Raw genomic sequence first — 50,022 nt, 5'->3', positions numbered from 1 at the left:
GCGGTCCTGGCCTGGGCCGCATGCTGTGTCCTGCCGCTGGCGCTCTCCCTGGCCGGCCTCGGCCTTGGCGCGACAGCTTGGATCGCGGGCCAACGGACCTGGCTGACCCTCGCGGCGGCAGCGGCCGTCGGCCTCGGCTGGTGGCTGACCTGGCGGCGCGCACGCGCCTGCTGGAAGGACGGGACCTGCCCGCCGCCATCGCAATTCACCATGGGCCTGTTGAACGCGGCCACGGCGCTGGTTCTGGCGGCGCTCGTCTGGCGGCCCGCGATCGAACCCTGGCTCCTCACCCTGTTGCGGGCGGCGCGAGGATGAGCGCCCTGCCGATCTTGAGCAGGTCGATTCTCACCTGCCCGCAGTGCGGCCATCGGGCGATCGAGTCCATGCCGACCGACGCCTGCCAGTATTTCTACGATTGTCGTGGGTGCGGGGCGGTCCTGAAGCCGAAGGCCGGCGACTGCTGCGTGTTCTGCTCCTACGGCGATGTCGTCTGCCCGCCTGTCCAGGAGGCGGGAAAGACCTGCTGTAGCTGAAACGCCGCGACGTCACGAGGCGTCGGTCATCGCCTCTCCATGGGCCGTTCTCTGGAGCTTCGGCCCTGAGCAGCTCGCGGGCGACCGCAGCCGCTCGAGGGCGACCGACGCGTGGCCGCGTCCAGCCGCGGGCCCTGGTCGAGGCGTCGTTGGACGCTGATGACCATGACCAGACCGTTGAGCACCGCCACGCCGGAGAGCGCGATATAGCCGACGGCGGCGCGCTCGACCCGGTGAACCGGTGAAGAGGTCTCACACTTGAAAGCGCCGCGCCTGCGGCGCGGCGGACCTTGGCGTCGCTAGGCTTCCTCAGAAGGAGAGGGAAGGGGCTCCGCCCCTCGCGCCGGCCAGGGTGAAGCGGCGCCTGCGCCGCCGCGCGGGCGGTGTCCCCGACCTTCCGCGCGGCCACAGCCCGCGCGCCATCCCGATTGCGAGCTTGTGCAGGCCGGGCGATCCCCCTCCGCCCGCTCGCCCTGGCCTCTGCTACCCCCGGTCTCGCCGACGGGCAGGGCCGCAGGCGCGCCTTGCGCCTGCAACCCTGACCCCAAAGGAGGTCGTCATGACCGTCGAAACCGATATCGAAATCGTCTCGGGCGCCGAGATCGAAATCCCGCTCAATAAACTCAAGAAGTCGCCGAGGAACGCGCGCAAGGTCCCCCATGCCCAAGCCGCCATTGAGGCCTTGGCCGCCAGCATCGGCGCCAAGAAGATGCTGCAGAAGCCCGTGGTGGAGCCCGAGCGCGACGCCGAGGGCGGGCTCACCGGCTCCTGGCTGGTCACCATCGGGGAGGGACGGCGGTTGGCGCTTCGCCTCCTGGCGCAGCGCAAGCAGATCAAGAAAACCCATCCGGTGCTCTGCACGGTCGACACCGAGTTCGATCCCCAGGAGATCAGCCTGGACGAAAACGTCACCCGCTCCGCCATGCACCCCGCCGACCAGTTCGAGGCCTTCCGCGATCAGGCCGAGCGCCGAGGCCTCGGCGCCGAAGAGATCGGCGCCCGGTTCGGGGTCTCGGCCCAGATCGTCCGCCAACGCCTGCGGTTGGGCGCGGTCAGTCCCAAGCTGATGGCCGTCTATCGCGAGGACGGCCTGACCCTGGACCAATTGATGGCCTTCGCGGTCAGCGAGGACCACGAGCGCCAGGAGCAGGTCTTCGAGAGCCTGTCCTACAACCGCTCGGCCAACTTCATCCGCCGGGCCATGACCGAGGCCAAGGTCGAAGCCCATGACCGGCGCGCGGTCTTCGTCGGCATCGAAGCCTATGCCGAGGCGGGTGGAGCGATCCTGCGCGACCTCTTCACGGAGGACGGCGGCGGCTGGCTGGAAGATGTCGTGCTGCTGGAACGGCTCGCCCACGAAAAACTCTCGGCGATGGCCCTCGACGTCCGCGACCGCGAAGGCTGGAAGTGGGCGGAAGCCCACCTGGACTATCCCTCAGGCCACGGCCTGGCGCGCGTCTACCCGCACAAGGTCGAACGCACCCCCGAGCAGCAGGGGCTGATCGACGCCATCTGCGCCGAGTATGACGCCCTGACCGAACAATACGCCGACGTCGAAGACCTGCCGCCGGACATCGAGGCGCGGCTGAAGGAGATCGACACGGCCCTGGAGGCCTTGGGCGACGGCTACGCCTATGACCCCGACGAGCTGGCGCGTGGCGGCGTGTTCGTGATCCTGAACCACGACGGGACGCCGCGCGTCGAACGCGGCCTGGTCCGCGCCGAGGACCTGGCCCCCGAGCCCGACCCCGACGCCGTCGAGCCGAGCCAAGACGCGCCCGACCCATCGCCGGGAGACGCCGCCGAGCCCGAACCGCCGGTCGAGGAAGACGCGCCGGAGGACGAACTGGCGCCGCTCTCCGACCGGCTGGTCGCCGAGCTGAGCGCCTACCGGACGGCGAGCCTGCGCGACGCCCTGGCCGAGAACCCAGAGATCGCCCTGCTCGGCGTCGTCCACGCCTTGGCCTTGCGGGTCTTCTATCCAGGCGCCGTGGCCACCTGCCTGGATATCCGCGCCGGCTCGCGGTATCTCGTCCAGGACGCGCCCGGCATCGAGGACGCTCCGGCTTGTCGCCGCATCGACGCGCGGCACGAGGCCTGGGCGCGTCAGCTTCCGGTCGCACCCGAGGCGGTCTGGGCCTTCGTGCTCGGGCTCGACACCGACAGCCGCATGGCGCTGTTCGCCCACTGCGTGGGCTTCACCGCCGACGCCGTCCAGGCCTTCCCGCGCCGCCCGCAAGCCCAGGCCCAGGCCGACGATCTGGCGACGCGGCTGTCGCTGGACATGGCCCGAGACTGGACCGCGACCGCGCGCAGCTACCTCGGCCGCGTCACCAAGGGCCGGGTGCTGGAGGCTGTGTCGGAGGCCGCTGGGGAAGACGCCGCCGCGCGCCTCAAGACCCTGCGCAAGACCGAGATGGTCGAGGCCGCCGAGCCCCTGATCGCCGGGACCGATTGGCTGCCGCCGCTGCTGCGCAGGGCGTCCGCCGTGCCGCCGGACGCCGAAAACTCCGCGCCGGTCGAGGTCGCCGCGTGACGTTGTGAGCGGAAGGACGCGCGCTCTTTCGGGCGCGCGTCCCTCACCTGCGGATCAGCCGCGTGTTCCCGCACGCGGTTGATCCGTGTTCGTCTCCACTGCGAGCTCGGCGTCGCGTTCGGCTTCGCCAAACGGCGCCTGGGCTTGCGGATGCCAGCGGACCTTCGGCGCGCGTTCGACCTGGGCGGCGTCGGGCAGGCGCGCCTCGTGTTCGGCCAGATGGACGAGCAAGGCGTTGAGGCCCTGACCGAGGGCCCAGGCCCAGCGGGGGTGGTCGGGCGCAGCGGCGCGGTTGATCGCCTCGCAGAGTTCGAAGTGCAGGATCGTATAGCCGCCGTCCGCGTCGTGGCGGGCGAGGGCGGCGAGGCCGGGCGCGCGGATGAAGCGGCCGTCGTGGTGCGACACGGCGAAAAACGGCACGCCGTCGATGATGATGGGGTCCTGCATGAGCGCCTCCGTCTTGGAACATAAGCAGAACTTTGGCGTCCTGGGGAGTCCCGAAATCCGTGGCGGCCGACACATGGGCGACCTTGTCCACAGCTTCCGAAGAGGTCGCGAAAGCGGCTTGAAAGGCACGAGGGCCTGCGCCGCCGCGGAGCCATCGTCTTGCTGAAGGCGTCGAGGCGGCCAGGGCGCGCGGCCGTCGTCGCGCGGATCGGCCCAGGCGGTCTCTCGTGGCGTGATCTGGCCGATGGGTGCGGGCTGAGGCCCCGATCGCCCTCCGCAACGGCGGCGGGCGGCTTCTTTCCCCTGCCGCGCTTCGCGCGCCATTCCTCGCGAGGCAAACAAGCCGCCCGCCGCCGTCCTTCACTGACGCTGCGGGCCGTGCCGGCTGCGGGGTCGCTCGCCCCTCGGCCTGGGGATCGCCATCGAGGCCGCGATGGTCGCGGACCGATGACAACAGGAGACTTCCCCATGGCCACCATCGGCACCTTCAGCAAGCAAGCCGACGGCTCCTACAGCGGCGCCATCAAGACCCTCACCCTCAACGTCAAGCAGGCCCAACTCCGCGCCTCGGAGAAGGAAAACGACAAGGCCCCGGACTACCGCATCTTCGCCGGCGCGACCGAGTTCGGGGCCGCCTGGAAGAAGACGTCCCGCGAAAACCGCGACTACCTCTCCGTCAAGCTGGACGACCCCAGCTTCCCCGCGCCGATCTACGCCTCCCTGGTCGACGCCGACGAAGGCTACGCCCTGATCTGGTCGCGCAGCCGCGCCGCCGACTGACGCCCCGCCGCCGCCCCGCCGCGCGGGGCGGCGGTCCTTCCTCACAATTCGAACGCTCAAGGAGGCCGCCATGTCGCGCCCCGACCCCAAAACACGTCCCGACCTCTACGCCCGTGTCACCAACGCCATCATCGCCGATCTCGAACGTGGCGTGCGCACCTGGACCAAGCCCTGGTCCGCCGAACACCTCGCCGGCCGCGTCAGCCGGCCGCTCCGTCACAACGGCCAGCCCTACAGCGGCGTCAACGTCATCCTGCTCTGGTCGGAGGCCGTAGCCCGCGGCTTGTCCGCCCCGATCTGGATGACCTTCCGCCAGGCGCTGGAGCTCGGCGCCCATGTCCGCAAGGGCGAGACGGGCTCCACGGTGGTCTACGCCAACCGGCTGAAGCGCACCGAGACCGACGGCGAGGGCCACGACGTCGAGCGCGAGATCCCGTTCCTGAAGGCCTACACGGTGTTCAACGTCGAGCAGATCGACGGCCTGCCTGAGCCTTTCCACGCCCTCGCCGCGCCCAAGCTCGATCCCCTCCAGCCGATCGCCCACGCCGAGGCCTTCTTCGCCGCCACCGGCGCCGACATCCGCCACGGCGGCGACGGCGCCTATTACGCTCTGCACGCCGACCACGTGCAGTCGCCGCCCTTCGAGAGCTTCATCGATCCGGAGAGCTACTACGCGACGCTGGCGCACGAATGCACCCATTGGACGGGCCATCCCACGCGCCTCGACCGCGACTTCGGCCGCAAGCGTTGGGGCGACGAGGGCTATGCCCGCGAGGAGCTGGTGGCGGAGCTGGGCGCGGCCTTCCTTTGCGCCGATCTCGGCTTGGAGCTGACCCCCCGCGAGGACCACGCGGCCTATCTCGACCACTGGCTGGGCGTCCTGAAGGGCGACAAGCGCTTCATCTTCACCGCCGCGGCGCACGCCCAGCGCGCGGCCGACTTCCTGCAGGGCTTGCAGCCGACGGGAAGCCAGCCCTAGCCTGGCCGGTCCGCGCCGTACGGCGGCGCGGACCGGCTCTGCTCGGTCGGGTGGCGAAACAGCCAGCGTCGGTCTTCGCCATCCACCGGCTGATTCGCGCTCCGACAGGCTGTCCGGGTTCGCGCCGCAGATCGCCGCGGCGACCAGCAGAAACCCAGGAGCCCGCAGATGACCGACATCTCTCCCGCCATGCCGCCGCGCATGCTTCGCACCCCAGAAGCCGCCCGTTTCCTCGGCCTCTCGGGCCGGACCCTCGAAAAGCATCGCACCTACGGAACCGGCCCCAGCTACAAGAAGATCGGCGGCCGCGTGGTCTATGCCGTGGGCGACCTGCAGACCTGGGCCGACCGGGGCGCGCGCACCTCGACCAGCGAACCGGGGGTGGGCGTCGTCCATCCGGCGCGCCGGCCGCGCGAGGCCGGCACCTGGAACCGCGGCTGAGCGCCATGTCGCCGACAGCCGGGGAACGCCCGTCGCACCTGACTTATGTCGATCTGGTCTGGGTCGAGGCGCGGATCCAGCACTGGATCCGTTTCGGTCAGATCGCCGCCGACCAGGTCCTCGACCGGCGGCGGCGGCGGGTCGGCTTCGCGCCGGGGTCCGTCTTCGCCTTCGTCCGCTGGATCGTCAATGAGATCGGGACCGGCGCCTCCCGGCTCGACGTCCTGCGCGCCGTCGGGCCGGGCTGGCCCTGTTCGACCGTGCCTGGCGTGGTTTCCGGCGGTGACTCACTGCTGCGGGTCGCCGGCTGGCCGCGCGTGCGCCAGGCGCTGGCGGCCATAGACGCGGTGGAGGCGCTGGGCCTCGATCCCGCCCTCGCCGCGCCGGACCACTGGCGCCATGTCCACAATCGTCTCAGCGGTCGCAGCCATGCGTGGGCCTATACCCTGGCGCGCCATCGCGCCTGGCGGCTGCGGCGGGCGCTCGACGCATGACCCGCCGCCCCATCATCGCAGCGTTCGGCCTCCTGGGCCTGGTCGCGCTCGGCGCGCCCCGCCTCATGGGCGGTCCGCCCAGCCTGATCTGGAACACCACGGCCAGTGCGCCCGAAGGTCTCTATCGGCTGCGCCCATCGCAGGCGCTCCACGCCGGCGACCTCGTCGCGGTCCGGCCGCCCGAGCCTCTCGCCGCCTGGCTCGCCCAGCGCAACGCCCTGCCGCCAGGCGTGTTGCTCATCAAGCGTGTCGCGGCGCTCGCGCCCAGCATGGTCTGCCGGCGCGAGGCGCAGGTCACCATCGACGGCGCGCTTGCGGCCCGCGCCAGCCTCGCCGACCGGCAGGGCCGCCCGCTGCCGAGCTGGCGCGGATGCCGACGGCTTGGCCAAGGTGATGTCTTCCTCCTCAACACCGCCGCCGGATCGCTCGACGGACGCTATTTCGGCCCGCTGAAGCGCGACGCGGTCGTGGGCCGCGTGACGCCGCTCTGGCTCTCGAAGGTCTCGGCTGATGGCGCCTGACCTTCACTTCGACCCTGCGCCTTTGTTCGACCGAACTAGGGATGGCCGCGCCTTCGTTCCGACCAAGCTCCGCAGGGCCGGCGCGCGGAGCGGCGGTCCAGGGCGGTCGGCAGGCCAGCGCGTCAGCGCCTTGCTCTGGAGGGCCGTGAGCCCGCCGGCAGGCTGGCGTTGGCTCGGGATGGTTATCCTGACCAGCGCCCTCACCGCGGCCGGCGACCTCGCACGCGCGCAAACAGCTCCAGCCGACCGCGGTGAACTGGTGGCGGAAGCCGCCGCCAGGTTCGCCTTGCCCCCGCGGTGGATCACGGCGGTCATGCGCGCCGAGAGCGGGTTGGATGCGGCGGCCGTGTCGTCCGCCGGGGCCATGGGTCTCATGCAGGTCATGCCGAAGACCTATGCGGAGCTGCGGCTTCGCTACGGGTTGGGCGCCGACCCGTTCCATCCCCGCGACAACATCCTGGCCGGCGCGGCCTACCTGCGGGAGATGTACGACCGCTTCGGCGCGCCGGGGTTCCTCGCCGCCTACAACGCCGGCCCCAAACGCTATGCCCAGCATCTCGACCACGGCCGGCCGCTGCCCCTGGAGACCCGCCGATATGTGGCCGCCCTGGCGCCGGCCATCACTGAGGTCGTCGGGCCCATCGCCGCCGCGCCGCCGTCGGCGCGCCCAACCCCGCCCTCGGTGTTCGTGCGCTTGGACCCCGCGCGGGACCCGGGGGTCGGGGCGCCATCGCTCTTCGTCACGCTCACCGCTCGGGAGATGAGGCCATGAGCCTTTGCGAATCCGGAGGCTCGCCGTCGCACGCCATCGCGCGATCGGCGGCGAGCGGGCAGGTCTCTCTCCAAGCGAGGGTGCGATGGCAAGATAAAAGCCGCGATGTGCGGCGATGGTCGGGGGTGAAGAAGTCAAGAAATAACAATCATCTGTCGCGATGTGCGAAAGCAGCGTCCAGGCTGCGGACGCGCTGGAACGCCCGTGCGCCTTGGGATCGCCGCACCTCGCGCCAGGCGCGCCGGTCATGACCCAGGACGAGTTCGAGCTTCGGCCCGGGCGGATCCGCAGCCGGGGCGCGGGCGGGCCGAAGTCCTTCGTCGGCGAGGCCCTGGCCGCCGCCCAGCGCGCGGGCGGATTGCACGGGAGCGCGCCGAGCCGCAAGAGCGTGTTCGGCCGAGGCCGCGCCTCGGGCCTGGCCGCCAGCCGCGGGCTCGGCGCCCGCGCCCGGCAGGTGGTGATCAAGGCCCGGGTGGTGCGGCAGACGAAGGGCCGCGCGCCGCTGTCGCTGCACCTGAAATATCTGCAGCGGGAGGGCGTGACCCTGGACGGCGAGCGCGGCCAGATGTTCGCCGCCGAGCGGGACATGGCCGACGCCGCGGCGTTCGCCGAGACGACCGCCGATGACCGCCATCATTTCCGGTTTATCGTCTCGCCCGAGGACGCCGAACAGCTTTCCGATCTGCGGGCCTTCACCCGCGACCTGATGCGTCAGGCCGAGCGCGACCTGGGGACACGCCTGGACTGGGTGGCGGTCGACCACTGGAACACCGGCCAGCCGCATGTGCACGTCATCGTCCGGGGGCGCGACGAGGCCGGGGCCGACCTGGTGATCTCTCGCGACTACATCGCCGAGGGCCTGCGGGCCCGGGCCCGCGAGCTGGCGACCCTTGAGCTTGGTCCGCGCAGCGACCTGGAGATTCGCCGCCGGCTCGACCAGCAGGTGAAGGCTGATCGCTGGACCGATCTCGACCGTCGCTCGGCGCGGTTGGCCCGCGACCCTGACGGTCTGATCGACATGCGTCCCCCGGCGAGAGACCGGCCCACCGCAGACCATGTCCCGCGGCAAGCCCGCCTGCGCCGACTGGAGCGGATGGGGCTGGCCCAAGAGGTCCGGCCCGGTCGCTGGCGGCTGGCGCCCGACGCCGAGCCGGTCCTGCGCGCGCTCGGCCAGCGCGGCGACGTCATCGCGCGCATGCACCGCGCGCTCACCGGCCAGGGGATCGCCGCCGACGCCACGCGCTTCGTGGTCGACGGCGAACAGCCCGTGGTCGGCCGCTTGGTGGGGCGGGGCCTCGACGACGAACTCAAGGCCAGCGCCTACGCCGTGGTCGATGGCGCCGACGGGCGAACCCATCACGTCCGTCTGCAAGACCTGGCCGACGCCTCGGATGCGCCGCTGGGCGCCGTCGTCGAGGTCCGCGCGGTGGGCGATCGCGGCCGACGGATCCTGGCGGTGCGTTCGGACCTCGCCCTCGAGGAGCAGACAAGCGCGCCGGGCGCCACTTGGCTTGATCGCCAGCTGGTCGGCCGCGCGCCCGTGGAGACCGGTCAGGGCGGGTTCGGGGCCGAGGTCGAGCAGGCCATGGCCAAGCGCACCGAGCACCTGATCGGCGAGGGGCTGGCCCGGCGCGTGGGCCAGCGGGTGAGCTTCGCCAGCGGCCTGCTCGAGACCTTGCGGGCGCGGGAGCTCGCGGAGGCCATATCGCGGGTCGTGGCCGAAACGGGCCTCGATCCTGTACGCCCGGGGGAGGGCGACACCGTCTCCGGCCTCTACCGGCGGCGGCTGGACCTGGCCTCGGGACGGTTCGCGGTGATCGAGGGGAGCCTCGGATTTGCGCTCGTCCCCTGGCGCGCCGACCTCGAGCGACAGCGCGGGCGTCAGGTGGAGGGGCTCATGACGCCCAACGGCGGTGTGGATTGGACCCCGGGTCGCCAGCGCGGCCCCGAGCGATGAGGAGACCGTCATGTCCGGCACCAAGGTGATGTGGGGGCAGCTCGGGGTGGTCTTCGCCCTGGTGCTGGCGGCGGTCTGGGCCGCCACCCAGTGGACCGCGTTCCGGCTCGGGTTCCAGCCGCAACTCGGCGCGCCCTGGCTGGTGATCGAGGGATGGCCGATCTATCCGCCGCCGGCCTTCTTCTGGTGGTGGTTCGCCTTCGACGCCTATGCGCCGGAAATCTTCCTGGAGGGCGCGGCCGTCGCCGTCTCCGGGGCGATGATCGCGATCCTCGTGGCCTTGGCGATGTCGATCTGGCGGGCCCGGGAGGCGCGCAACGTCACCACCTACGGATCGGCCCGTTGGGCGAGGCCCCGGGAGGTGCGCCGGGCGGGCCTGATGGGCGACCGCGGCGTGATGCTCGGCGAATTCCGCGGCGACTATCTGCGCCACGACGGCCCGGAGCACGTCCTGTGCTTCGCGCCGACCCGAAGCGGCAAGGGCGTCGGCCTGGTGGTCCCGAGCCTGCTCACCTGGCCGGGCTCGGTGATCGTCCACGACATCAAGGGCGAGAACTGGACCCTGACCTCGGCCTGCCGCGCCCGCGTCGGCCGGGTGCTGTTGTTCGATCCCACCAACCCGGAAAGCGCGGCCTACAATCCGCTGCTGGAGGTCCGCCGCGGCGAGCGGGAGGTGCGCGACGTCCAGAACATCGCCGACATCCTGGTGGATCCGGAGGGCGCGCTCGAGCGGCGCTCGCACTGGGAGAAGACCAGCCATTCCCTGCTGGTGGGGGCGATCCTCCACGTCCTCTATGCCGGTCAGGACAAGACCTTGGCCGGTGTGGCGGCCTTCCTCTCCGATCCCGGGCGGCCGATAGAGCGGAGCCTGCGCGCGATGCTGACCACCCCGCACCTGGGCGATCGGCCCCACCCGGTCGTGGCTTCGGCCGCCCGGGAGCTGCTGAACAAGAGCGAGAACGAGCGCTCCGGCGTGCTCTCCACGGCCATGTCCTTCCTCGGTCTCTACCGCGATCCTGTGGTGGCCCAGGTGACCCGGCGCTGCGATTGGCGGATCAGCGACCTGGTGGAGGGCGCGGCGCCCGCCAGCCTCTACCTGGTGGTGCCGCCGTCCGACATCAGCCGGACCAAGCCGCTCGTGCGGCTGCTGCTCAATCAGATCGGCCGGCGGCTGACCGAGGACCTGGGCGCACGGGCCAAGCGTCACCGGCTGTTGCTGATGCTCGACGAGTTCCCGGCGCTGGGCCGCCTCGATTTCTTCGAGAGCGCGCTGGCCTTCATGGCCGGCTACGGGCTGAAGGCGGTGTTGATCGCCCAGTCGCTCAACCAGATCGAGAAGGCCTACGGCCCCAACAACGCCATCCTCGACAACTGCCACGTCCGGGTCTGTTTCGCGACCAACGACGAGCGCACCGCCAAACGGGTCTCCGACGCGCTCGGCACCGCCACCGAACTGCGGGCGATGAAGAACTATGCGGGCCATCGCCTGTCGCCCTGGCTGGGCCATCTGATGGTCTCGCGCCAGGAGACGGCCCGACCGCTGCTGACGCCCGGCGAGGTGATGCAGCTTCCGGCCGGGGAGGAACTGGTGCTGCTCTCCGGAACTCCGCCGATCCGGGCGCGGAAGGTCCGCTACTTCAAGGACCCGCGTCTGCAAGCGCGGGTCGGCGCCGCCGCTGGTTCGGCCCCCGGCCCGTCGCCCCCCGACGACTGGTCTGGCCGGCCGCCGCTCGAACCTGCGCGCGAGACGGAGCATTTCGGTTCGGGGCCGAGCGGGGAGGGCGGCCTGCGTCGGGAGCCTGAACCCCTGTTGGAGGACGTGGTCGAGCCGGCGGCGTCCGCCCAGCGGGAGTTCGACTTCCTGGACGAGCCGGAGACCGGCGACGAGGACCAGGGGGCGCGCGAACTCCAGCGGCGCTTTCGCGGCGTGGCCCGACAGGCGGCGCTCGATCCCGACGACGGAGTCGAGCTGTGAGCGCGAAATCGAGGCTGTCGGTCTATCTCGAGCCGAAGCTGCTTCGAGAGCTCGAGGCCTTCGCCGATCAGCGCGGCAAGTCCAAGTCCTTGGTCGCGGAAGCTGCGATCGCGTCCTTCCTGGCGCCGGACGCCGCCGAGCGACAGGAGGCGGCGATCACACGGCGGCTGGACCAGCACACGCGCACCGTCGAGCGCCTGCAGCGCAACCTCGGCATCTCGATCGAGATGTTGGCCCTGTTCGTCCGGTTTTGGCTGACCACGACACCGCAGATCCCCGACGCCCAGCAAGCCGCGGCGCGCGCCAAGGGGCAGGAACGCTACGACGGGTTTGTCAGTGCGTTGGGCCGGAGGCTGGCGAAGGGCGCGAGCTTCATGCGGGAGATTTCTGAAAATCTCCCATGACCGCTGTGGGCTCCTAGCGACGTTCGGAAGGTCTGCTGTGCGGCAGAGCGCCTAGCGCGGCCCTCAACGTGAAGTCCTGACTCGAAGGCGAAGCTCAGAAGGTCCGCTCCTCGCACAACGTCATCGGGAATTGTCGGCCATGGCCCCATGCCGCGAGTGTGGATGGACGTCCCCGTTACGGCAACGCTCGGTCGGCCACGCCAAAGGCGCAGTCGACGGCATAATCGTGTGGGAGTATGGCGGACGCCGCGTCATCTTTGATTACTGCGCTCTGCTTAAGAGTTGATCCACGGCGGTTTCTAGTGTCCGCTCGAGAACGTTCGCGTCAGAGCATCGATAAGGCGAGGAGACCGGCCTGACCCAGTTCGAGTTCGCCTCGGTCTTCGCATCGATCCTATACGGTCTGGGCATCGCCCATCTGTTCACGAACGCGATTCAGCAATTCTATCGAAAGCGCCTCGAATTTCTGCAGATCGCCTACGCCGTGCTGACGTTCCAGGTTATGCTGGTGTCGTGGTGGGGCTTGTTCATCTTCAGCGACGTCGAGACGTGGACGTTCGAACAGTTCTTCGTTCTGGTGGCGCAGAGCGTGGCCTTTTTCGGCATGTGCGTCGCGTTGTTTCCGCCGGTCGACGACGCCGACAACACGTTCGAGTCGCACCGGCGTCCGTTCTTGCTGCTCCTGACCTTGTCGGCCGTGTTGGACGCGGTTCAAGCCGCTCAGTTTGGCAAGCTGTTCTCGCCCTTCCTTTACCCGCTCTTCATCGTGCAACTGCCCGCGTTGGCGCTGCTCGCCATGTGGATTAGGAGCCACAGGTTTCAGATCGTCGTCGCGGTGTACCTGTCGCTCGCGGTGGCCTTCTGGGCCTTCCTCGGACGGCACGTCGTCGGCTGATTTTGATCGAGGCGACACGGGAGCGCTGCGACATCCTGCGCAAGCCAACGTCGTCTATCTGGAGGAGATCCGCAACGCCAGCCTCTACGATGCGATCTGGCAGGCCTTCGCAGTGCTGCTCCCGGTCCGCACCGTCGGGGTGATGGGCGAGCGGAGTGGCCGCTCCGTTCCAGGTCGTATGGTGCTGTCGGCCAGGGGCGCAATGCGCCGCAGTTCGGTGCGTCGGATCATCCGGGGCGTCTGAGAGATCGAAACGTGTCGGCTTTTCGATTTGGCGGTCATGTGGAGACGCCATCTTCACTACCCAAAATCGGGCGCGGCTGGAGGCCACGAGAGTTGTGATGGGGACGAGGTGTTTCCCGCGTCGGGGCGTTGGCTCGTCGCAATGCCCAGGAGCTCCCCGAGGCCGGGCCGGGCGATCATCCTTGGTAGATGCTGAGGAGCACGAAAAGTTGAGGTCGAAAACTCCCCTTAAAAAATCAAGAAGCCGACGCTTTGAAAGCGTCGTTACCGGCAATTGTACGATCGTGCGGCGATTTGATTTAACAATCAGGGAGTTAAGGGGTCGATTGACCATCGAGTGGGCGAGGTTGGCCTGCCGAAGACGCACGGCTATATCAGGCGCTCTGTGCGGGCGTGGCGGAATTGGTACACGCACTCGGTTTAGGTCCGAACGCTTTACGGCGGGGGAGTTCGAGTCCCTCCGTCCGCACCAGGCTCGGCGACGCCGAACGGCGGCGCCAGGTCGCGTCGAGCGGCGCGGCCCGACGAAGAGAACATGAGCGGTGGTCCGGAAGCACGTCTGAACGGACGGTCATCTGCCCAGCAGCGGACGTTGCGAACTTCCGGCGGGGATGGGACGCAGAACTTTGGCTCTCTCAGCGAGCAGCCGCCTGCAATAGCGCCGCTGTGAGTTCCTCCGGCCGGTCGAGCATGATGTCATGGCCGCAGGCGATCTCCCGCGTCGACCAGCCTCGCGCCTTGGCGCTCTCGTAGAAGCCGGAGAACGGCGTCCCTTCCCAGCCCGCCGCATAGATGTAGTGGATCGACCCTACAGTGGGAGCGCTGTGGTCCAGGTGCAGCTTCTGCTGGAAGCTGGCCAGTGGCTGATCGGTGCATTGGGCGTCGACCCAGGCCCGGTCAGCGGCATTGACGTTGAACACCGCCGCCGGGATCGGCGGCACGCGCCAGCCGTCGCCGAGCGCCGCGGCGGCCTCCAACTGGGCCTGGCGATGTTCCGCCGGCAGGGTGTCGTGCAGGGACTGACCGTTCTCCAGCACGAAGGCGTCCAGGTAGACCAGCGCCGCGATCTTCTCGCTCATCCGATCCGCGACACCGCTGATCACGCAGCCCCCATAGGAGTGACCCACCAAGACAACGTCCGTCAGTTCCTCCCAGCGCATCAGGTTGGCGACATCGTCGATGTGCGTATGAAGGCCGACATCCCGCGACAGCAGGTGACGCCGCTCGCACAAGCCGGTCAGAGTCGGGGTGAAGACGGCGTGTCCCTGGGCGGTCAGCGCATCGCGCACCCGCTTCCAGCACCAGCTGCCGTGCCATGCTCCCGTGACCAATACGAAAGTCGCCATTCGCCAGCTCCCCCCACCGGGCCGACAGGCTAACACGGGTATGCCGCATGCCGCCAAGCTTGTTGGCGGCGATCTACCGGAAACACAGCTCATCTCGGACATTGAGCAGATCCGCAATTGGGCGATTGAAGGGCGGTGTAAACGAATGCGGCTTGACGGTCCCAGCCCGCCCTCACAGCGTCGCTTCAGGCGCAGCGAACGGGGTAGGGCCCCGTCCTGCGCTGGGGGATCGATCTTGCGGAAGGGAACCATTTCAAGCGGACTAAGGGCCGTCTGCGTCGCCCTCGCGGCGGTCCTGCTTGCTGGCGGTGGCGCGCTCGCGCAAGCTCCGGCCCGCGGCGCCAACGCGCACTACGCCTTCGTCTGGACCAGCGCGACCGGCCACGACGGCGAGGGGCGACCGGGCGTCGATTTCTTGGCTGTGATCGATGCCGACCCGGCGTCGCCCGCCTATGGGCGGCTGGTCACCGCCGTTGCGACGGACCAGGTCTCGATGAACGCCCACCACACCGAGTACGTCATGCCGGAAGGCGGCATGCTGTTCGCGAACGATCACAACGCCGGCCGATCCTTCCTGTTCGACCTCCGCATTCCGGAGCAGCCGAAGGTGGCGATGAGCTTTCGTGACGTCGCGGGGTTCTCTTCGCCCCACTCCTTCGCCCGGTTGCCCAACGGCAACGTCCTGGCGACATTCATGCACAGCGAAAGCCACGGCGCGGGCCACTCAGCCGATGGCCACCGCGTGGGCGGGTTGGTGGAACTGGGGGTCGATGGAACGCTTGTCCGGGCGGCGAGCGCCAAGGATCCGGCATTCCCGCACGCGGTCCTGATGCAATACGGCCTGGCCGTTCTGCCGGCGATCGACCGGGTGGTGTCGACCAACTCGTCCATGCGTTCGGTCGATCGCGACGGATCGACGTATCAGGTCTGGCGCCTGTCGGACCTGAAGCTTCTGTCGACACATCAATTCGATCCCGGGCCCCAGCTGGTCGGCCACACCGATCCGGAGGAGCCGCGGGTGGCGCCGGACGGCTCGGTCCTGGTCCAGACGCTGAGCTGCGGACTTCAGCGCATCACCGGCCTCGACACCGATCGCCCCCAAGCCAAGCTGGTGCATCAGTTTCCCGGAGGCGGCTGCGGCGTCCCGACGATCGTCGACAACTACCTGATCCAATCCGTTCCGAACATTCATGGGGTGGTCGTGCTGGACATCCGTCGCCCTGACCGGCCGGTCGAGGTCTCCCGCTTGAGCGTCAGCGACACGCTCAATGCGCACTGGACGGGCTGGGATGCCCGCACGGGCAGGCTGGCGCTCACTGGCTACCCGCCCGGCGACACGCGATTCTACCTGCTGAAGCTGGATCGTGAAACGGGACAGGTCGCGCTCGACCAAGCGTTCAAGGACAAGTCGGGAAAGCTGGGCTTCTCCTTCGAGCCGCGTTCGTGGCCACACGGATGGACAGGGGCGGCGGTCCCGCACGGGGTCGTCTTCTCGCGCTAACGTCCGCGCGCCGCCTGAGCCTGGCGCGGCGATTCGTCTTCTCGGCGCGGCGATGGCTGCTTGCGAAAAGCTGGAGCGAGCGGGGGATCATCGCTCTGAACCGTAGGCATTCGAACCGGGGCCTGAGCTATTCCGCGCCACGGTGAGGTTGCCCGAGGAAGCAGGCTCTAGGAGACGCGGAGCCGAATTTGGTCGCCGCCTCGGCGCTTTGGCTTGGCTGTAAGACGGCCTCCATGACTGCTAGTCGGTGGTCTGCGAGCCGCGCCGCTACTTCGCCCTGCGCACGGCGATCCCCGTCACTTCGAACCGGGCGTTCCCCAGCAGTTGATTCACGCCCAGGTAGGCGCGGGCGGGCATCGGGCCTTTGAAGTAGGTCCGATAGACGGCGTTGAAGGCCTCGTAGTCGGCGAGGTTGCTGGAGAAGACTTGCACCGACACCAGCTCGTCCATGGTAAGGCCTGCGGCCTCCACTAAGCCCTTGAAGTTGTCCATCACGCGTCGTGCGGACTCGGTCGGGGTGGCGCCGCCCCTATCGGTTATCCCTGCGACGTAGACCGTCTCCCCGGCCTTCACGGCCGCGCTGTAGGGAGCAGGGCTCCCATCCTGCAGGGGTGAGGCCGGGAAGTGGGTCACGGCCGTGTCGCCCGCCGAGGCGGCCAACGGCGCGAGCGTCAGACCCGCGGCTAGGATGATGGCTCTCAGCGTCATGGATGGTCCCCCGAGGATCGACGACAGCGCGCGGCATACTGTCCAGTTCAGGCTGCAAATGCGAGGCCTGGTCACTGAAATAACGCCACTCGATGAAGGTCCGCAACTGATGCTGCGGACGGCTCTCCACCACCCGCGGGAGCGTCAGCTACGACTTGGCGCGCAACGGCGCCGGCCAAGGCTTCTCCGCCTGTCCTATCTGGCGACATCATAGAAGCGAACGATCCGCGACGCCTGATAGCCGGCGATGAGCAGCAAGACCGCGGCCTCGACCCATTCGCGCGGGCTCAACAGGCCCACAACGCAAAGCAGCGCAAGGCAAGTCTGAGCGATCGGATATTCGAGCCCAAGCGAGGCGAAATAGGCCGAACCCTTCGCCTAGGTATCGAACAGGTCGGTCGCCAACCATGCGAGCAGCATCCCGAAGAACCAGCGCCTTCGGGCCATGAAATACTCTTTGAAGCCTCGGAATGGCGCGATGTCGCTGGGGAAGAACACCGCGCAGATCAGATAGATCTGGAAGGCATTGGCGAGCACAAAGGCGTAGAGCGGGAACGACCAGGTGGTGATCAACCGTAGCCGGAATTCCCACCACCACCAGAACACGGCGTTGACGAACATGTAGGCGACCCAGCCCAGGTGCATGCACCCACCAGATGCGCATGCGGCCGGGATGTTCGATTAGTCGGGCAACGCCCTGCATCAGGTGAGTAAGTGCGAGCCCGATCACGACTCCCGTCAGGACAACAACGTATTCGAACATGCCCAGATGGTCTCCTCCCTACGGGCGTCCCGGAGCGGGCCTTCAGCGGCACGCCGAGCTTGAATGTTAGGATGTCGAGTGCTGGCGCTTCTAGGCCTGCACCTGCGGATGACGATTGTGCCAGTCCGTCGCCTGTTCGTAGGCATAGGCCAGCCGACACAGCAGGGCCTCGCCGAGGCGGCGGCCCGTGAACTGGATACTGTAGGGCAGGCCGTCCGCCGAGACTCCGCATGGTAGGCAGATGGCGGGCACGCCGGCGAGGTCCATCGGCATGGTGAACTCGGCGCTGCGCGGCTGGGCCTCGCCCCACGCCTGGTGGTAGGCCGGCAGCGGGCCGGTCTGAAGCGCGTGGGTGATCGGCCAGGCCGGGTCGCCGCCCGCAGGTCCGGCCATGGCATCCACCGTGTCAAGCAGGGCGTCCAGTTGGGCGGTGATCTCGGCGCGCCGGCGACGCGCCGCGGTCAGCGCTTGCGGGCTGACCAAGGCGCCCATGGCCGGGAACTCGCGAAGATAGGGTCCGTACTCGGCCGCGCGGGACGGGTAGGTCGCGGCATGGGCGGCCGCGATTTCCGCGCCGCAGATCGCCGCCCAGGTCGGCACGAGGTCAGAGAGGTCGGGCATGCGCACCGGCGTGATCACCGCGCCCTGGCGTTCCAGCACTTTCAGCGCCGCCTCGATGGCCCGGGCCGGTCCTGCGTCGGTGCGAGCCAGCGCGTAATCGCGATCCACCCCGATCCGCAGGCCCCGGACGCCCCCGCCGAGCACCTTCACGGCCTCTGCGGGCGGGGCGGGGTGTGGCGAAGGACCGACGGAAGAGCAGCAAGGTCTTGCCCTCAGGACAGGTGTAAAGATCGCGCTCCGGGTCGAAGGCGAAGTCCGATCTGGAGAAGGTCCCGTCGGTGCGCTGGGACTTGTCGAAGACCGGGATGTGCGGGGAGATCTGACGCTGGTGGACCAGCCAGGCGAGGTTTGCGGCCGAGCCGTAGGCGCTGTCGGCGGCGAGGTGGTCGGGCTTGAGCCCGAAGCGCTCGGCGGTGCGATCGAGCATGGTGCGCGAGGCGCCGACCTCGGCCTGGCGGATGGCGCGGGTGGCCTCCACATCGACGATGACGGCGTGCTCGGTGTCGATCGGGTAGTTTGCGGCGTAGGCGAAGAAGGCGTGGTCCTTGTGGGCGCCGGTCCACTGGGCGGCTGGATCGGACGGCGAGATGAACTTCGGCGTGGTCTCGCTGGCCGCACCGAAGGCGGCGTCGTCCAGCCGCTCCAGATACTCCCGGACCGCGACGCGGGGGTCTTCCGGCGGCCGCCAATCTGAACCCGGAACCGACCGCTGCTTGTTAGCGTCGGCGGCGATCAGGCTGGCGTCGACAGCGAAGCCCTCGCCGCCCACCAGGCCCTCGGCCAGGCAGCGCTCGACCACGCTCTCGAACAGCCGCCGCAGGATGTCGCTCCGGCGGAAGCGGCCATGGCGGTTGCGCGAGAACGTCGAATGATCCGGGACCTTGCCGTCCAGCCCAAGCCGGCAGAACCAGCGATAGGCGAGGTTTAGATGCACCTCCTCACACAGCCGCCGCTCGGAGCGGATGCCCATGGCGTAGCCCACGATCAGCATCCGCATCATCAGCTCAGGATCGATCGAGGGGCGGCCGATCGAACAGTAGAAGGGGGGGAGCTGCTCACGCACCGGCTCCAGGTCCAGGAACCGATCGATCCGCCGCAGCAGGTGGTCTGCCGGCACGTGATCATCGAGGCGGAAATCGTAGAACAACTGCGGCGGAGCGTCTTGCCTCCCCATCATCGCCATGGCCTCCCAAAGCCAACAACGACAAGGGAATCACGCCACCAGGCGCCGATCAATAGCCGACTAAATCAACAGTATCGGCGCAGAGCTGAAGGCCTCAATTTGGGTCGAAGTCTCAAGGATTCAGGGAGGCGCCCAATAGCCCCCACCTGGCCCGGTCCGCCGGATACAAGTCATTGGCCGCTAAGCTACTACGACACCCCAAGCACCCTTGAGTCTGGGATCTTCCGTCGCTCACTAGTCGCCGTCTCGTCGCGCTTCAGCGACAGCGGAGCCGACAGTGCAGATCGCACCGACCAGCAGCCAAGTCCTCGTGCGCAGCGCACGCATGCTGCGGACAGCCATGGGCGCGAAGATCGCCGCTTGGCTGGATGACGCCAGTGTCGCCGAGATCATGCTCAACCCGGACGGCAGACTCTGGATCGATCGGCTAGGAAGCGGGCTCGCCGATAGCGGCCAACGTCTCTTGGCGCCCGACGGCGAGCGGATCATCCGGCTGGTCGCCCATCACGTCGGCGTTGAGGTCCATGCCGGCGCGCCAAGGATCTCGGCCGAGCTTCCGGAGACGGGCGAGCGGTTCGAAGGCCTCCTGCCGCCTGTCGTGTCGGCTCCGACCTTCTCGATCCGCAAACCCGCCGTCGCCATCTTCACCCTCGACGACTACGCGGCCGCCGGCGTGATGACCTCGGCCCAGACCTTGGCCCTACAGGTCGCAGTCGCGGAGAGGCGCAACATCCTGGTCGCCGGGGGAACCTCCACCGGCAAGACGACCCTGGCTAACGCCCTGCTTGCCGAAGTGGCGAAGACGAGTGACCGGGTGGTGCTGATCGAGGACACCCGCGAGCTTCAGTGCGCCGCGCCGAACCTCGTATCGCTGCGCACCAAGGACGGCGTCGCCTCACTGACCGATCTCGTCCGGTCTTCCCTCCGCCTGCGCCCGGATCGGATTCCGATCGGCGAGGTGCGGGGCGGGGAGGCCTTGGACCTGTTGAAGGCGTGGGGCACCGGCCATCCCGGCGGGATCGGAACCATCCATGCCGGCTCGGCCATGGGCGCCCTGCGCCGTCTCGAACAACTCGTCCTCGAGGTCGTCGCGGTCGCGCCAAGGGCGCTGATCGCCGAGACCATCGACGTGATCGCCGTGCTGTCGGGCCGGGGCGATGAGCGCCGGCTGACCGAACTCGCCACCGTCGGCGGCCTCACGCCGTCGGGCGACTACCGCCTGTCCTCGAACCCCATCCCCCAAGGAGACAACCCATGATCACGCGGTTCTCGCGATGGACCGCCGTCGGCGTCGCCGCGGCGAGCGTCCTGGTTTCCGGGCCGGCCTATGCCGCCGGTTCCTCCATGCCCTGGGAGGCGCCGCTGCAGCAGATCCTGCAGTCCATCGAAGGACCGGTCGCCAAGATCGTCGCGGTGATCGTCATCATCGTCACCGGCCTGACCCTGGCCTTCGGCGACAACTCCGGCGGCTTTCGCAGGCTCATCCAGATCGTCTTCGGCCTCTCGATCGCCTTCGCCGCATCGAGCTTCTTCCTGTCGTTCTTCTCGTTCGGCGGCGGGGCGCTGATCTGATGGGCGAGACGCAATCCCCTCAAGGCTTCGAGGCGCCGGTCCACCGGGCGCTGACCGAGCCCGTGCTGCTGGCCGGCGCGCCGCGATCGCTGGCGATCCTCAATGGCACGCTCGCCGGAGCCCTGGGCCTGGGCTTGCGGCTCTGGCTGGCAGGCCTGGTGATCTGGCTTGTCGGCCACCTGCTGGCGGTCTGGGCGGCCAAGCGCGATCCGTTCTTCGTCGAGGTGGTGCGGCGCCACGTCCGCATCCCGACCCATCTGGAGGTTTGAACGCCATGTTCGATCTTCGGGAGTACCGCCGCCGCAACGCCCACCTCGCCGACTTCCTGCCTTGGGCGGCGCTGGTAGGGCAGGGGCTGGTCCTGAACAAGGACGGCGCCTTTCAGCGGACGGCGCGCTTCCGTGGCCCGGACCTCGACTCTGCGACCGACGCGGAGCTGATGGCGGTCGCCGGTCGCTTGAACAACACTCTGCGCCGGCTCGGCTCGGGCTGGGCGGTTTTCGTCGAGGCGCAGCGGGACGGCGCCGAGACCTATCCCGAAAGCGACTTCCCGGACCCGGTCTCGGGCCTGGTGGACGAGGAGCGGCGCGCGCAGTTCGAAGCCCACGGGGTCCATTTCGAGAGCCGATACTTCCTGACCTTCGTCTACCTTCCGCCCGCCGAGCAGGGCGCCCGTTTGGAGGGCTGGCTCTATGAGGGGCGGCAGTCTGGCGGCGTGGACTGGCGTGAAAGCCTGCGCAGCTTCGAGGACCGCACCGACCGGATTCTCGCCCTGTTCGAAGGGGTGCTGCCGCAGGCGGCCTGGCTCTCGGACGCCGAGACGCTGGCCTTCCTGCACTCGACCATCTCCACCTCGCGCCATGGCGTCACCGTGCCGGAGACGCCGATGCAGCTGGATGTGCTGCTGGCCGACCAGCCCTTGGTCGGAGGGCTCGAGCCGCGGCTGGGGTCCAGCCACCTGCGGGTCCTCACCATCAGCGGGTTTCCGGCGGCGACTTGGCCTGGCCTGCTCGACGACCTCAACCGCCTGGCCTTCCCCTATCGCTGGTCGACCCGGGCCATCTGCCTGGACAAGGTGGACGCCGCCAAGGTGCTGGCCCGGATCCGCCGTCAGTGGTTCGCCAAGCGAAAGTCGATCATGGCGATCCTCAAGGAGGTGATGACCAACGAGGCCTCGGCCTTGGGCGATAGCGACGCGCAGAACAAGGCGCTCGACGCCGACGCGGCGCTGCAGGAGCTCGGCGCGGACTTGATCGGCCACGCCTATGTCACGGCCACGCTCTGCGTCTGGGACGCCAGCGCCGCGGTCGCCGACGCCAAGCTTCGGCAGGCGGAGAAGGCGATCCAGGGCCGCGACTTCGTCTGCACGGTGGAGACCGTCAACGCCGTGGAAGCTTGGCTGGGTGGCTTGCCCGGTCACGCCTACGCCAATGTTCGCAGGCCGCCGATCTCCACCCTCAATCTCGCCCATATGATCCCACTGTCGGCGGTCTGGGCGGGGCCTAGCCGCAACGAGCACCTCGGGGGACCGCCGTTGCTGCTGGCCAAGACCGAGGGCGCGACTCCGTTCCGGTTCTCCACCCATGTGGGCGATGTGGGCCACACCGTCGTGGTGGGGCCGACGGGGGCCGGCAAGAGCGTGCTGCTGGCCTTGATGGCCCTGCAGTTCCGGCGCTACCCCGGCGCCCAGGTCTTCGCCTTTGACTTCGGCGGGTCGATCCGGGCCGCGGCCCTGGCCATGGGCGGCGACTTCCATGATCTCGGCGCGCCCCTCGCCGACCAGACCGTCGCCTCGGTCAGCCTGCAGCCCTTGGAACAGGTCAATGAGCATGGCGAACGCGCCTGGGCGGCCGAGTGGGTGGCGGGCCTGCTGGCGCGCGAAGGCGTGCCGCTATCGCCCGAGGCGAAGGAGCACGTCTGGTCGGCGCTGAGCAATCTCGCCTCGGCGCCGGCCGGCGAGCGCACCTTGAGCGGGCTTGCGGCCCTGCTGCAGTCGACGCTCTTGAAGCAGGCGCTGGCGCCCTTCACCCTGGCGGGGCCCTGGGGTCGGATGCTGGACGGCGACCATGAGCACCTCGGGGTCGCCTCGGTGAGCGTCTTCGAGACCGAGGGCCTGGTCGGGACGTCTGCCGCGCCGGCGGTGCTCGCCTATCTCTTCCACCGCATCGCCTCGCGGCTCGACGGCCGGCCGACCCTGGTGATCGTCGACGAAGGCTGGCTGGCGCTGGACGATCCCACCTTTGGCGCCCAGCTGCGCGAATGGCTGAAGACCCTGCGCAAGAAGAACGCCTCGGTGGTGTTCGCCACCCAGTCGCTGGCCGATATCGAGGGCAGCGCCATCGCCGCCTCGATCATCGAGAGCTGTCCGACGCGGGTCTTCCTGCCCAACGACCGCGCCCAAGAACCGCAGATCGCGGCGGCCTACGCCCGCTTCGGGCTGAACACACGCCAGATCGAGATCCTCAGCCAGGCCGTCCCCAAGCGCGACTACTACTGCCAGTCGCGGCGCGGAAACCGCCTCTTCGAGCTGGGCCTCGGGGACGTGGCGTTGGCCTTTTGCGCGGCCTCCGCCAAGGCCGATCAACTCGTCATCGCCGACCTTGTCGAGCGGCACGGGGCCAGTGGCTTCGCCTCGGCCTGGCTTCGCCACCGCGGATTGCCATGGGCCGCCGACCTGGTGGCGGAACCCCAACCTCATGCCTCCCTGGAGATTGCGAGATGAAGACGTCAGGACACCGCTTTCGCCTGCTGGCCGCGACAGCGGCGCTCAGCCTGTTGGTCGCGACCCCGGCCGGCGCGCAGCTCACGGTCTACGACCCCACCAACTACGCTTCCAATGTCCTGCAGGCGGCCCGGGCGCTGGACCAGATCAACAACCAGATCCGCGCCCTGCAGAACCAGGCGACCAGCCTGACCAACCAGGCCCGCAACCTGGCCCAACTGCCCTATTCCTCACTGCAGACGATCCAGGGAAATCTGTCTCGGATCAGTGGCTTGATGAAACAAGCTCAGCAGATCGCCTACGACGTCAAGGCGATCGAGAGCGAGTTCGGCAAGCACTACACCCTGGACGCCACGGCCTCGGATCTCGCCCTGGTGGCGTCGGCGCGGAAGCGCTGGACCAATTCGGCGGCCGCCTTCCGCGACGCCCTTAACGTTCAGGCGGGCGTCGTCACCGGCATGGCGTCGGCCCAGGCCGAGAGCCGCGCGCTGGTGACGGCCAGCCAGGGCGCCACCGGCATCGTCCAGGCGACCCAGGCGGGCAATCAACTGCTGGCGCTGCAGTCCCAGCAGCTCGCTGACTTGACGGCGATGATGGCGGCCCAGGGCCGCGCGAGCGCGCTTGAACAGGCCGAGCGCGCCGCCGGCCGCGAGCAGGCTCAGGAGCAGTTCCGGCGTTTCATGAGCCGAGGAGAGGGACACCAACCGCAGCCGGTGAGGATGTTCCGGTGACGTCCTGTCAGAACACGGGTCCTTTGGCCATCGCCGTACTGGTCGCTCTGTCAGGATGCGGAAAACCGCCGAGCCGCGACCCTGGAACGTTGTCCGGCGTCGAGCTTCGCGATGAAGTCGCGCGCTGTGCTCGAGGTGGGGTCGAGGTGGCCGAAAGTGCCGAGTGCAAGAAGGTCCAAGACGAGAGCTTCTCGCGTTTCCTTGGTGAAGGCGGCGCGAAATGAACACCGGCGTAGCCGACCGCTTCCTGGACGTTTTCACCCGCTACATTGATTCCGGGTTCGGCTTGCTGGGCGGCGAGGTCGCCTTCCTCGCCACCACCCTGGTGGCCATCGACGTGACCCTGGCGGCGCTCTTCTGGGCTTGGTCGGCAAGCGACGACGTCATCGCGCGGCTGATCAAGAAGACCCTCTATGTGGGGTTCTTCGCCTTCCTACTGTCGAACTTTAACGGCCTGGCCAAGATACTCTTCGAGTCCTTCTCCGCCCTGGGCCTTCAAGCGGCGGGTGGCAGTATGAGCCCAGCGGACTTCTTGAGCCCGGGCAAGCTTGGTCAGACGGGCATCGACGCCGGAAAACCGATCCTGGCCGCCGTAAATCAAATGTCGGGCTTCCCGGGGTTCTTCAGCAACTTCGCCCAGATCATTGTGCTGATGCTGGCTTGGCTCGTGGTGCTGGTCGCCTTCTTCGTCCTGGCCGTGCAGCTCTTCGTGACCCTGATCGAGTTCAAGCTCACCACCCTGGCCGGCTTCGTGCTTGTCCCCTTCGGTCTCTTCGGCCGAACGGCCTTCCTGGCCGAGCGGGTGCTCGGCAATGTGGTGGCGTCCGGGGTGAAGGTCCTGGTCCTGGCGGTGATCGTCGGGATCGGTTCGACCCTGTTCGACGAGTTCGTGCAGGACTTCGGCGGCCAGTCGCCCTCCCTGGAAGAGGTGCTGGCCCTAGCTTTGGCGTCCCTCTGCCTGCTCGGCCTCGGCATCTTCGGGCCGGCCATCGCCAGCGGCCTGGTCTCCGGGGCGCCGCAACTGGGCGCCGGCGCGGCGGTGAGTGCGGGCCTGGCGGCTGGCGGTCTCGGCGTGGCTGGCGCCATGGCCGGGCGAGCCATGATCGGCGCGGGTGTCGGCGGCGCGAAGGCCGCGGTCTCCGCCGCCAGGCGCGGCCGCGCCGGGCCTTCCGGCTCCGGTGATGGCGGGCAGGGTCCCAAAGCCTCCGGCCCCGCCGGCGGCTCGGCCCCTGCGGCGGGCGGCTCCGGCGCGCCAGCCTGGGCCAAACGACTGCAGCAGCGCCAGGCCGCCGTCCATGGCGCCACCGCCGCGGCCCACGCGGTCAGGGCCGGCGATAACGCCGGCGGCGGGGCCTCGGTGTCCCTTTCGGAGGATCGCTCATGAGTGTCTTTCGTCGCCCCGGCGTCCGCTATGGCGAGACCCCGGTTCTCGAGACGCCCTATCAGCGCGCCGGCCAGGCCTGGGACGAGCGCATCGGCTCGGCCCGCGTGCAGGCCCACAGCTGGCGGTTGATGGCCTTTGCGAGCCTGACCCTGTCGGCGGGCCTCGCCGCGGCTCTTGTCTGGCAAGGCGCCAACGGCTCGATCACGCCGTGGGTCGTGCAGGTCGACCGGTTCGGGGAGGCCCAGGCGGTGGCGCCGGCCGTGGCTGGCTATCGGCCCACCGACCCGCAGATCGCCTGGCACCTCTCGCGGTTCATCGAAGAGGTGCGCTCGATCCCGGCCGACCCGGTGGTGGTCCGCCAGAATTGGCTGCGGGCCTATGACTACACCACAGATCGTGGCGCCCTGGCGCTGAGCGACTACGCCCGCGCCGACGATCCGTTCGCCAGGGTGGGGACCACTCAGGTGGCCGTGGATGTCTCCAGCGTGATCCGGGCCTCGCCGTCGAGCTTCCGCGTGGCCTGGACCGAACGGCGCTACGTCGACGGCGCCCTGGCCGCCACCGAGCGATGGACAGCCATCGTCGGGGTGGTTGTGCAGCCCCCGAAGAGCGCCGAGCAACTCCGCAAGAACCCGTTGGGGGTGTTCGTCCACGCTCTGAACTGGTCGAAGGAGCTGGGCTGATGCGCGCGATCGTCCCGGCCGTCGCTTGGCTCGCGTTCAGCGGCTGCGCCACCTCACCCGATCCCGTCGAGGCCTTGGAGCCTCTGGCTCCGATCGCGAGCGCGCCGCAATCGGCCAAGCCTTCGCTCACGCCCCGAATCCTCGCCTCGACACCGATCCCGAATCCGCCGGAGCGACCGCTTGTCCGATCGCCGGCGCGCAAGGCGAAGGCGGAGAACCCTCTGGCCAGGGTGGCCAAAGCCAATGCAGCCGCCCGTGTCCAGCCCCGCTTGGAGGGCTACGCCAACGCCGCCCAGGTCTACGCCTTCTCCGAGAGTGCGCTCTACCAAGTCTATGCCACCCCCGGACGGGTGACCGACATCATGCTGCAGCCGCAGGAGAAGCTCGCCGGCGCCGGGCCGGTCGCGGCTGGCGACACCACGCGGTGGGTGATCGGCGACACCGAGAGTGGCTCAGGGGCTGAGCAGCGCGTGCATATCCTGGTCAAGCCCACCCGCGGCGACCTGCTGACCAATCTGGTGATCAACACCGACCGCCGGACCTATCACCTGGAGCTCCGGGCGACGGCGAGCACCTACATGGCCGCGGTGTCGTGGCGCTATCCTGCCGACGAGGCCCGCGCCGCGGCCGCGGATGCGGAAGCCCGGCGCGTAGCGCAGGCCGAGGCGGCCGCGCTCCAGGCGCCGTCGTCGGCGGCCCTCAACTTCGGCTACCGGATCCAGGGTCGTGCGGCCTGGCGGCCCGTCCGCGTCTATGACGATGGCCGCCAGACCTTCATCGAGTTCCCCGGGTCGGTTGCCCAGGGCGAGATGCCGCCGCTCTTCGTCGTCGCGGCGGGAGGTGTGGCCGAGCTCGTGAACTACCGTGTCCACGGCCGGCGGATGATCGTCGACCGCATCTTCGACCAAGCCGAGCTTCGGCTCGGCGATCGGCGTGGTCGACAACGGGTCCGCCTGTCCCGCTTGGTGGAGGACGCGTCGTGACCACATCCGCGCCCGAACACGAAATCCCAGCGGATCTGCGTCTGCGCTCCAAACGGCCGCCTGTGGTGCGCCTATCGCGCAAGGTCCTGATCGGCGCCGGTTCGGTGTCGGCCGTGGCGCTGCTGGGCGTCGTCGCCTACGCCATGACGGCCCAGCGGTCCTTGAAGGTCGGCCCAGAGCTCTACAACGTGGGCGGAGGCCCGCCCGAACAGGTTAGGACCCTGCCGGCGGACTATAGATCGGCGCCTCGCCTCGGCCCGCCGCTGCCTGGCGATCTCGGCGGTCCGATCCTCGCCGCGGGCGCGCCGGCGCCCGTCATCGGCCCAGGCGAACCACTGCCCGCGGCTCCACCTGATACGGCTCTCGAGGCCGCGAAACAGCGGCAGGTGCAGGAACGCGATGCGGCTCGGACAAGCCGGCTGTTCGCAAGCGATGCCCAGTCCTCAAGTTCAACGCCATTGCTGACGATGGCGGCCGGCGACGTGGCCACGCTCTCGCCCGGCCAGCCCGGCGAGGCCGGAACACTCGAGGGGCCTGTGGATCGCCGCACCACCAGCGTCGAGCGATTGGCCGCGCCGGCATCACCCTATGTGGTTCAAGCCGGGGCGGTGATCCCAGCGGCGCTGGTCACCGGGATCCGCTCCGACCTGCCGGGGCAGGTGGTCGGGCAGGTCACCCAGAATGTCTATGACACGCCGACCGGCCGCATCCTGCTCATCCCTCAGGGCGCTCGCCTTCTCGGGGTGTATGAGAACCGGATCGCCTTCGGGCAGCGTCGGGTGCTTTTGGCCTGGACGCGGCTTCTCCTGCCCGACGGTCGGTCCTTGGTGCTGGAGAAGCTCCCGGCCGGCGACGCCGCCGGTTATGCTGGGCTGGAAGACCAGGTCGACGGGCATTGGTCGGGCCTGCTCGGCATGGCGGCGCTCTCGACCCTGCTCGGCGTCGGAACCGAACTCGGCAGCTCGGACGACGATAGTGAAGTCCTGAAGGCTCTTAGGACCGGCGCGGCCGGAACCTTCAACCAGGTTGGGCAGCAGGCGGTCGGCAAGGGTCTGAGCGTGGCGCCGACCCTGACGATCCGACCCGGCGCACCCGTCCGCGTGATCGTGACCCGCGATCTCGTGCTTCAACCCTATCGATCCTGAGGATGTCATGGCCGAAAAGCTGAAACTTGCCACGCTGCTCGACGACACGCCGGTCAAGGTGACAGTCGAGCTTCCCGCAGCGGTCCACAGGGATCTCGTCGCCTATGGCGAGGCGCTCGCCCAGGGCGGCGGGAGGGTCGTCGAGCCTGCCAAGCTCATCCCGCCGATGCTGGCGCGGTTCATGGGCGCCGACCGCGCGTTCGCAAAGATCAGGCGCTCCGCCTAGGTGGGACCGGTAAGGGGGAGAAAAATACTATCGCGCACGTGGAAGTAAGCCGTTCACCGCTCCGTTTTCGCATAAGTGATCGAAACATTCCGATGGCTAGCTGAAAACGCAAGAACTATGCCTGCCCGCCCATTTAGGTTTAAGCGGAGGCTCGACACGGCGGCGGCCGCCGCCTTCCTCGGCTATACGACGCGTTAGGTTCGATTTCATGGACGTGTACGGCGCGGCCGGCGTCTCGCCGAAGCATTGACGCCTTAGAACGCCAGCTGCGTTCGGAGCGTGAGCGAGCGCAGGTGCTGGCCGATCTGAACTCCGGCTGGCGGCGTCAAGGCGCCAGCCCCGAAGGTTCCCGCGCCAGGCGAAAGCCTATTCACGCGCACGTCCTGGGCCTGCAGCATCAGGCGGACTGAGGGGTTGACGTACCAGTTGAGGGCGGCCGTCCAGATGGTCTGTTCACCGCCGCGAACGCCGCCGGCCACACCATCATGATGGTTCAGGTCCATGTAGGAATGGCGCAGGGCGACCTCCCACGCCCCCCAATCTCCCGTCGAGAGATCGAAGGGGCGGGCCGGAATCGGTCCGTCGAAGGCGCCGGCGGCAGGCGCCCAGCGCCTCGCTTCGCCGGTAAGAATCCAGCCGGCCTGGGCGTACCAGCCGCCAAATCGTGGGTCCGGTGTGCCCGGCCGATCGACACCGATAGTCTCATGTTCGGCCTGCATCAGCAGAGGGCCATGCTGCAGGGCCAGCTCCAAGCCCAGCGACCAGGCTCCCTGAGCCTCCAGATCACCGGTGTCGATCAGGCGCGTCCCGTCGACACGCAGTTCCGGCCGATCGCGTAGGCGGACCGCGCGGCGCACGCCGGAGGCCTCGAGGCCCGCGTCGGCGGGCCGCAGCACGGCGGCTCCATTGATCCCTAGATGCAGGGTGGTGTCGCCCCAGGAGGGCGCATAGGCCACCCTTCCGATGACGGCGATCTGCTCGTCGAAAGGGTTGGATGAGGTTCCCGACACGCCTCCTGTCACGCCGACCGTACCGAAACTGTTGCGCCCATTCGTATAGGCTTGGATCGCCGAACGGCCGTCACCACCGACTAGGCTGCGGGCGATTTCCGCCGACGAGGCTCGCTCAAGGAACATGATGGCGTTGGTGGAGGTTGCGTCCTCCAGCCCGACATTGGGCGAGAAGGCGCCGAAGCGGAATCGGAAGGGGCTCAGGCCGGAATATTGGAGCCAGAGGTCGAGGACCCGCCCACTGTCCTCGGCGCCGGAGCCGCCGAACTCGTAGACCAGGCTGTAGTCGAAGTCGCCGACCAGTTTTCCGTCCACCCCCAGGCGGGCCCGGCGGAAGTTGGTGCCGCTGTTCAGGTCGCGCGCGCGCCTCGCCTCGGTAGCGTCGCCGAAGGAGCCCCGGCGGAAATCCGTGGCGAGCGGCCCCGCACCGTCCTGCAGATAGGCGGCGGCGTCGAAGTGGAACAGGCCGCGGACCGAGATCGCCGAACCGCCATCGGCCGAGGCGATGGTCGGCTTGCCCTTGGCGAAGGTGACGACCGGCTGGGCGGCCGCCGGTGGGGGCGCGGCGAGCGGCGGGGCCGGATGCGCTCCCTTGAGTTCGGCCAGCTCGGCGTTCACCGCCGAGAGGTGGGTCGAAAGGTCGGCGAGCTGGCGCTCCAGGGCGGCTATGCGATCGGCCGTGGCGGTGGGTTCGGCCGCGGCCGCGGGGCTGGCGACCGCCAGGATGGCGAGCAGGGGGAGGGCGGTGATATGCATTCGGGAGCTCCAGCCCTACGGGCGCGAGGTCGAGGCCGCGGCCGCGCAGGCCGATTGGCGCAGGAAGCCGACATCGCTGCCGACGGTGACGAAGCTGTAGCCGCGGGCGAAGAGCGCGGCGGCCGGCGAGCCGGGCAGCTCGGTTCCGCCCAGCCGTACGCCCGAGGCGAGGATCGTCTGCTCGGCCTGGGCCAACAGGGTCTGGAATGCCGGGGCGTCGTAGCGGCCGGTCTCCCCGATGCTGGCCGAGAGATCGAGCGGGCCGATGAACAACATATCGAGGCCGGGGACCTGGCAGATCTCCGGCAGGGTCGCGACGCCGCGCGCCGATTCGATCATCGCCACAACCAGGATCTCGTCCTGGATATTGTCGAAATAGGTCTGGCTGGACGCGCCCCATCCGGCCGCCCGCGAGACCGTGAAATGCGCCCCGCGTCGTCCGCGCGGCGGGTAATAGGCCGCCTGGACTAGGCGCTCGACCTCCTCGGCGCTCTCGACATTGGCGGCAATCACGCCCTCCACCCCGGCGTCCAGCAGGCGCTTGATCTCCGAGGCGTTGTTGTCGGCCAGCCGGGCCAGCACGGTAGCGTCGCTTCCGCCCGCGGCGCGGAGCTGATGCACCGCCGTCTCCAGTCCCCCGGGCGAATGCTCGTGGTCGATGATCAGGGCGTCGAAGCCCACATGGGCCAGCACTTCGGTGGCGGCGGGGGAGCCGAGGAACAGCCAGCAGCCGGTGCTGGATTTCCCTTGATTAAGGCGTGTTTTCAAACGATTGCGGCGGAACACCGAGCATCTCCGGGTGGCGGCGAGGGGCGTGGTGCAAAATAGTAGCCAAAAAAAACGCAATTAAAAGCGACTATGTGCTTTCGCGGCCTTGCGCGTGGCTTAAAAATTGGCGACTATTTGCTGGAAGGGGGGCCGCGCCCTCCACAAGGAGGAGAGAGCCGTGCTTGCGTCGGTGAGGAAGCTGATCGTTCCCTTGGCCTGTGCGGTGCTGGCCGCATGCGGGGCGCCGGCGGGCAAGGACGAGACGTCGGCGCCGTCGGTGGCGACGCCGCTGCCCGACTATTATCCGGCCGACTATTCGAAGATGATCGAGGCGTCCAAGGGTGAGGGCGGCTTGCTGATCTATTCCAACGTCGCGGAGTACAATTGGCGCGACATCCTCGAAGGCTTCAAGGCGCGCTATCCCTGGATCAAGGTGTCGACCCTCGACATGGGGCCGAGCGAGGTCTTCGAGCGCTACTATTCGGAAACCGCGGCCAAACGGCACTCCGCCGACCTCATCGTCAGCGGCGCACCCGACGCCTGGCAGAGGTTCGTCTCCCGCGACGGCGTCGAAAAGTACCAGAGCCCGGAAGCCGGTCACGTGCCCAAGTGGACCGTGCCGATGCCGGGGGTCTACACCTTCTCCACCGACCCGATGATCCTGGTCTACAACAAGCTCCTGCTGAAGCCGCAGGAGCATCCGACCACACTGGGAAGCCTGGTCGAGCTGGGCCAGCGCGATCCGGCCCGGTTCAAGGGCAAGCTCACCACCTATGACGCCTCCAGCCACCCCTTCGCCTATGCGATCCACTGGACCGTGGTGACCGACCAGAAGCCCGGCGGCTGGGACCTCTACACGAAGCTCGCCCCGATGACCCGGCCCGAGAGCGGCGGCGCCACCATGCTCGACAAGGTCACCGCTGGCGAATACCTGGCCGCCTACTACACCTCGGCGATCACCGTCTTCCCGCACATGGACGAGCCGGGCCGCGACAAGATCGTGGGTTGGGTGCTGCCCACCGACGGTACACCTGTGATGATGCGCGGCGTGGCCGTGACCAAGGCCGCCAAGAGCCCGGCCTCCAGCCGGCTGATGCTGGATTATCTGATCTCCCACGACGGCCAGCTGGCGGCGGCGCGCGGCGGCATGACGCCCTATCGCGACGACATCAAGCCGGACGAGGTGCCCTACCTGACCCTGGCCGAGGTGACCCGGCGCGTGGGCGGCGAGCAGAACGTGGTGATGATCAGCTACCGCAAGGAGATGCTGAGCGGCTACCGGACCTTCATCGACCGCTGGAACAGCCTGTTCAAGGTCCGGCGCTGATGGCCTCCGCTGAGAACACCCTTGAGCGTTCCGTCGAGCTGCCCAACCGGGCCCTGCTGATCCAATGGGTGGTGGCGCTAGTCACCGTCGCCCTGGTGGTGGCGCCGCTGGCTCCCGTGCTCTGGCAGTCGCTGGTCGACCGGCCGCTTTACGAAGACGGCGGCCTGCTGACCCTGGCGAACTACGCGCGGCTGTTCTCGCACGCCGAGTTCTACCAGGTAATCACCAACTCGCTGATGCTGGCGGCGACCACCACCGTTGTCGCCCTGGTGCTGGGCGTCGGCTTCGCGATCTTCCTGGAGCGGACGAACCTGCCGGCGCGCGGCTTCCTGCGCAGCCTGGTGCTGTGGCCGATGTACATCTCCCAGCTGGTGATCGCCTTCTCGTGGTTCATCATGTACGGCCCGTCGGGCTATGTGACCGGGTTCGCCCAGCAATGGCTCGGCCACGCGCCGTGGGACCTCTACACCATCCCCGGCATGGCGGTGGTGGCCGGGACCGGCGCCGCGCCCCTGGTCTATCTGTTCTGCGCCAGCTCGGCCAAGCTCGCCGACGCCACCCTCGAAGACGCCGGCCGCAGCCTGGGCGCGGGCCCCCTGCGGGTGCTGTGGTCGGTGTCGCTGCCGCTGATGCGCCCGGCGATCATCTATTCGACCCTGCTGACCTTCATCGGCGCGCTGGAGATGCTGTCGGTGCCGCTGGTCTTCGGCCGGCCGGTGGGCCTCGAGTTCTTCACGACCTTCCTCTACAGCGAGGGGCTCGGCGCCATCGAACCGGACTACGGCCTGGTGGGCGCCGCGGCTGCCCTGCTGCTGGTGATCATCTCGATCCTGCTGCTGCTGCAGGGCTTGCTGCTACGCAAGGCGGGCCGCTTCGTCACCGTCAAGGGCAAGGCCCAGCGGCCCAAGGCCGCTGAACTGGGCAAGGCGCGCTGGTTCGTCTTCGGCCTCTTCCTGCTCTACAATGTCCTGGTCCTGTTCATTCCCCTGATCGGGATCGTGGTGCGGGCCTTCACGACCTTCCTGACGCCGCTGCTGGCCCCCTACGACCTCTTCACCCTCGACAATTTCAAGCTGCTCTTCGCCTATCCGGCCTATGTGCGCTCGATCACCAACAGCGTGGTCATCGCCACGGTCGGCGGCGCGGTGGCCACGGTGTTCATCGCCCTGGTGGCGGTGGTCGTGCACCGGTCGGACTTCCGGTTTCGCAAGCAACTGGAATATGCGGCGCTCTATCCTCGGGCGGTGCCCGGGATCGTGGCCGGGATCGGGTTGTTCTGGGCCATGCTGATCCTGCCGGGCGTGCACCTGCTGCAAGGGACGATCTTCATCCTGATGCTCGCCTTCACCATGCGCAGCATCCCCACGGCCTTCGGGGCGATCTCGCCGGCCCTCATGCAACTGGGCAAGGAACTGGACCAGGGGGCCCGCGCCTGCGGAGCGGACTGGTGGACGACCACGACGCGGATCGTCGCGCCCCTGCTCAAGCCGGCGGTGTTCGGCGCCTATGTCCTGCTCTTCCTGTCCTTCATCAAGGAATACTCCTCGGCGGTGTTTCTGTTCGCGCCGGGCAGCGAGATCATCGGCACCACCATGCTGTCGTTCTGGGCGAACGGCGACAGCGGCCCGGTGGCGGCCCTCTCGGTCATTCAATTGGCGATCACGGCGGTGTTCGTACTGGTCGCCCGCTACGCGCTTCGGAGTCACACTGATGTCTGAGTTGGTCGTCGAAGGCCTTTCCAAGCACTTCGGGGGCGTGCGCGCCGTCGATGACGTGAGCTTCACGGTGGGCGACGGCGAGTTCGTGACCCTGCTGGGCCCGAGCGGCTGCGGCAAGTCCACCACTCTGTTCGCGGTCGCCGGCCTGGACACGCCCACGGGCGGCAAGATCAGCGTGGGCGACCAGGTGTTCTTCGACGCCGCTCGCGGGCTGAACGTCCGCCCTGAGCGGCGCAATTGCGGCCTGGTCTTCCAGTCCTACGCCCTCTGGCCGCACATGACCGTGGCGCAGAACCTGGCCTTCCCGCTGAGCATCCGGAAGGTGCCGAAGTCCGAACGCGCACGGCGGATCGACGAGGCTCTCTCCCTGGTCGAGATGGAGTCCTATGCGGCGCGCTATCCGCACGAGCTTTCGGGCGGGCAGCAGCAGCGCGTGGCGCTGGCGCGGACCCTGGTCTTCGAGCCCTCGCTGCTGCTGCTGGACGAGCCGCTGTCCAACCTGGACGCTAAGCTGCGCATCCGGGCCCGCGACTGGCTGAAGCAATTGCAGCGGCGGCTGGCCATCACCACGATCTACGTCACCCACGACCAGATCGAGGCCCTGGCGCTCAGCGACCGTATCGCAGTGATGCAGGGCGGAAAGATCGTGCAGCTCGCTACGCCGCAGGAGATCTACCGCCGGCCGACCAGTTCCTTCGTCGCCGACTTCATCGGCTCGAGCAACTTCTTGAAGGGCCGCCTGATCGACCGCTCTCCCGAGTTTGAGGCCGTGGTCGAGGTGCAGGGTTCGCGGTTCGCCGCGGCCTGGTCCCCGCAACTCGCCCCCGGCGACGACGTGCTGCTGGCGGTGCGGCCCGAGCACGTGCGGCTGTCGGCCAAGCGGCCGGTCGGGGTGAACGGCAACGTATTGCAGGGCCGAATCCTGGATCGCAGCTATCTGGGCGCGCGCTACCACTATTCGATCCAGACCTCGGGGGCGGCGATCGCCGCCGAGACCGAGGACCTGCTGGAGAGCCCGGACGTCTTCGCCTCGTTCGCGCCGGAACACGCCGTGGCGATTCGGCCCTAGCCGCCGGTTCCAGGTCGTGCCGTCCCAGCTTCTCCGACGGATCCACCGTTGGATCGCGCTCACGCTCGGTCTTCACTGGGCGCTGCTCGCCCTGACGGGTCTGGTCCTGCTGTTCCACCGCGACATCGAGGCGGCGCTGCTGGCCAGCGGGCCGGCGGTGGCCACCTACGAGCTGTCGCTGGACGCGGTGGTGGAGAGCCTCGCGACCCAGGCGCCGGGGCATGCGGTGACGCGCATCGGCGCCCATGACGAGCCCCTGCGCTCGGTGAAGGTCTGGCTTCGGTCGCCAGCCGGCATCGTGAATCCCGTCTGGGTCGACCTGGCCTCGAACCGGATCGTGGCCGGCGGCGAGCCGGGCCGCTGGGACGCGCCGCGCGTCTTCGAACTCGTCTATCAACTGCATCAGAAGCTGCTGCTCGGCCGCAGGGGCGAGGTGCTGGTCGGCGTCAGCGGGCTCTTCCTGCTGGCGACCGTCGTCCTCGGCTTGATCTCCGGTTGGCCGCGCCGGGGGCAGTGGGGCAAGGCCCTGGCTCTCAGGCTGCGCCAGGGCGGGCGTCCGGCACTGTTCGGCCTGCACCGGGCCACAGGCCTGCTGGCGGCGGCCTTCCTGGCGATCACGGCCGTGACCGGCGCGGGCATGGTCTGGAACGGAGCGCTGCGGGGCGCCCTGCAGGGCCTGGGCGCGACGCCCGCCGCGCCACGGGTTTGGTCGGTCGTCGGGGGAGAACGCATGGGGGCGGATGAGGCCTTGAAGGTGGCCCGGACCTGGTTCCCCGGCGCGGCCTTCAGCACCATCCTGCTGCCCCAGGCGCCGGCCGATCCCTACGAGATTCGCGTGCTGCAGCCGGAGGAGTTCCGCACCATCGCCGGTACGACCACCCTAATCGTCGACGCCTATTCCGGCAGGGTTCTGTGGATCAACGACGCGGCCTCGGCCTCCGCCGCCGATCGGGCGCTGGACCTGCTGTTCCCGCTGCATAACGGAGAGGTCCTGGGCTGGCCCGGCCGCATCGTCCTGGCGGGCGTCGGTCTGGCGTTCCTCGGGCTGATCGGCGCCGGGCTCGGCAGCTGGCTCCTGCGCCGCCGCGTGAGCGCCCGGACCCGGCCCGCCTAGCCGTAGCGGCTTTCCAGCAGCGCCAAGGTCGCGCGCAGTCCCACGACATTGCCGCCGAAGGGACGCGGAGAGCAGGCGATCGCGTTCCAGCCCTCCAGGTCGAAATGCAGCCAGCTTCCGGCCTGCCGTACGAACCGCTTCAGGAACAGGGCCGCGGCGATGGAGGGGATGCGCGCCTCGCCCGCTTCGCGGTTGGCCAGGTGTCCCGAGGGGGTGCGGATCTGGCCGGCGTAACCTTCCCAGAGCGGCAGTCGCCAGACCGGGTCGCGCAGGCGGGCCGCATGGGCGGCCAGCTCCTCGGCCAGGGCATCGTCCTGGGTGAAGACGCCGGCGATGTCCGGCCCGAGGCCGGTGTCGGTGAGGGTGGAGAAATCGATCAGCAGGTCGGGGGCCTCGGCGTCGGCGGCGGCCAGGGCGTCGGCCAGCATCACCCGGCCCTCATAGTCGGTGTGGACGACCTCGATGGTCTGGCCGCAGGCGGTGCGCACTAGGTCGCCGTTCATCATGGCCGAACCCGAGGGCATGTTGTCGGCCGCAGCGATCAGCAGCCGCAGCCGTACCGGCAGGCGGCGGCCGATGACCAGGCGGGCCAGGGCCAGCGCGTGGGCGGCGCCGGCCATGTCGGCCTTCATGGCCAGGACGTCAGGATAGGGCTTTGCGTTGAGGCCGCCGGCGTCGAAGCAGACGCCCTTGCCGACCAGGGTGAGTCTGGGCGCGTCGGCCGGTCCCCATGTCGCGTCGATCAGGACCGGGGGCCGGGCGGCGCCCTTGCCCACATGGGCGAGCCCGGGATAGCCCGCCTCGCCCAGCCGCTTACCGCTCAGGACGCGGACCTCCGCGCCCTGGCCCGCCAGTTCCGCCCGCGCCAGGTCGGCGAGCTCGCCGGGGCCAAGCTCGCAGGGCGGGGCGTTGATCCAGGAGCGGGCGTCGATCTCGGCCGCGATCAGGGGGGCGATACGCTCCCGTTGGCAGTCCTTCGGCCAGACGAGACTCGCCGGACGGTCCAGTGGGCCCGCGGCCCCCAGCGCCCAGCCGAGGGCGAGCGCATCGGCGACCGCCGGCCGCAGGCCCTCGGAGATGGCGAAACGGGCGGCGGGCAGCGAGGCGGGGAGGTGGGCGTAGCTCAGCGGATCCTCGGCGTCGCCGAGGCCGCCGACCGCGCCGGCGAGCCCGCCCGCGGCGTCCGGCAGGGCCAGGGTCTGGCCGCCCAGCGCCTCGAAGCGGCAGACCTCGGCCCAGTCCCGTTCCTGCGGCGACAAGGCCGCGCGCCAGTCGGCATGGGCCCCGCCGGTCACGAACCGGAGCGGCCGGCCACCGGCTCCCGGCTCGTCCAGGCCCCACGTGTTTTCAGCCCCCGCCGGCATCGGCATGCATCCTCGATCGTTGACAGTAGCCGAAAGAGTAGCCAATTTTGACGGCCAAACAAGGAGGGCGCCATGCTCGAGATTGCGTGCATCCAGACCAACAGCGGCGGCGACGCCGAGGCCAACCTTCGCGAGATCGAGCGCATGGCCGGGGGGGCCGTCGAAGGCGGCGCGCAGTTCCTGGCCTTGCCGGAAGTCGCCGACTTCCAGGGGGCAGGGCCTGACGCCTATCGCGCCTACGCCCCGTTCGAGACGGACCATCGGGCCCTGGGACGGCTGCGCGCGCTGGCGGCGCAACTCAAGACCTGGATGCTGGTGGGATCGGTGAGCGTGCGCGAAACCCCCGAGCGGCTCGCCAACCGCTCATACCTGCTGGGGGCCGACGGGGCGATCGTCGACCGCTACGATAAGATCCACCTCTTCGACGTCACCCTGCCCGACGGTGAGAGCCACCGGGAATCCGACCTCTTCGTCGCCGGCCGCCGCGCGGTGGTGGCCGACACGCCCTGGGGCGCGGCCGGGCTCAGCATCTGTTACGACCTGCGGTTTCCGAGCCTCTACCGGCGCCTGGCCCAGGCCGGCGCCAAGCTCATCTTCATTCCCGCCGCCTTCACCGAGACCACCGGCGCGCTGCACTGGCACACCCTGATCCGGGCCCGCGCCATCGAGACCGGAGCCTATGTCGTCGCCCCGGCCCAGTGCGGCAAGTTCGCTGGCGATCGCGGCTGCTACGGGCACTCGCTGATCGTCGATCCCTGGGGCCGGGTCCTGGCCGATGGCGGCGAGACCGCGGGCGTGGTCCGGGCCAGCCTTGACCTCGCCGAGGTGGATCGGTTCCGGGCGGCCATCCCCTCGCCGATGGTCGAGCGGCCGTTCGACCTGGAGACGGTCAGGGAAACCGCGAGCGTCTAGGCGGGCTTCGGCGCGTAGTCGCGCCAGCGGTTCAGGTGATGGTCGACCAGCTGGGCCAGGCCCTCGCTGTCGCGCTTGCGCAACAAGCGGATCATTTCCACGTGGTCCTGGTGGCTGCTGCGGATGCCGGTCAAGGTCCGCCAGCTCCAGGTGCCGCGGCTGCCGGGCAGGCCCCGTTGGCGCAGGGCCTTGATCTCCCTGGCGAGGACTGCATTGCCGCAGTTCTCATAGAGCTTGTCGTGGAAGAGGGCGTTGAGCCCGCGCAGCACGTCGAGATCGGAATCGGCCATCTTGGCCTCGAACTCATCGACGATGGCGGCGAGCTCGTCGACCGCCTCCTTGCTGATCTTCTGGGCGGCCATGCGGACGGCGGCGCTTTCCAGGATCGTGCGTGTTTCGGTCAGCTCTTCGCGCTCGCGCTCCGATAGGCTGATGACGCGGAACCCGCGGTTGCGGACATGCTCGATCAACTGGCGAGCCTTCAGGTCGAGAAGCGCCATCCGCACATCGAATCGATTCGCCCCGTAGGCGGACTCGATATCGGCCTGTTTCAACCATTCGCCGGGACGGAAGTGGCCGGCCAGCAGGTCGGCCTCCAGCCGCGCCACCAGGGACGATTCAGTGTCGATCTGAGCCTCAGCCGCCGATGCGCCCATTTGAGTAGCCGATTTTCCCTCTGATTTCAGATGCAACCAATACCACCGCTAGTCGGCGTTCCTCAAGCCAGAGAAGTTTCTCAAATTGGCGTTGCGATACGATCCTAAATTGGCTACTATTTTATGACCGACGGCGCGGCCGGCTCGGCGGATCGATAACTGCAAGAGGGGGAGGCCGGTATGAAGATGCGTAAGATGGCGTTGCTTGGCGGGATCGCGTGCGGCGCGCTGCTGAGCCTGGGCGCCCAGGCCGCCGCGGCCGAGGATGCGCCGTCCAAGGAGCTCGCCGAGGTCGTCGTGACCGGCTCGCGCCTCTCCGACACCATCCAGACCTTCCCGGGTTCCTATTCGGTGGTCGGCGAGGAGGCGATCGCCGGTCAGCTCGCTACCACGCGCGACATCGCCACCGTGCTGGCGTTCAACGTGCCCGGCTTGGCGCAGGGGAACGGCACGGCCGCCAATGTCGAGCAGGGCCTGCGCGGCCGGCCGGTGCGGATCTTCATCGACGGCATTCCGATCTCAAACCCGCTGCGGGACGGCGGACGCGACGTGCGCCTGATCGCGCCGTCGGCGCTGGCCCGCATCGAGGTGATCCGCGGGGCCTCGGCCCTCTACGGCCAGGGCGGCGCCGGCGGCATCATCAACTACATCACCAAGAGCGGGTCGGCCGCCGACGAGTGGGCGTTCCGCAGCGAGGCCGGGACCAGCGTCTCGACCACCCACCGCAAGGGCAGCTTCCGCCCGTACGTCTTCCAAAGCGCGACCGGCGCGATCGGTGGGTTCGACGTCAATATCAACGGCAGCTACGAGCGCGTGAACAGCGTGTTCGACGCCAACGGCCGGCGCCTGCCGCCGGACCCGCAGCTGTTCGGCGGTATCGCCGATTCCGACATCTACAACCTGTTCGGCAAGGTCGGTTACAACTTCGGCGACGATCAGCGCCTGGAGGCGATGATCAATTTCTACCAGCAGGAACAGGACACCGACTACGTCCTAGTCCCAGGCAGCGTCGCGACCCGGACGCCTACCTCCACGGTGAAAGGGGCCCAGGATCCGCGCGCGCTGAACCAGGAAAACCGCAACATCGTCTCCTACCTCGCCTATACCAAGGGCGACGTCCTAGGCAGCTCGTTCCACGCCCAGCTCTACTATGTCGAGAACTACGGGGTGTTCGGCTTCGAGCCGGCCCGGCTTGGCGGCACCCAGACCACGATCGACTCTGAGAAGATCGGCCTGCAGACCGACTTCCGCACCAAGCTCGGCTTCCTCGGTTTCGAGGACGGGCTGGTGCTGTGGGGCGTGGACATCAACCGCGACACCACCGAGCAGCCCCTGCTGCCGCTGACCAACATCCCCGGCGATGGACGTACCTTCGCCCCGCCGATGGAGCAGACCAACTACGCCGCCTTCGTGCAGGTCGAGTTGCCGGTGACCGACCGCCTGACCTTCCGGGCAGGGGTGCGTCATGACGAGTTCCGCCTCAAGACCGATCCCTTCGTGGCCGGCCTGACCGGGGTGCGGGTCGACGGCGGCGAGCTGGAGTACCAGGCGACGCCCATCAACCTCGGCGGCACGTTCCAGCTGACCGAGGCGATCCAGCTGTTCGGCGGTTTCTCGCAGGGCTTCTCGGTGCCCGACGTGGGCGCTCCCCTGCGCAACGCCCGCTTCACCAGCCTCGAGGCGCTGAAGCCCGAGGCGGCCATGGTCGACAACTACGAGATCGGCCTGCGCGGCCGCTGGTCGAACATCCGCTTCACCGCGGCCTACTTCCAGAGCCGTTCCGAACTGGGCACCGACTTCGTCATCGATCCGCTGCACCCCACCGAGGCGCAGATCCTTCGCGAGAAGGAGCGCATCGAGGGCGTCGAGCTCACGGTCGACGGCGACTTCGGGCCGGAGACCCGCTGGGGGGCCAACCTCTCCTGGGCGGAAGGCAAGCGTGACGCAACCCACGACGGCAAGCTGGACACTCCGCTCACCGGCCGGCGCATCAGCCCCGAGCAGTTCAACGCCTATCTCGAGCACGACATCACGCCCGATTGGCTGGTCCGCGTGCAGATGGCCTACACGGGCTCGCGCAACAAGTTCCCCGGCTCGCCCGTGGGCGCCTTCTACACTGGCAAGGTGGAGCCCACGACGCGGATCGACGCCATGACCGAGTTCAAGGTCGACCGCGCCGACATCTCGATCGGGGTCAGCAACCTGTTGAATTCCGATTACTTCCCCGTGACCTCCCAGATGCTCAACCGCAACGACCGCTACAGCAAGGCCGAGGGCCGGACGCTCTTCGTCCGGGTGGGCGTGAACTACTGAGGTGTCCGGAGGGGACGGCCTGCGGGCGGTCTCCTCCGCGCCCCCAGGCGGCGGCGCAAGCATCCATCTCCCGCGAGCCCGGCGCGAGTCCCGGCGGCGTATAGGCGGCGACAATTCAATGCACCAACCCAACGACAAGCCCTCGCGAGGCCTCTCAGCGTACGACTTCGGTCGCACCACGGTCTATGCCTGCCAGGCCGATCAGCGCTTTTCCTACTGCCTTTATGTGCCGGCCGCCCTGCGGGAGCCCCAGGCCCGCGAAGGGGCAGGAGTGCTGGTCGTGGTGCACGGCACCGAGCGGGCCAACCAGGCCCTGCGCGACAGTTTCGCGCCCCTGGCCGACGCCCTGAACCTGATCGTCCTGGCGCCGCTGTTCCCCGGCGGGATCGGCGCGGCCGGCGAGCGGGACGCCTACAAATACATCGAAGACAAGGGCCTGAGGTACGACCACGTCCTGCTCGACATGCTGGCCGAGGTGGGCGGCCGCTACGGCGTGCCCACCGAGCGGTTCATGATGTTCGGATTTTCCGGTGGAGCCCACTTCGCCCACCGGTTCCTCTACCTTCATCCGGAGCGATTGAGCGCGGTCTCGGCCTGCGCGCCGGGTTCGCCCACCCTGTTAGATCCGGACCGCGACTGGTGGGTCGGGATCGCGGGCGTACGCGAGCGGTTCGGCCGCGACATCGACCTCGAGGCCGTCCGACGCGTGCAGGTCCATCTGGCGGTCGGCCGCGACGACCGCGATACCGACGAGATCACCCATGCGCCCGGCGGCGCTTATTGGATGCCCGGCGCCAACGACAGCGGCCGGACGCGAGTGGATCGGCTGCTGAAGCTCGCCGGCAATTTAGAGGCGGCCGGCGTCCCGGCGCGTGTCGACGTTCTGGACGGCGTCACCCACAGCCTCGATCCCATGGTCGGGGCCGCGAGCGCCTTTTTCCGCGACCTGATCTCGCCGGAGCCGATCTCGCTAGCCGCCGGGGGTGGCGGCCGTGAGTAGAGCGCCTTTCCGGATCGAGGGCGAGGCGCGTTACGGCGGCTTCGTGGTGCTGTGCGACCACGCCGCCAGCGCGATTCCGCCGGGGCTGGACTGTCTTGGCCTGGCGCCGGAGGTCCTCGAGACTCATGTGGCCCTAGACCGCGGCGCCCTCGCCCTGTCGCAAGCGCTGGCCCGCGCCCTCGACGCGCCGCTGGCGTATCCGACCGTCTCCAGGCTGCTGATCGACTGTAACCGCGCGCCGCAACGCGCCGATCTGGTGGTCGACGAGACGGAGTTCGGTCCGGTCCCGGGCAATCTGAACCTGTCGTCGGCCGAGCGGACGCGACGGATCGTCGACGTGCACGCGCCTTATCATGAGGCCGTGGCAAACCTGATTTCTTCCCGGACCGCCGTGGGAGAAGAGCCGGCCCTCGTAGCCGTGCACAGCTTCACCCCGGTCCTCGGCGGCAGGGTGCGGCCCTGGCATGTTGGCGTGCTGTACCGCAAGGACGAGGAACTCGCCGAGGAGGTCGCCGGACGCTTGCGGGCCGAACCTGGCCTGAGCGTCGGCCTCAACGTCCCCTACGCCCCCGCCGACGGGGTCTACTACACGCTTGAACGGCACGCCGAAGCGCGCGGCCTGCCCAGTCTGATGCTGGAAGTCCGCAACGACCTCATAGGCGAGACGTCGGGGATCGCGACCATTGCCGCGCGCCTCGCCGGCGCCATCTCGGCCTCGACGAGCCGCGCCCGGCCGGCCGCATGCGCTGGAGCGTTCTAATGCCGCGCCCCACTGCAAAGGAGATCGCCGAGCTCGTCGCCGGGCGCCGGCCGGCCTACGCCAAGATCGGCGTCTTCGACATCGACGGGGTGTTCCGTGGCAAGCACCTGCATGCCGAGAAACTGGCCTCGGGGCTCGAGAAGGGCCTGGGCTTCTGCGACGTGGTGCTGGGCTGGGACTCGGCCGACCAGCTCTATGACAACACCGCCTTCACCGGCTGGCATACCGCCTATCCGGACGCCGCGGTCCGATTGCTGCCGGAAACCCTGCGGCGCATTCCGTTCGAGAACGACATCCCTCTGCTGCTGGCCGAATTCACCGGAGCGGCCGAGGCGATCTGCCCGCGCGGCCTGTTGCGGCGGGTCCTGGCCCGCGCCGCGGACGCCGGCTATCGCGTCAAGGCGGCCGCGGAGTTCGAGTTCTTCGTTTTCGAGGAAACGCCGCAGTCGGTGCGCGCCAAGAACTACCAAGGCCTGAAGACCATCAGCCCCGGGTCCTTCGGTTACTCCATGCTCCGCTCCGGGCTCTATTCGGAGTTCTACGAGGAGCTCCTCTCGCTTTGCGTCGACATGGACATGGAGCTGGAGGCGCTGCACACCGAGACCGGCCCCGGCGTGCTGGAGGGCGCGATCCGGGTCGACGAGGCCCTGGTCGCAGCGGACAAGGCGGCGCTTTTCAAGACCTTCGTCAAGGTGCTGTGCCAGCGGCGCGGCTGGATGGCCACGTTCATGGCCAAGTGGTCGCGCGACTGGCCCGGCCAGTCGGGTCACCTGCACATGTCGCTGCAGGACGCTGCCTCCGGCGCGCCGGTCTTCCACGATCCCGCCGGCTGGAACGGGATGTCCGACGCCCAGCGCTGGTTCGTCGGCGGCCAGCAGGCCCTGATGCCCGAGCTGCTGGCGATGGTCGCTTGCACGGTGAATTCCTATGCGCGGCTGATCCCCGGACACTGGGCGCCGACCCAGGCGAACTGGGGCTTCGAGAACCGCACCTGCGCCTTACGGGTGATCGGCGGCTCGCCTACGGCCCAGCGGGTCGAGTACCGGATCGCGGCCGCCGACATCAATCCTTACATCGCGCTTTCCGCCGCCATCGGCTCGGGCCTCTGGGGCATCGAGAACCGGATCGAGCCGGACCCGGCCATCAACGGCAACGCCTACGCCCAACCCCCGGCTCCTGGTCGATCGCTGCCCGGGACCCTCACTGAGGCCGCGGCGCGGCTGAAGGCGTCGGCGGCGGCGCGCGATCTCTTCGGCGACGCCTTTGTCGAGCACTACGCCGCCACCCGCGAGTGGGAGGAGCGGGAAGCCCGCAAGGCCATCACCGACTGGCAGCTCAACCGCTACTTCGAAATCATCTGACCGCTGGACCCCTGTATGCCTTCCTCCCCAGACTTGGTGTGTGTGTCGCCCGTTGATGCGCGAGAGTTCGCGAGGCGGCGGTGCGCCGAGCCCGAGGAGATCGCTTCGGTGCTCGCCGCCGCCCGCGCGGCTCAGCGTGACTGGGCCAGGACTCCGCTGGCCGCGCGGATCGAGGTCATGCTGAGCTTTCTGGAGGCCATGCGCGGGCTGAACGATGAGATCGTGCCGGAACTCGCCTGGCAGATGGGTCGTCCTGTGCGTTATGGCGGAGAGTTCCGTTCGTTCGAGGAGCGCCTGCAAGCCATCCTCGACCAGGCCCAGGCGGCTCTGGGTCCCGCCGACGTCGAATGGCCGGACGGGATCGAGCGGCGGGTGGTACGCGAGCCGGTCGGCCTCGTCCTGGTGATCGCCCCCTGGAACTATCCTTACCTGACCGCCCTGAACACCATCGCCCCCGCCCTGCTGGCCGGTAATGCGGTGATCCTGAAGCACGCGGCCCAGACTATTCTCGCGGGAGAGCGCTTCGCCGAGGCCTTCCGCAAGGCGGGCCTGCCATCGGGTCTGTTCGCCCACCTGCCGATGTCCCATGAGGCGGTGGCCGGCCTGCTGGCCGACCGAGCCTTCGACCATGTGGCCTTCACCGGTTCGGTGGAGGGCGGTCGGTCCGTCGAGCGCGCCGCGGCCGGGACCTTCGCCAGCCTGACGCTGGAGCTCGGCGGCAAGGACCCCGCCTATGTGCGGAGCGACGCCGACCTGATGGCGGCGGTCGAGACCCTGGTCGACGGGGCGTTCTACAATTCCGGCCAGTGCTGCTGCGGGATCGAACGCATCTATGTGGACCGCCGGATCTACCAGCCGTTCGTGGACGCCTTCGCCGAACTGGCCCGTGGCTACGTCCTTGGCGACCCCCTGGATCCGGCGACCACCCTGGGCCCGGTCGCCAACCTTCGCCAGGCCGAGCTGGTGCGTGGCCAGGTCGCCGACGCCGTGGGGAGGGGGGCTACGGCGCTCCTGGAGCGGGCGGCTTTCCCCGCCGACGACGAGACCTCGGCCTATGTGAGGCCGCAGGTGTTGATCGGCGTCGATCACGCGATGGCGGTGATGACCGAGGAGACCTTTGGTCCCGTGGCCGGGATCATGCCCGTGGAGGACGACGACCAGGCCGTCGAGCTGATGAACAGCTCCCGGTACGGCCTGACGGCCTCGATTTGGACCGCCGATGCGCAGGCCGCGCGAAACCTTGGGGCCGCCGTCGAGACCGGCACCGTATTCTTGAACCGCTGCGATTATGTCGATCCGCGCCTGCCCTGGAGCGGGGTCAAGGACACCGGCCGCGGCGCCTCGCTGGGCGCCTACGGCTTCGCCGCCGTCACCCGTCCCAAGGCCTTCCACCTGCGTCCGGTGCAATCATGACCTCCGCCAACTGGAACTACCCCACCGCCGTCCGCTTCGGCGCCGGACGCATCGCCGAGCTGGCCGAGAGCTGCCGCGCCGCGGGCATGAAGCGGCCCCTGCTGGTGACCGATCCCGGCCTTGCCGGGCTGCCGATGACGGCGACCTGCCTGGAGCGGAACGCCGCCGACGGAATGCCGACAGGGATCTTCTCGCAGGTGCGCGCCAATCCCGTCGGCGCCGACATCGAGGTAGGCGTGGCGGCCTACCGGCAGGGCGGCCATGACGGGGTGATCGCCTTCGGCGGCGGCGCGGCCCTCGATGCGGGCAAGGTGATCGCCTTCATGTCCGGCCAGACCCGGCCGCTGTGGGACTTCGAGGACGTCGGGGACTGGTGGACCCGGGCCGATGTCGCGGGGATCGCGCCCGTGGTGGCCGTTCCGACCACGGCGGGCACCGGCTCGGAGGTCGGCCGCGCCGGGGTGATCCTGGACGAGGCGGCGCAACTGAAGAAGATCATCTTCCATCCGCGGATGATGCCGCTCACCGTGGTGCTCGACCCCGAACTGACAGTTGGGCTGCCGCCGTCGGTCACCGCGGCCACCGGCATGGACGCCCTTTCCCATTGCCTGGAGGCCTATTGCGCCCCGGGCTTCCATGCCATGGCCGACGGCATCGCCGTGGAGGGCGCGCGCCTGGTGGCCGAGTGGCTGCCGCGGGCGTGGCGCGAGGGGACCGACCTGGAGGCCCGCGGGCGCATGCTGACCGCCGCCTCCATGGGAGCGACGGCCTTCCAGAAGGGGCTGGGCGGCATGCACGCCCTGGCCCACCCCATCGGAGCCGTCCATGACACCCACCATGGCATGACCAACGCCGTACTGATGCCCTATGTCCTGGCCTTCAACCGGGCCGCTATCGAAGAACGCATGGCGCGATTGGGAGCCTATCTCCGCCTGCGGCAGTCCAGTTTCACCGGCGTGCTGGACTGGGTGTTGGCCCTGCGCGAGGAACTGGGCGTGCCCCACACCCTCGCGGGCCTCGGCGTCGGATCGGAGCGGGCGGCGGATATCGCCATGAAGGCGGCCGAGGATCCCTCGGCCTCCGGCAACCCTCTGCCGTTCGACGCGGCGGCCGCCCGGCGGGTGTTCGACGCGGCTCTGGCCGGAACGATCTGAGGCCGTCATGACCGAACCGCAGGTCCGCCGCGTCCGCCTTGAGGAAGGCTTCGAGGTCCAGGCCTATATCTATGGCGAGGGCGATGAGACGCTGTTCCTGGCCAATGGCGGGCCGGGCCTGCCCAGCCTCTATCTTCGGGAGCCCCACGCGCGCCTGGCCCGGGACGGCTGGCGGGTCGTGGCCTGGGACCAGCTCGGCTGCGGCGCCTCGGACCGTCCGCAGGACCCGGCCCTGTGGGCCCTGGAACGCTACGTCGCCGAGGCCGAGCAGGTCCGCGCCGCTCTCGACCTCGGCCCGGTCCACCTGCTGGGCCATTCCTGGGGCACCTGGCTCTTCACCGAATACTGCCTGACCCATCCCGAGCAGGTGAAGAGCTGCATCCTGGCCGACGGCGCCTGCGACATCCCCCACCTGGTCGGCGAACTGGATCGGCTGCGGAGCGCGCTGGGGGCCGAGACCCTGGCCATGATGCGCCGCCACGAGGCGGAGGGCTCGATCGACCATCCGGAGTACCAGGCGGCGATCACGATCCTGAACTACCGTCACGTCTGCCGGCTGCAGGCCTGGCCCGATAGCCTCACGGCCGCGCTCGCCGACTGGAACATGGGGCCGTACGGGGAGATGCAAGGCCCCAACGAGTTCACCTACACCGGCAACATGAAGGACTGGAACCGCATCCCAGCCATGGGGGCGATCGCGGCGCCCTGCCTGGTGTTGTGCGGGGCCCACGATGAACTGACGCCGGCCTGCTCGGAGAAGATGCACGCGGCCCTGCCGAACTCGTGGCTGAAGATCTTTGAGGCCAGTTCCCATATGCCGTTCCATGAAGAGCCGGAGGCCTACTTTCCGGCGGTCCGGGCCTTTCTAGAGGAAGTCGCCGCCCGCGCGGCTGTCGGTGGCCTAACCCGGAAATCTCACCCCTGCCGTTGATGATGCCCTGAGGGGATGATGGCGTGGGCGTTGGCCCTTCTGGCGCGACGTCGCCGCGGAGAGCTTTAGCTGGCGGTGAGGCAGGTCAGCGGCGGCTCGCAGCCGTTCAACGCGGTGAACACCCTGCGCGTACTCGGCCGCTGGAGGATGGTCGCGTCGAGGTTGCAAGACGGCGATCCTTACATGGCAAAGTGTTATAGAGGAGGGGGGCGGTTCGCCGGACGTGGTTGTGGCGAAGCAGTTGCTCGACGCCATCGAGATCGGACTCGGTCTTCAGAGCTGGCGGGACGATCGCTCGACGGACTGCCTCAGTCGTGCGGGCGCATCCGTACAGTATCTGACCCATAGTGCTTCCTTCCACTCGGGGAAAAGATTGCACCATCAAAGCCCGGGACCAAACACCCCGTGGTGTTCGTGGATCACCGCTGGGGTTGGTTTTGGCCACTGTGGGCGCCGTACGGCCGCCCCTTACCCTCAGGTCGCCGTTGTGGACGCGCGCGCGGGCGACCAGCAGGGAGCAGTCGATGAAAGCCGCGATCCTGACGCTCCACCGCTACCTGGGCCTCGGCCTGGCGCTCCTCTGGATCCTTCAGGCGCTCACAGGTGTCGCCCTGGTCTTTCGCTGGGAGCTGGACGACGCCTCGGTCGCCGGTGCTAGCCGGCCGTTCGCACCGGCCGCCATCGAGCGGCGCATCCACCTTATCGAGGCGGAGCGGCCGGGCTGGGCCGCCAGCAGTATCTGGTCCAGCGCGACGGGGGGCCGCCGCTACGACATTACGCTCGAGAACCCCTCCACCGGTGAGGCGAGGACCTGGCGCGTAGACGGCCAGGGTCGCGTCCTGAGGACGATGGACTCGGGCGAAAAGGTTTCGAACGGCGCCCTCTACGACACGCTCACCACCTTCCACCAGACGCTGTTCCTGGGAGACCGGGGCCATTGGATCATCGGGACGAGCGGACTGCTGCTGGCGTCAAACATCCTGCTCGCGCTGAGCCTGGCGCTTCCGCGGATCGGCCGCTGGCGCGCCGCGCTGGTCCCGACAACGGGCGGTCCCGTGCGGGCCTGGAGCTACGCCTGGCACCGGGCGCTTGGGCTCTGGCTATGCCTTCCGGCCGCAATCCTCGCCCTGTGCGGCGCGGCGATCAGCTTCGAGGACCCGCTGCGCGGCTGGCTGCGGGCCGAGCCCGTCGCACCGGCGGCCCCGGCCACGACCTCCGCCGCTGCGCCGCCGGTGACCCCCGGCCAGGCAATGCGCCACGCGCTCGCCCGCTACCCCGACGCTGCGATCTCCGGCGTGGTGTTCCCGTCGGCGGACGCGCCCTGGTACCGGATCCGGCTGCTGCAGCCCGACGAGCCGCGGCAGGCGTTCGGGCGGACGACCGTCTACGTCTCCGACGACGATGGCCGGCTTCTGAGCGACTACGACACCACGCGGGCAGGTTGGCGCCTCCGGGTCTTCGACCTGCTCTATCCCGTCCATACCGGCCAGATTCTGGGACCCGCCGGACGCACGGCCGTGCTGTTGGTCGGCGTCTGGCTGATCGCCATGTGTGGGCTCGGGGTCGTGCTCTGGACCAGCCGCAGGGAGCGGAGATGACCCCAAGATCCCACGCCGTCACCGCGGCCGCCTTCGCCCTGCTCGCCGCGGGCGCGCCGGAGGCCAGGGCGGCTGACCCCTCGATCCAGGAGTTGCTCGCGCGGATCGAAGCCCAGGACGCCCGCATCCGCGGGCTGGAGGCCAGGCTGGCCGCCGCCGCCCCGGTCGCGACGGTCGGTCGTCCGGCCGTGACAGAGCTTCCCGCCGCAGCGCCCCGCGCCGCGCCCGCGCCCGTGCCGGCGCCGGCGCCGGC

Annotated in this window: 45 protein-coding genes, 1 tRNA gene and 6 pseudogenes; 41 read left to right on the top strand and 11 right to left on the bottom strand. The window is 69.0% G+C overall.

Annotation, left to right across the window (positions count from 1 at the left end; all coding sequences use genetic code 11):
• Window positions 1-315: MFS transporter permease (locus V6M51_RS18750; RefSeq protein WP_332769610.1), on the top strand; the 315-nt coding region annotated here is incomplete at its 5' end.
• Window positions 312-533: a GDCCVxC domain-containing (seleno)protein gene (locus tag V6M51_RS18745; RefSeq protein WP_332769608.1), complete on the top strand. Its 222-nt coding sequence runs from the start codon at window positions 312-314 to the stop codon at window positions 531-533. The genes V6M51_RS18750 and V6M51_RS18745, both read left to right, overlap by 4 nt.
• Before the next feature lie 113 nt (window positions 534-646).
• On the opposite strand, the pseudogene V6M51_RS23945 reads toward V6M51_RS18745, so the two are convergent.
• A pseudogene (locus V6M51_RS23945) lies at window positions 647-754 on the bottom strand (hypothetical protein); the annotation flags it as partial.
• 338 nt (window positions 755-1,092) lie between these two features.
• On the opposite strand from V6M51_RS23945, the gene V6M51_RS18740 reads away from it, so the two are divergent.
• Window positions 1,093-3,069, top strand: a complete 1,977-nt coding sequence (locus V6M51_RS18740) for a ParB/RepB/Spo0J family partition protein (protein ID WP_332769606.1) — start codon at window positions 1,093-1,095, stop codon at window positions 3,067-3,069.
• Between the two features lie 54 nt (window positions 3,070-3,123).
• Here V6M51_RS18740 and V6M51_RS18735 read toward each other — a convergent pair whose 3' ends face one another.
• Window positions 3,124-3,516, bottom strand: a complete 393-nt coding sequence (locus tag V6M51_RS18735) for a hypothetical protein (RefSeq protein ID WP_332769604.1) — start codon at window positions 3,514-3,516, stop codon at window positions 3,124-3,126.
• Between the two features lie 468 nt (window positions 3,517-3,984).
• On the opposite strand from V6M51_RS18735, the gene V6M51_RS18730 reads away from it, so the two are divergent.
• From V6M51_RS18730 to V6M51_RS18675, 12 genes and pseudogenes are all read left to right on the top strand, one after another.
• A complete protein-coding gene (locus V6M51_RS18730; RefSeq protein ID WP_332769602.1) occupies window positions 3,985-4,296 on the top strand; it encodes a DUF736 domain-containing protein in 312 nt (103 codons plus the stop codon).
• Window positions 4,297-4,366: 70 nt separating this feature from the next.
• The gene (locus V6M51_RS18725; protein WP_332769600.1) at window positions 4,367-5,275 is read left to right on the top strand and encodes an ArdC family protein; all 909 of its coding nucleotides are present in this window, start codon (window positions 4,367-4,369) and stop codon (window positions 5,273-5,275) included.
• Between the two features lie 168 nt (window positions 5,276-5,443).
• Window positions 5,444-5,716, top strand: coding sequence for a helix-turn-helix transcriptional regulator (locus V6M51_RS18720; protein WP_332769598.1), 273 nt, complete (start codon window positions 5,444-5,446; stop codon window positions 5,714-5,716).
• Between the two features lie 5 nt (window positions 5,717-5,721).
• Window positions 5,722-6,210 (top strand): DUF2840 domain-containing protein, encoded by a 489-nt coding sequence (locus V6M51_RS18715; RefSeq protein WP_332769596.1) that lies wholly within the window; start codon window positions 5,722-5,724, stop codon window positions 6,208-6,210.
• Window positions 6,207-6,731, top strand: coding sequence for a S26 family signal peptidase (locus V6M51_RS18710; protein WP_332769594.1), 525 nt, complete (start codon window positions 6,207-6,209; stop codon window positions 6,729-6,731). The genes V6M51_RS18715 and V6M51_RS18710 overlap by 4 nt, the downstream gene beginning before the upstream one ends.
• Window positions 6,732-6,876: 145 nt before the next feature.
• Window positions 6,877-7,503, top strand: a complete 627-nt coding sequence (locus V6M51_RS18705; protein WP_332769592.1) for a lytic transglycosylase domain-containing protein — start codon at window positions 6,877-6,879, stop codon at window positions 7,501-7,503.
• Window positions 7,504-7,750: 247 nt separating this feature from the next.
• On the top strand, window positions 7,751-9,460 hold the full coding sequence (locus V6M51_RS18700; RefSeq protein ID WP_332769590.1) for a relaxase/mobilization nuclease domain-containing protein: 1,710 nt from the start codon (window positions 7,751-7,753) through the stop codon (window positions 9,458-9,460).
• A gap of 10 nt (window positions 9,461-9,470) precedes the next feature.
• A complete protein-coding gene (locus V6M51_RS18695; RefSeq protein ID WP_332769588.1) occupies window positions 9,471-11,435 on the top strand; it encodes a conjugal transfer protein TraG in 1,965 nt (654 codons plus the stop codon).
• Complete coding sequence (locus V6M51_RS18690) at window positions 11,432-11,839, top strand: CopG family transcriptional regulator (RefSeq protein WP_332769586.1); 408 nt, start codon at window positions 11,432-11,434, stop codon at window positions 11,837-11,839. Before V6M51_RS18695 ends, V6M51_RS18690 begins: the two co-directional genes overlap by 4 nt.
• Before the next feature lie 484 nt (window positions 11,840-12,323).
• Window positions 12,324-12,734, top strand: coding sequence for a hypothetical protein (locus V6M51_RS18685; protein WP_332769613.1), 411 nt, complete (start codon window positions 12,324-12,326; stop codon window positions 12,732-12,734).
• 43 nt (window positions 12,735-12,777) lie between these two features.
• Window positions 12,778-12,885: pseudogene (locus tag V6M51_RS23940) on the top strand (GMP synthase (glutamine-hydrolyzing)); the annotation flags it as partial.
• Window positions 12,886-13,364: 479 nt separating this feature from the next.
• Window positions 13,365-13,449: transfer RNA gene (locus V6M51_RS18675), tRNA-Leu, on the top strand.
• A 163-nt stretch (window positions 13,450-13,612) separates the two neighbouring features.
• On the opposite strand, the gene V6M51_RS18670 is transcribed toward V6M51_RS18675, so the two are convergent.
• Window positions 13,613-14,323 carry an alpha/beta fold hydrolase gene (locus V6M51_RS18670; protein ID WP_332769584.1) on the bottom strand — a complete coding sequence of 237 codons (711 nt, stop codon included), beginning with the start codon at window positions 14,321-14,323 and terminating at the stop codon, window positions 13,613-13,615.
• 235 nt (window positions 14,324-14,558) lie between these two features.
• Between V6M51_RS18670 and V6M51_RS18665 the strand changes: the two genes are divergently transcribed.
• Window positions 14,559-15,824, top strand: a complete 1,266-nt coding sequence (locus V6M51_RS18665; protein ID WP_332769583.1) for a hypothetical protein — start codon at window positions 14,559-14,561, stop codon at window positions 15,822-15,824.
• A gap of 267 nt (window positions 15,825-16,091) precedes the next feature.
• Here the strand turns inward: V6M51_RS18665 and V6M51_RS18660 are convergent, their stop codons facing one another.
• The 4 genes and pseudogenes from V6M51_RS18660 to V6M51_RS18645 form a co-directional block, all read right to left on the bottom strand.
• Entirely contained in the window at window positions 16,092-16,532 is a 441-nt protein-coding gene (locus V6M51_RS18660) for a RidA family protein (RefSeq protein ID WP_332769581.1), read from the bottom strand.
• Window positions 16,533-16,910: 378 nt separating this feature from the next.
• Entirely contained in the window at window positions 16,911-17,177 is a 267-nt protein-coding gene (locus tag V6M51_RS18655) for a hypothetical protein (RefSeq protein WP_332769579.1), read from the bottom strand.
• 208 nt (window positions 17,178-17,385) lie between these two features.
• Window positions 17,386-18,162 (bottom strand): annotated as a pseudogene (locus V6M51_RS18650) (amidase family protein); the annotation flags it as partial.
• Window positions 18,080-19,093, bottom strand: a pseudogene (locus tag V6M51_RS18645) (transposase); the annotation flags it as partial. The pseudogenes V6M51_RS18650 and V6M51_RS18645, both read right to left, overlap by 83 nt.
• 331 nt (window positions 19,094-19,424) lie before the next feature.
• Here V6M51_RS18645 and trbB point away from each other — a divergent pair.
• From trbB to V6M51_RS18595, 10 genes are all read left to right on the top strand, one after another.
• Window positions 19,425-20,357: a P-type conjugative transfer ATPase TrbB gene (gene trbB / locus V6M51_RS18640; RefSeq protein ID WP_332769611.1), complete on the top strand. Its 933-nt coding sequence runs from the start codon at window positions 19,425-19,427 to the stop codon at window positions 20,355-20,357.
• Complete coding sequence (locus V6M51_RS18635; RefSeq protein ID WP_332769577.1) at window positions 20,354-20,671, top strand: TrbC/VirB2 family protein; 318 nt, start codon at window positions 20,354-20,356, stop codon at window positions 20,669-20,671. Before trbB ends, V6M51_RS18635 begins: the two co-directional genes overlap by 4 nt.
• Complete coding sequence (locus tag V6M51_RS18630; protein ID WP_332769575.1) at window positions 20,671-20,940, top strand: VirB3 family type IV secretion system protein; 270 nt, start codon at window positions 20,671-20,673, stop codon at window positions 20,938-20,940. Before V6M51_RS18635 ends, V6M51_RS18630 begins: the two co-directional genes overlap by 1 nt.
• Before the next feature lie 5 nt (window positions 20,941-20,945).
• On the top strand, window positions 20,946-23,393 hold the full coding sequence (gene trbE, locus V6M51_RS18625; RefSeq protein ID WP_332769573.1) for a conjugal transfer protein TrbE: 2,448 nt from the start codon (window positions 20,946-20,948) through the stop codon (window positions 23,391-23,393).
• Window positions 23,390-24,124, top strand: a complete 735-nt coding sequence (trbJ, locus tag V6M51_RS18620) for a P-type conjugative transfer protein TrbJ (protein WP_332769571.1) — start codon at window positions 23,390-23,392, stop codon at window positions 24,122-24,124. The genes trbE and trbJ overlap by 4 nt, the downstream gene beginning before the upstream one ends.
• Before the next feature lie 220 nt (window positions 24,125-24,344).
• Complete coding sequence (gene trbL / locus V6M51_RS18615; RefSeq protein WP_332769569.1) at window positions 24,345-25,508, top strand: P-type conjugative transfer protein TrbL; 1,164 nt, start codon at window positions 24,345-24,347, stop codon at window positions 25,506-25,508.
• Window positions 25,505-26,191, top strand: a complete 687-nt coding sequence (trbF, locus tag V6M51_RS18610; protein WP_332769568.1) for a conjugal transfer protein TrbF — start codon at window positions 25,505-25,507, stop codon at window positions 26,189-26,191. The genes trbL and trbF overlap by 4 nt, the downstream gene beginning before the upstream one ends.
• Window positions 26,191-27,174: a P-type conjugative transfer protein TrbG gene (gene trbG, locus V6M51_RS18605; RefSeq protein ID WP_332769566.1), complete on the top strand. Its 984-nt coding sequence runs from the start codon at window positions 26,191-26,193 to the stop codon at window positions 27,172-27,174. The genes trbF and trbG overlap by 1 nt, the downstream gene beginning before the upstream one ends.
• Entirely contained in the window at window positions 27,171-28,319 is a 1,149-nt protein-coding gene (locus V6M51_RS18600; protein WP_332769564.1) for a TrbI/VirB10 family protein, read from the top strand. The genes trbG and V6M51_RS18600 overlap by 4 nt, the downstream gene beginning before the upstream one ends.
• A gap of 7 nt (window positions 28,320-28,326) precedes the next feature.
• The gene (locus tag V6M51_RS18595; RefSeq protein WP_332769562.1) at window positions 28,327-28,545 is read left to right on the top strand and encodes a DUF2274 domain-containing protein; all 219 of its coding nucleotides are present in this window, start codon (window positions 28,327-28,329) and stop codon (window positions 28,543-28,545) included.
• A gap of 254 nt (window positions 28,546-28,799) precedes the next feature.
• Here the strand turns inward: V6M51_RS18595 and V6M51_RS18590 are convergent, their stop codons facing one another.
• Together V6M51_RS18590 and V6M51_RS18585 are read right to left on the bottom strand one after the other, a co-directional pair.
• Window positions 28,800-30,311 (bottom strand): OprO/OprP family phosphate-selective porin, encoded by a 1,512-nt coding sequence (locus tag V6M51_RS18590; protein ID WP_332769560.1) that lies wholly within the window; start codon window positions 30,309-30,311, stop codon window positions 28,800-28,802.
• 15 nt (window positions 30,312-30,326) lie between these two features.
• Window positions 30,327-31,097, bottom strand: coding sequence for an HpcH/HpaI aldolase family protein (locus V6M51_RS18585; RefSeq protein ID WP_332769558.1), 771 nt, complete (start codon window positions 31,095-31,097; stop codon window positions 30,327-30,329).
• 160 nt (window positions 31,098-31,257) lie between these two features.
• On the opposite strand from V6M51_RS18585, the gene V6M51_RS18580 reads away from it, so the two are divergent.
• The 4 genes from V6M51_RS18580 to V6M51_RS18565 are packed head-to-tail and all read left to right on the top strand — an operon-like array spanning window position 31,258 to window position 36,307.
• On the top strand, window positions 31,258-32,406 hold the full coding sequence (locus V6M51_RS18580; RefSeq protein WP_332769556.1) for an ABC transporter substrate-binding protein: 1,149 nt from the start codon (window positions 31,258-31,260) through the stop codon (window positions 32,404-32,406).
• Window positions 32,406-34,124 carry an ABC transporter permease gene (locus V6M51_RS18575; RefSeq protein WP_332769554.1) on the top strand — a complete coding sequence of 573 codons (1,719 nt, stop codon included), beginning with the start codon at window positions 32,406-32,408 and terminating at the stop codon, window positions 34,122-34,124. The genes V6M51_RS18580 and V6M51_RS18575 overlap by 1 nt, the downstream gene beginning before the upstream one ends.
• Complete coding sequence (locus tag V6M51_RS18570) at window positions 34,117-35,193, top strand: ABC transporter ATP-binding protein (protein ID WP_332769552.1); 1,077 nt, start codon at window positions 34,117-34,119, stop codon at window positions 35,191-35,193. The genes V6M51_RS18575 and V6M51_RS18570 overlap by 8 nt, the downstream gene beginning before the upstream one ends.
• Window positions 35,194-35,209: 16 nt before the next feature.
• Entirely contained in the window at window positions 35,210-36,307 is a 1,098-nt protein-coding gene (locus V6M51_RS18565) for a PepSY-associated TM helix domain-containing protein (protein WP_332769550.1), read from the top strand.
• Here V6M51_RS18565 and V6M51_RS18560 read toward each other — a convergent pair.
• Window positions 36,304-37,677, bottom strand: coding sequence for a hypothetical protein (locus V6M51_RS18560; protein ID WP_332769548.1), 1,374 nt, complete (start codon window positions 37,675-37,677; stop codon window positions 36,304-36,306). The two genes, V6M51_RS18565 and V6M51_RS18560, sit on opposite strands and share 4 nt — an antisense overlap.
• Window positions 37,678-37,743: 66 nt before the next feature.
• Here V6M51_RS18560 and V6M51_RS18555 point away from each other — a divergent pair, with 66 nt between their 5' ends.
• Entirely contained in the window at window positions 37,744-38,583 is an 840-nt protein-coding gene (locus tag V6M51_RS18555; RefSeq protein WP_332769547.1) for a carbon-nitrogen hydrolase family protein, read from the top strand.
• Here V6M51_RS18555 and V6M51_RS18550 read toward each other — a convergent pair.
• Window positions 38,580-39,239, bottom strand: a complete 660-nt coding sequence (locus V6M51_RS18550; RefSeq protein ID WP_332769545.1) for a GntR family transcriptional regulator — start codon at window positions 39,237-39,239, stop codon at window positions 38,580-38,582. The two genes, V6M51_RS18555 and V6M51_RS18550, sit on opposite strands and share 4 nt — an antisense overlap.
• Before the next feature lie 180 nt (window positions 39,240-39,419).
• On the opposite strand from V6M51_RS18550, the gene V6M51_RS18545 reads away from it, so the two are divergent.
• The 10 genes and pseudogenes from V6M51_RS18545 to V6M51_RS18500 form a co-directional block, all read left to right on the top strand.
• On the top strand, window positions 39,420-41,552 hold the full coding sequence (locus V6M51_RS18545) for a TonB-dependent receptor (RefSeq protein WP_332769543.1): 2,133 nt from the start codon (window positions 39,420-39,422) through the stop codon (window positions 41,550-41,552).
• Window positions 41,553-41,670: 118 nt separating this feature from the next.
• Window positions 41,671-42,552 carry a hypothetical protein gene (locus V6M51_RS18540; protein ID WP_332769541.1) on the top strand — a complete coding sequence of 294 codons (882 nt, stop codon included), beginning with the start codon at window positions 41,671-41,673 and terminating at the stop codon, window positions 42,550-42,552.
• Entirely contained in the window at window positions 42,545-43,312 is a 768-nt protein-coding gene (locus V6M51_RS18535) for an N-formylglutamate amidohydrolase (RefSeq protein ID WP_332769539.1), read from the top strand. Before V6M51_RS18540 ends, V6M51_RS18535 begins: the two co-directional genes overlap by 8 nt.
• Entirely contained in the window at window positions 43,312-44,673 is a 1,362-nt protein-coding gene (locus V6M51_RS18530) for a glutamine synthetase family protein (RefSeq protein WP_332769536.1), read from the top strand. The genes V6M51_RS18535 and V6M51_RS18530 overlap by 1 nt, the downstream gene beginning before the upstream one ends.
• Before the next feature lie 15 nt (window positions 44,674-44,688).
• A complete protein-coding gene (locus tag V6M51_RS18525; protein WP_332769534.1) occupies window positions 44,689-46,086 on the top strand; it encodes an aldehyde dehydrogenase family protein in 1,398 nt (465 codons plus the stop codon).
• Entirely contained in the window at window positions 46,083-47,240 is a 1,158-nt protein-coding gene (locus V6M51_RS18520) for an iron-containing alcohol dehydrogenase (protein WP_332769532.1), read from the top strand. Before V6M51_RS18525 ends, V6M51_RS18520 begins: the two co-directional genes overlap by 4 nt.
• A 7-nt stretch (window positions 47,241-47,247) precedes the next feature.
• The gene (locus V6M51_RS18515) at window positions 47,248-48,171 is read left to right on the top strand and encodes a proline iminopeptidase-family hydrolase (RefSeq protein ID WP_332769530.1); all 924 of its coding nucleotides are present in this window, start codon (window positions 47,248-47,250) and stop codon (window positions 48,169-48,171) included.
• Between the two features lie 69 nt (window positions 48,172-48,240).
• A pseudogene (locus V6M51_RS18510) lies at window positions 48,241-48,324 on the top strand (arsenical resistance protein ArsH); the annotation flags it as partial.
• A gap of 371 nt (window positions 48,325-48,695) precedes the next feature.
• Entirely contained in the window at window positions 48,696-49,769 is a 1,074-nt protein-coding gene (locus tag V6M51_RS18505; protein ID WP_332769528.1) for a PepSY-associated TM helix domain-containing protein, read from the top strand.
• A pseudogene (locus tag V6M51_RS18500) lies at window positions 49,766-50,022 on the top strand (hypothetical protein); the annotation flags it as partial. The gene V6M51_RS18505 and the pseudogene V6M51_RS18500, both read left to right, overlap by 4 nt.

The sequence above is a fragment of the Phenylobacterium sp. genome (assembly GCF_036677185.1).
Classification (GTDB): domain Bacteria; phylum Pseudomonadota; class Alphaproteobacteria; order Caulobacterales; family Caulobacteraceae; genus Phenylobacterium.
Note: the sequence above shows the minus strand (reverse complement) of the source record. Positions and strands in the feature narration are given on the sequence as shown.

Coding starts and splice junctions, on each gene's coding strand:
- V6M51_RS18545 (WP_332769543.1), top strand. CDS start 39,420: ATGAAGATGCGTAAGATGGCGTTGCTTGGCGGGATCGCGTGCGGCGCG.
- V6M51_RS18590 (WP_332769560.1), bottom strand. CDS start 30,311: ATGCATATCACCGCCCTCCCCCTGCTCGCCATCCTGGCGGTCGCCAGC.
- V6M51_RS18720 (WP_332769598.1), top strand. CDS start 5,444: ATGACCGACATCTCTCCCGCCATGCCGCCGCGCATGCTTCGCACCCCA.
- V6M51_RS18575 (WP_332769554.1), top strand. CDS start 32,406: ATGGCCTCCGCTGAGAACACCCTTGAGCGTTCCGTCGAGCTGCCCAAC.
- V6M51_RS18730 (WP_332769602.1), top strand. CDS start 3,985: ATGGCCACCATCGGCACCTTCAGCAAGCAAGCCGACGGCTCCTACAGC.
- V6M51_RS18745 (WP_332769608.1), top strand. CDS start 312: ATGAGCGCCCTGCCGATCTTGAGCAGGTCGATTCTCACCTGCCCGCAG.
- V6M51_RS18740 (WP_332769606.1), top strand. CDS start 1,093: ATGACCGTCGAAACCGATATCGAAATCGTCTCGGGCGCCGAGATCGAA.
- V6M51_RS18710 (WP_332769594.1), top strand. CDS start 6,207: ATGACCCGCCGCCCCATCATCGCAGCGTTCGGCCTCCTGGGCCTGGTC.
- trbG (WP_332769566.1), top strand. CDS start 26,191: ATGCGCGCGATCGTCCCGGCCGTCGCTTGGCTCGCGTTCAGCGGCTGC.
- V6M51_RS18505 (WP_332769528.1), top strand. CDS start 48,696: ATGAAAGCCGCGATCCTGACGCTCCACCGCTACCTGGGCCTCGGCCTG.
- V6M51_RS18515 (WP_332769530.1), top strand. CDS start 47,248: ATGACCGAACCGCAGGTCCGCCGCGTCCGCCTTGAGGAAGGCTTCGAG.
- trbE (WP_332769573.1), top strand. CDS start 20,946: ATGTTCGATCTTCGGGAGTACCGCCGCCGCAACGCCCACCTCGCCGAC.
- V6M51_RS18695 (WP_332769588.1), top strand. CDS start 9,471: ATGTCCGGCACCAAGGTGATGTGGGGGCAGCTCGGGGTGGTCTTCGCC.
- V6M51_RS18655 (WP_332769579.1), bottom strand. CDS start 17,177: ATGCACCTGGGCTGGGTCGCCTACATGTTCGTCAACGCCGTGTTCTGG.
- V6M51_RS18560 (WP_332769548.1), bottom strand. CDS start 37,677: ATGCCGATGCCGGCGGGGGCTGAAAACACGTGGGGCCTGGACGAGCCG.
- V6M51_RS18530 (WP_332769536.1), top strand. CDS start 43,312: ATGCCGCGCCCCACTGCAAAGGAGATCGCCGAGCTCGTCGCCGGGCGC.
- V6M51_RS18550 (WP_332769545.1), bottom strand. CDS start 39,239: ATGGGCGCATCGGCGGCTGAGGCTCAGATCGACACTGAATCGTCCCTG.
- trbB (WP_332769611.1), top strand. CDS start 19,425: ATGCTGCGGACAGCCATGGGCGCGAAGATCGCCGCTTGGCTGGATGAC.
- V6M51_RS18595 (WP_332769562.1), top strand. CDS start 28,327: ATGGCCGAAAAGCTGAAACTTGCCACGCTGCTCGACGACACGCCGGTC.
- trbF (WP_332769568.1), top strand. CDS start 25,505: ATGAGTGTCTTTCGTCGCCCCGGCGTCCGCTATGGCGAGACCCCGGTT.
- V6M51_RS18725 (WP_332769600.1), top strand. CDS start 4,367: ATGTCGCGCCCCGACCCCAAAACACGTCCCGACCTCTACGCCCGTGTC.
- V6M51_RS18555 (WP_332769547.1), top strand. CDS start 37,744: ATGCTCGAGATTGCGTGCATCCAGACCAACAGCGGCGGCGACGCCGAG.
- V6M51_RS18735 (WP_332769604.1), bottom strand. CDS start 3,516: ATGCAGGACCCCATCATCATCGACGGCGTGCCGTTTTTCGCCGTGTCG.
- V6M51_RS18700 (WP_332769590.1), top strand. CDS start 7,751: ATGACCCAGGACGAGTTCGAGCTTCGGCCCGGGCGGATCCGCAGCCGG.
- V6M51_RS18525 (WP_332769534.1), top strand. CDS start 44,689: ATGCCTTCCTCCCCAGACTTGGTGTGTGTGTCGCCCGTTGATGCGCGA.
- V6M51_RS18630 (WP_332769575.1), top strand. CDS start 20,671: ATGGGCGAGACGCAATCCCCTCAAGGCTTCGAGGCGCCGGTCCACCGG.
- V6M51_RS18570 (WP_332769552.1), top strand. CDS start 34,117: ATGTCTGAGTTGGTCGTCGAAGGCCTTTCCAAGCACTTCGGGGGCGTG.
- trbJ (WP_332769571.1), top strand. CDS start 23,390: ATGAAGACGTCAGGACACCGCTTTCGCCTGCTGGCCGCGACAGCGGCG.
- V6M51_RS18670 (WP_332769584.1), bottom strand. CDS start 14,323: ATGGCGACTTTCGTATTGGTCACGGGAGCATGGCACGGCAGCTGGTGC.
- trbL (WP_332769569.1), top strand. CDS start 24,345: ATGAACACCGGCGTAGCCGACCGCTTCCTGGACGTTTTCACCCGCTAC.
- V6M51_RS18715 (WP_332769596.1), top strand. CDS start 5,722: ATGTCGCCGACAGCCGGGGAACGCCCGTCGCACCTGACTTATGTCGAT.
- V6M51_RS18635 (WP_332769577.1), top strand. CDS start 20,354: ATGATCACGCGGTTCTCGCGATGGACCGCCGTCGGCGTCGCCGCGGCG.
- V6M51_RS18520 (WP_332769532.1), top strand. CDS start 46,083: ATGACCTCCGCCAACTGGAACTACCCCACCGCCGTCCGCTTCGGCGCC.
- V6M51_RS18540 (WP_332769541.1), top strand. CDS start 41,671: ATGCACCAACCCAACGACAAGCCCTCGCGAGGCCTCTCAGCGTACGAC.
- V6M51_RS18660 (WP_332769581.1), bottom strand. CDS start 16,532: ATGACGCTGAGAGCCATCATCCTAGCCGCGGGTCTGACGCTCGCGCCG.